The sequence below is a fragment of the Photobacterium sp. BZF1 genome (assembly GCF_014349205.1).
Classification (GTDB): domain Bacteria; phylum Pseudomonadota; class Gammaproteobacteria; order Enterobacterales; family Vibrionaceae; genus Photobacterium.
Map to the genome: position 1 here is coordinate 1 of NZ_JACSOF010000012.1, position 57671 is coordinate 57671.

Below are 57671 nucleotides of genomic sequence, written 5' to 3' on the forward strand. Positions count from 1 at the left end.
CTTACGCGACGTTATTGTTGGCATCGGGTGAGTCTCCTGAATGGATTGCAAACCAGATGGGGCATACCACAACAACAATGCTGTTTCGTGTTTACTCGAGGTATGTGCCAAACCTTACTCGTCGAGATGGTAGCGCTTTTGAACGGTTTCTCCAGCAAGGAGGTGACGTATGAATTATTCAGCCTTGGCTGTCCACTGTGCCAGCTTATGCCTTGATATTGTTCAGAATCCTACGTTTAGCGATCTGAAGCATGAAGATATAAATGCTATGTACCAAGATGTGTACTTGTTGATTAGAGAGAGGACTTCCCTGTTACCTGAGAAGCATGAAAGGGAGAAGGTTTTTCTTTGCAGTGTTACTAATGGGGTTATAAGTGTCTTGCATCAATGCCAGCGGTATCCCGAAGCTAGAGATGTTAATTGGGTATTGTCCGCTCTGGCGTTGAGAATAGAAAAATCAATTATTACTGCTTAATGTTGCCATGATATGACGTGCCAGCAATAATTGCTGACACGTTAATTAGATGGTACGCCCCATCCTTTCCCTACAATAGGGATAGGTGAACCACAGGGAGAGACCATCATGCAACGCACAGTAATCATCGGTATTGATATAGGTAAAAATCTTTTCCATCTCGTTGGTAGAGATAAAGCAGGAAGGGAGGTCTTTCGTCATAAGTTTAATCGTGCCAAGCTAATTCAGTTTCTTTCATGTCACGAGTCAGTAGTTATTGCAATGGAGTCATGTGGCGGATGCCATTGGTTGGCAAGAAAGTGTTCAAGCTTCGGTCACATACCAAAACTCATACCTCCTCAGTATGTTAAGCCGTATGTAAAATCTCATAAGAATGACTTCATTGATGCAGACGCTATAGCAGAGGCAGCATAAAGGCCACATATGCGATTTGTTACTCCCAAATCAGAGGTGGCACAAGTGCTAATTGTCATTCGGCGAGTTAGGGCTGCTTATATCAAAGATCGTACAGCGTGCATGAACCGCATCAGCTCAATGTTGCTTGAATTTGGCATAAGTTTGCCAAAAGGTCATCACCAAATGAAAAACGTTTTTCAGCGCATCATAGACCATGATGAACTAATTCCACCTTTACTTCTTCTTGAAATTAAACAGCATTTTGACCACTACGAACTGCTAAATATTAGGATTAAAGAACAAGAAGAAAAGCTACAAAAGATCATGCGTCAAAATGAAACAGCAAAACTTTTACAAACAATTCCTGGCGTTGGCCCGATAACAGCCTGTTGTTGTTTATCTGCTGTCGCAGACCCTCAAGACTTCAAAAATGGGCGCAATTTTTCCGCTTGGATTGGGTTAGTTCCGTATCAATACTCAACGGGCGGTAAATCAAGGTTACTTGGCATATCAAAACGTGGCAACAAGGAACTTAGGGAAATGTTTGTTCATGCAGCTAGGGCTGTCATGTGGCGTGATGAATCAGCGGAGAAATACTTTGGTACATGGCTAATAGAGCTGAAACGAAGAAAGCCATTTAATGTCGCAGTCGTTGCACTGGCGAATAAATTAGCACGTATAGCCTGGTCGGTAATGGCTGAGCAGAAACCTTTTGAAATTAAAACATCATAGAATTTGCAATGATAGATATCGATGACAAAACGGTCAGACCACCAGATTGAAAACCTAAGGGGCATAACAGCAATAGCATGCTTTCACGTTTTTGAGGACAATCTGGCGCGGATCTCATCGTAGAGCTGGGACTAATGACAGTCTCTTAACGACTCTGAATACATTAGCGCAAACCAACTCCGTTATCGGGCTTATCACTTGCAAAACGGGGCGTACCATACATAATGCCCCATTCCTTTTTAGTTAACCCTATCATTAGCTGAAGATCATCAACATAATTGCTTAGATTTTCTAATCTAATCACCGCCTAGTACGTAGGGGATATTTTTAATTTATTGAGAAGCGAAAATATGCAGCGTTTAGTTTGATAGTACCTCTCTCATGGCCAGGGTTAAGCGTTTTATAACTTTTATTTCTGGTTGAGTTTTACTTGATAAAAAACCAACTCAATTAATTAATTAACGTGAGTTAAATAAAGTTGAAATAAATTGAATCTAGGATGCATTGCATTCTAAATGAGAGCTTTAGCTGTGAGGTTGTAAAAATGAAACGTTCCTTAATTGCTTCTATTCTGGGAAGCTGCTTGATTGCCCCTAGTGCATTTGCAGAGGTTATAGACCTCAAAATGTGGATGCGTTCTGACCAAAATTTATCTCAAATGGAACCAACGGTAATCAAAGCGGCCGAGAGTCTTAATAAAGAACTAGAGGCTGAGGGAGATGAACGTCGAATAAATGTTGAAATGCAACTTAATCGTGCGAGAGGCTGGGATGAAGACATACTTCAATATCTCCGTTCTAACTCGGTTAATCGGGGTGCAGATATTTACGTAGGTGCCCATGAATGGATTGCTTCTCTTGCAGAGTCTGATGCTGTCATTCCACTTGATAAGGAAATTGAGGCAAATCCGCATTTGTTCGGTGATATGGTTGAGTGGATATGGCCTACCGTTACATATAAGCAGCAACGTTGGGGAATTCCATTTTTACCAGAAGCTCGGATGGTATTCTTTAATAAGCAAATGTTACGTGACATTGGTAAGAGCAATGACTATATCGAGTCGCTCTCATACAAAGTAGATGAAGGTGAATTTACAATTCATGACTTGTCAGCGCTGACGAAAGAAGTTGTCGAAAAGAGTGATGTGAAATACGGCATGTTACATCGTCCTAATACCGGCCCTGACTTTTTGATGAATATGCGTAGCTTTGGCTTTGAGCCTCAAGACCCAGTTAGCGGTAAGCTAGTGGTTAATCAAAAGGCTTTGCAGGATTTTCTCGCTTGGATTGAAACGAATGCCAATGACAATGTGACACCAAGAAATAATACTTCAATGAGCTGGGATGTCGTGCATCGAGCATTTGGAGAAGGTGACGCATTTGTCAAAATTCATGGTATTTGGGGAGTACCCAACATGATCAATATGGGCATTTCTGACAATACAGAAGAGAGTTATTTTGAAAACGTAGGTTGGATGAATGTGCCTTCTGCTGTAAAAGGCGAGAAACCGTATAATATGACACATCCATTGATGATGACGGTGAGCCCTAAAGCAAGTGACAAGGAGCTCTCAGTGCGTCTTATCGGTGAAATTATTAAGGCGGAAAATTACACACCTTTGGCTACCGGAGCTGGTTTCTTAGCCATTCATAATCAAGAAGAGAAGTCTGATGCTTACCAAGAAGCTTGGATCAGTCGTTCTGGCTCAGAGCTACTGGCTAGCTCTGAAGTAATGGTTATGCCTATCCACCCGTCATTAGCGAAATATAACGATATTCTTTATCGAGGTATTCAGGCTGTGGAAACAGGTCGTTTGAGTTCGGCTGACGGAACCAAGTTTATTGTAGAGCGCATGAACATAGAGATGTCTGAAGACGTTACCATTCAATAATTTATTCTGGGAGCGGCGTAATTAACGCGCTCCCTAATTTAAGTCTTATGAAAAACTTTACAGTAGATCGAAATGCTGTCCTCTTTTTAGGACCAGCGACATTATTACTATTTTTGCTATTTGTTGCCCCTATTGTCGTCAATTTTGTCATTGCTTTTTCTGACATGGGAAGAGACCTCTCTATCGAGCAGTTCAGTCTGAATAACTTTAAACAGTTATTTGGCGATCGCCTTTTGTGGGAACTCATTGGTAAGTCCCTGATCTTCGTTGTATGCACTTTAGCGCTATTTAACGTCGGTCTCGCTCTGCTTCTGTCTTTGGCGATCGCTTGCCTACCAGAGCGTATTGGAAAGATTTTTACTACTTTGTGGCTTTTACCACGAATGGCGCCTAGCGTCATTTATGCTCTGTTATGGATTTGGGCGGCAGACCCGAATGAGTTTGGCCTAATCAATCAATTGTGGTTGGCTATTGGAGGTGAGACGCCAATTGATTTGAGGCAAGACTCACCGATGCTTACGATCATCTTGGCAAACGGTATTATCGGCGCCTCTATGGGTATGCTAATTTTTACATCTGCAATCAAATCGATTCCAAAACACCTATTCCATGCGGCGAGGGTAGATGGCGCTTCAAGCTTATCAATGGTAAGGCATATCATCTTACCTGCGATTAGGTGGCCATTAAGTTTTGTCACCATTTTTCAATCATTGTCTTTGCTCGTCACGTTTGAGTATGCGCTATTGATTACCAATGGCGGTCCATTTTATGACTCGACTGTGTATTCCCTGTATGTGTATAAGCAGGCATTTGAATCTGGGCAATATGGCTACGGAGCAACATTGGCCTTAATCCTAGTGATAATCGGAGTGGGTTATTCGTTACTTATGTGGCGTTTTACCAATATGAAAACTTTACTTCAAGTACCAAAAATTGAGGTTAAACAATGAATACGTGGAACCTAAGCATAACTGAAGGTGTATTTTCACGTTTAAATAAAGGGCAGTGGCTAGTACTTTTTTTAATTAGTGTGTTAACACTTCCAGTTGTTGTTCCTTATTTTTGGATGTTCTTTGTATCATTCACTTCTGGAGATACTGGCAGTGTTAATGTTTTCGCCATCGCGAAAATTATGGGTATTTTCTTACCTGCGTTAATTGCAACCTTATTAACAATATTTCTGATTGAGAGTAAGCAACTTAGGCGTGCTGTATTACTGTCTATAGTCGTTGTCTCGGTATGGGGAATACTGGCAAAAGTCGGTGATGAGATTAGTTTTGTTAGCTATCAGTTTCTGAGTGAGTCAAATGCGGTACCTTCAATCTATGATGCACTGAAGAACTCATTCATTCTCGCTGGTGGCCAAACGTTGCTCGTTTGTACAATTGCGACAATGGCAGGCTACTACCTATCCCGTTTTCATTTTACTGGCCGTGCAGCCTATATGAAAGGGCTAGTAGTACTGCATGCATTTCCAGCGTTAACACTCATTATTCCAATTTTTCTTCTCCTGCATTGGTCAAGCTTATTGGATTCATTATTTGGAGTCGTTTTAGTTACTACGGCACTGGAATTGCCTTTTGCGATTTTTTTAATGAAAGGTTTTTTTGATAATGTCTCATGGGATATTGAAATGAGTGCCATGACTGATGGCGCATCACGCCTGAGAGCATTCATTGATGTGGTGCTGCCACAAGTAAAAAACGGTGTGATTGCTATTGGGGTATTTTCCTTTTTGAAAGGTTGGGAAGAATACATATTTGTGACTTCTTTCATATTTGATAGTAACCATTGGGTAATGAGCCAATTTCTTTACTTCTATGCAGAAGACTCAATGGGGGCAGATTATGGTCTGTTGACTGCCGTAGCAGTCGTATATCTAATTCCAAGCCTTGTACTTTACATAACATGTCAAAAATACTTGTCACAAATTTCAGTTGGCGGCACTAAAGGGTAAATTATGAAAATCGAATTTAATCATGTTGAAAAGCGCTGGGGAAAAACTAAGACCCTTAATGATATAAACTTCACTATTGATGATGGGGACTTTGTTGCCATTTTGGGGCCGTCGGGGTGTGGTAAGTCGACCAGCTTGATGCTGATGGCGGGTATTTACGAGTGCAGCAGCGGTGAAATTCTTTTTGATGATAAAGTCGTGAATAATGTCCCAGCCCGAAGCCGAAATTTAAGTGTTGTGTTTCAGTCTTATGCACTATATCCCCATAAGAGTGTATTAGAGAATATTCTCTTTCCATTAAGGTACATTAAACCTGCAATTCCTGCTGAAAAGGCGCTGGAGATGGCTCAGAAGGTTGCCGAGAAAGTGCAAGTTGACCATCTACTAGAACGTATGCCTTCCGAACTTTCTGGTGGACAACAACAAAGGGTCGCATTGGCGCGAGGACTTATCAAAAGTCCAAAACTGTTACTTCTTGATGAGCCGTTGTCTAATTTAGATGCCACATTGAGACATTCAATGCGTGAAGAGTTGAAGAAGTTGCAAGTGGAATTAGGTATCACAACGGTGATGGTAACGCATGATCAACTTGAAGCGATGACAATGGCTAATAAAGTGATTGTGATGAATCACGGGGCTTTAGAACAAGTAGGCACGCCCGAAGATGTATTTTTAAGGCCCAAGACACGCTTTGTCGCTGAATTTATCGGTAGTCCTGCAATTAACATATTGAAGGGTAAACAGCATGAGCAATCCCTTGTTGTTGGGAATGGCAAAATTAAATTGCACAGGGCGTTGGGCGAAGATGGCAAGGATGTTCACGTTGGAATAAGGCCTGAAGGTATTCTCATTGGTAATGACGGCTATCAAGGTCGAATTAGCGACGCCTATATTGTTGGACGAGAGTGGATGCTTCGACTGGATACTGAATTTGGTGAGCTAAGAGCTATTGTGCCTGCACATTGCAATCAATTTGCTGTTGGTGAAACGATTAATTTTGATTTTTCGCCTGAGCATGTACACCTGTTTTGTCCAAGTACAGGACTGCGATATTGCTCACTGGCGGAACAGACAGATCGCACAAAAAAGGCGGCTTAAGGATGGAGCATCAAGTGACCGTAAATTGGTTAGACGGTCAGCTTTCCACCTCCTTAAGAGAGTGGCAGCTCGATGGACAAAGCCAATATGAGGAGCGTGATGTTATCGTTGAGCCCTCTGTAATTAAGCATCTCGATTATTACTTTGAAAAATTTACCTACTATCTATCACCCTTTGGCGTGATGGACGCTAGATTTCCCTTATTGGCATTCTCTTACGGAGAAGGCCGTGAGGTGAACTCAAAGCTTGCTTCCCTAGTGTTAGATGCGATGGGGGCTTATCCCACCATAAAAGGAATTCTTCAGTGGGAAATAGCTGATCTTGTTATCGAGGTCAATCCGTTATTGGCTGATCGTATCATCCCGATAAGGTTGCCTGAGAACAAGGATTACATGACGACAAGAGAGGTCGCCTCGAAAGCCTTGGGACATACAACACATCGTAAAGCCAACCTAGTTGCTCAGCTTTGGCATGCAAGCAGGTGTATACGTCAAGCACAAGAGCAAGGTTGGCATATCATCTCACTACGTGGGGTGAATGCATTTGCCACACATGATCCGCAATCGTGGGTAAGGCATCCCCTTGATTGGCTGATTAAAGAAAGTCGTTTTCGATACATAGAGAACCATGAGAACAACGAAATTGCATAAATATCGAGACATAGCGTTCAGCGATAATGAAAAAGTGATTTTGGGGATAATCAACCGCATCCAGACACCGATTAGTCGTCCCGAGATTGCTGAACTTAGTGGGTTAACTTTCCAATCCGTGTCCCGAATAATTAAGAGCCTGGTAGACATGAATGTGTTAACGGAGACTGGGGTCGTGAAATCGGGGCGTGGTCAACCGAAAGTGAACTACATCATCAACGCAAAGTTTGCGTTTAGTGTTGGAGTCATGGTGGGACATGGCTTTATATCAGCGACATTGTTAGACGCGACCGGTGTCGTCCAACGATGTCTTACTTACAGTGATGATAGCCTGACACCAAAAGAAACGATCGCACTATGTCAAAAATGCCTTTCAGAATTGTTGAAGGCTGCTTCGTTAGACTGGAAGGACATCATTGGTGTCGGAATATCGTTGCCCGCTCGAATAAAAAATAGAGAGGGTCGATTTCTTTTCCCTAACCATCTAGAAGCTTGGGGGCAGTTGGATATCCAGACTGAATTCCAAGCGGTGGTTCCGGTGCCAGTATTTGTAGGGAACGATGTGGTGAGTGCGGCGATCGGTGAACGTTTCTGTGGAACCGGTAGAATGGGACAGGATTTTTACTACATATTCTTGGGCCAAGGGCTTGGTAGTGTGGCGATTGAGAATGGGCAGCCAAAGCTAGGTAGTCACTCACATGCTGGCGAAATTACATTACTTGTTGATAAAGATAGCCGACCTACGACTCAGGAGCTTCAAAGCCTGTTACGTCAGCAAGGTATCCTTTGGAATGGGTATGATGATCTTGAAGACAAAATCATCAACTCTCAATGTGTAGAAGATTGGTGTGAACGAGCCGCAGATACACTGAGTCGTTTGATTGAAATGATTATTGCGATTATCGATCCTCCTCGAATTGTTATTGGTGGAGGGTTAAACCGTCGTCTAGTTGAATCTATCGTCAACAAGATAGAGCTAAATCGTCAGACTAAAAAGCAAGAAGTTGTGTTCGATGTACCCATTCAACCATCAGAGTCTGAGATAGAGTCACCATCATTCGGTGCAGCCTACTTACCTTTAGTTGAAACGATGTTTAAGTAGGACCTAAGCCAGTTAGCCGTAATGTCATGACACGCTACACGTGTGACATACCAGTATTCAGACGAAATAACACAATGAAAAATATAGGAATAAAAATGATGCCTCACAAAGCAAAACGGATAATTATCGTTACGTTTGATGGCCTAAGGCCAGATCTTATTACAGAACGCACAATGCCCAACCTATTTAAGCATGGAGCAACAGAGGCAACGTGGTTTAAAAATAGCCGTAGTGTTTTTCCAACCGTTACACGTGTGGCCTCTAGTAGCTTTGCAACCGGCTCATACCCTTGCCAGCACGGCATTGTAAACAATGAATTTAATGTCAAGAAAGTAGATGGCACCGAGGGCTTTGAGCTTTTTCAAACGCACAGTCTTGATTGGCTTGATGCCGCCCCCAAATATTTAAGAGCTCCGTTGCTGACAAGTGCTTCATTAGGTGAATGTTTGGCTGCCAATGGAAAAAGCTATTACACAGTCCATGGCGGTTCATCGGGAGCGGCTTATTTGGCTAACAATGAAGCGTTACGAAATGGTCATTGGACTTATACTTTGCATGGCGCTGAGAACTCATTAACGCCTGAGGCCGTTAATGACGTAACAAAGCTCTTCGGAAAGATCCCGAGTGAGCCCGCACCGAAAACCAATAACGTTGAAAGACTGACGGATATTTTCATTGAACATGTATTAAAAACAGTGAGCCCGGATGTGGCGTTGCTTTGGCTAACAGAGCCTGACTCTTCATTTCATACTCATGGCCTTGGTTCCGCAGAATCTGAGCAGGCGTTAAAAGCGTGTGATAATCAATTTGCGCGAATCGTGGAGTGGATTGAAAGCGACGAATCTAAAGACGAAACATTACTCTTTGTCTTATCTGATCATGGGCATATTAGCGTCGACAAGCATTTGGATCTAAGTTCGTTGCTTGCTGAGGTTGGTGTAAATGCGAGTACTATAGATGCGCCTGATGTTGATGTGGTGTTTACGCAAGGTCGTTCTGGAGAGCTTCGATTAACTGATTCAGGTAAGCCTAAGGCACAGGTAATAGTGAATAAGTTAAACGAAACACCTGAGATTGAGTATGTTTTTTCTAATTCGCTGGCTGACGTAGAAGGTGCATTTGAGCTTGAGGATTCGTTCTCTGAGCACTCGCGTTCTGCTGACCTATTTTATGTGTGCTCTAGTTCTGATGAGAACAACAACCATGGAGTAGCGGGCGTAGGAGCGACGACTTGCAATGCGTTGGCTGGTTCTGGTCAGCATGGCGGACTAAGCACCTATGAAGTGAATTCAGTGCTGATGCTTTCGGGTATGAACGTTATGAAAGGTACAGAAATACTCACCCCGTCTGGGTTGGTCGATGTCGCCCCTACAGTTTTATCGTTATTAGGCATAAAAGGATTGGAAGGCTCCAATGGTCGAGTATTGGAAGAAGCCTTTGATGATGGATATCAGCACTTAGGCAAACAAACATCAGTAGTTAGAAAAGAGTTAAAAGGCTTAAAAAGCTCTCTGACGATAGACTGGATGAATGATACTCCTTATTTAGGTTTACTCTAAAGAAATTCCAGATGTCTATAACTTATCTCAACCTATAAAGATTTCAGTGTGGTGAAGCTTAATCGCTCTCCATAGATAAAATACATAGAAATATTCAGGTTTCGGGATAATTATATTGATACCCACTAAATGATTTAGTGCGCTTGCTCTAAATCATTTATGTCCAGAGGCTTCTCAGTGGCGCTCATCGCTAGCAAGGTTTTGCCCCATTCTGTGCCAGTAACGCTCAACCTCACAAATCAAGGTGAGGTCGTTTGACCTACTATTTCTTATCTGTGTAACGTGAAATAATTTGGGCATTACCAGTATCAAGAGATTGCGGATAGATGAGTTATTTCCATTACACAAACATTGAGTCACTCTTTCACATTGTTCAAACTAGAAAAGTTTGGTTCAGTAGTCTCGCTTTTATGAATGATGAGATGGAAGGATTTGAGTTACATCAGGTTCTCGCTGAGGTTCTTGGTCTCAAATATGCGGAAGAGCAGTGTAAAAGCGCTCTGAAGCTCATCGATTCCACTATTGATACTTACCTCAGGTATCAGATGTCATTTAGCGCTTCAACTTTGAAAGATGATATTAGCCAATGGCGAGCCTATACAACTCTAGGTTTGGGTGTTTGTATTGAGTTTGAAGATGGATTTATCGATGCCAATGCAAGAAAAATCAATTGTGTATATGACTTTGACAGCAAGCGTAGAGCGATTATTGAAGATAGGAACCTCAAGGCCAACGATGAATCTTTAAACAACCTTCTATCAACGCCGAATGGCACGGACCAGTACGTAAAGTCTATTATCTCCGCACTAATAGGTTTTAAAAACCACTCATTTAAACCTGAAGAAGAAGTTCGGTGGGTGCTTAGTATCGATGGTGCTAATGATAACTCTATAAAGTATCGTCCCCACAGACTTGGCTTGACAACTTATACAGAAGTTCCCATTGATTTGTCACATATCAAGACAGTTACTATTGGTCCTCAAGTGCCATCGCAGAATTTAAAAACCATTGATGACTTTTTGATGATTAATGACTGTCCAGGAGTCGTTTTAAAGTCAAAAGTTACCTTGAGGTAATGGGTGTAACGAGAAGATGCCCCAAAACAGTGTAGTGGTCTCTATCAATAACGCATCTAAATGGCACAATCCTAGGCTCGCTAAGTTTTGTTTTGAGCTAGGATAAAAAATGCGAATGATACTGTTAAAAAACTTTAAAATTCAGTAGATTAAATCTGAGGGTGACGTCAGTAAATTAGGTTTGTTCTAATCTACTCATCCGGCATTCTCGCTAATAAGCGTTATGAAGCTAGGAGGCATCGGAGTATTGGAAACGCATTTTATATTTACTTCCTCTAAAGGACTAATTGAATCAGCAGAATACCTGTTGGCACACACTGAAGATAACGATGTACTCTTTAACTCTAACAAGTACTCATTTATCTTGGTTGCTGCCGCTTCATTAGAGAGCTTACTCAATGAAGGCATCATCTCATGGGCTTTTCATCTTTTCCCTAAAGGTGATTATAAAAGACATGCAACTGCATTTCTTTCAATGAACTTAGGTAAAAAATTAGATGCACTAGGGTTCCTTTTATCATCTGGTAAGTTCATCACAGACAATGAAAGTAAAATTTATCAAACGTTAGTTAACTTGATAAAACTCCGAAATGAAGTGGCACATAGCAAAGACTTTTATAAAGAAACGGACATTGAAATTGGTGAGCCAAATGAAGATGGTGGTAGAGATTTCCGTTTACCTTATGATATTTCCAAATTAATGAACAATCACCCTCTTAGTATTGAGCAAGAAAAGTGTCAATTCATTGTGTTGTCATTGAAGCACTTAGAAGCGGTATTACGTGAAGAGATAGAGCATTCAAAAACAGAGTTGTTTAAAGCTTTATAACAAGGCGTTAAAGGCGGATTCGTAATATGGTATTTAAATGAGCTTGAGAGTGTAGTGGCTAAGTGGTTTTGGCCACTACGTTAGAGGTTTTGCTATATCCTAAGTAATCCATCAAATGCTAATTTAGAAAAAGCTGTACCTCATTTTTGTCCAGTTGTGAGTTGCCAGGCCAGCAGCTGAGCGTATTTTTGCTACCCTGTTGGTGAATGCAATTTGGTGAAGGGGAAGTGATGAACAAGGTCGTATTGGTATTTGGTGGATTGGGGAACGCTAAATCGTCAGTGGTTAGTTTGTATGAGAACCTACTGCACACCCTAAGCTCTCGTTTTGATGTAGTCGCCATCGACCCAGCAGTTCAACATTACCTGTCCTTTGCATCGTACTTTCAATTCCCTTACTCCGCTCGTTACGCAGATCTTGATGCGTTTTTACAGGCTCACTCACACACTGATGTTGCTGCGGCCTTCGTCCTAACGCCGGTTGGCGTACATCTATCCATCATTGAACAAGTGAGTAATGCACTCGACACTCAAGACCTTCTGTTTGTGGTTGAGAAACCATCTTTCTCCTTGGCAGAAATCGACAGAGGCTTTAACCAAGTCATCCCGGAGCTTAAACGTCGTGGAGCTCAGTTTTACTTTATCGATACCGTTTTAGTTTCTCCTTCGTTGGAAGCACTCTTCGCTGATTCATCTATGGCACACCTGACTCTGTCCCCCGCAAGATTATTGCGATTGCTGCCGACAACCCTAGTGACAGTCATGAAGTTATCCAAGACTTCCGTTTTGAAAACCGAGTTGAATTACTCAACGCCAGAACGCTACTCAACTTAGCTACCAGCGGCGGCGGAGGTTATGGCTTTGATATGGGCATTCACGCGATTGCTGGGCTGGTTCGCTACCTCCATAAATCCGGCATGGGAGGTGTGCAGGTTGAACTAAAACAGGTCTGTGCTGAACGCATTAGCGAATCGCAGTTGGAATACACACAAGGCGCTGAAACCCATCTCTATGTCGAAGGCAAAGTAACGTCGCCGGAAGGTAACGTTGAAGTAGTGATTGAGGCAGGAAAAGCCGGTGATATCTGGGACAGAAGGTTGGAACTGCACTACCCAGACCGCGTCATCGCAATTGGTTTTGGCACCCTCAAGCATCCTCCGTATCTGTGGGAGAGAAGCTCCGATGGCATCAAGAGCACCAGATTTGATGTTTCTGGCTCAGGTTATGCGATGCACTTTAACGACATCCTCTACGCACTTGGCTTTGATGCTGAGCCGCTATTCTCACAACAAGAGAGTGAAGCTTTGATGTCACAATCGATGAACTTGCTGAGCAGCATATTTGACGCCATCGGCAATACCCACCAAGTTCGTGAACAAAACACTGCCGTGGTTAATGCACACACCCCCAAATACCTATCGGAAGCAGAGCTAGAGGTTCGGGCAGAGCTTAGCCAATACACAGATAGCTTACTCATGGATTAAACTGTATTAGTTTCGACTAAATAACTGTTCCTAAATGTGATTCAACTAGGGGCGTCTCAGAATTTGGAAAATATAGCACGCTAAGGGGTCACACGACGATTCGGAAAATGAAAATATTGTACGCTAAGAACGGCTTTGTTTCCTAAATTAGGTGGAACGACAGGTAGAGCTATAGTGGTTTCTGGTTTCTGGTGTATGGGCAGAAAGTAATGCGGTGTAACCTGTTGATTTATATCGCCAGTTCAAGAACCAACAGGGAGTAAACCGCATGGACAACAATCATACCGTTACCAAGCTTCATAAACCAGACAACCCGCTCAATGAACTGTTAAAGCAGGGAGCACAGCAGTTTCTGGCTCAAGCCATCGAAGCTGAGGAGGGGCTGATGGGGAAGATCATCGTAACGCAGATTTGCCCCGAAACGTGTTTAGGCAGCAGTAAACCTTCATAAGAATAATTTGGTCAACAGGTTGTTGACTAAGTTCAGTATCGCTTATACGTGAAATAGGCGACTTACCAATTGTCCGACAGCACTGGACAAACTCTAGTCCCAAATTGTGCAACAGGCTCTTACACAATTCTGAAACAGCTTTTTCGTAAATGACTTATGCCCTCATTATGTAAGACAAAACCTTGAGAAAGTGACCGGCTTTGCTTTTAATACTAATGTGAAGACGATCTAGCTTATGCATTTTGTCAGATATTTATAAGTGACTTGAGTCGCTTCAAGACAAAAGTGAGATAGAGAGTTACTAATAATTAGTTTTCTTCAACGGTACCATCTTGAACATAACGTTGACTTTCATCTGTGATACTCAATAAAATAGCTCGGTCCAATGGTTCTGATGTGGATTCTAACAACTCAGTTGCTCTTCTCTTAATCTTGCTAGGGTCTACAAATAATTCTAGTTTTTCAGCATCCACAGATAGAAAAAGTCCTTTATTTGAGTTAGAACCAAGACTACCAATACACAAGTAACCTAAGCGTAAAGCATCATCAGGATTGACAGCCTTGATTATTTCTAACGCTTTATCTTTACGCCAACTCCAAATGGGTGATACCAGATGGTATTCGAGAATCTGAGAACCGATCTGTTGTTCTTCAATAACCTCACGCGCGGCATTAATATAAATGTCCATAATATCACTAGCTTCATTTTCAAGTAACCATGCAGGTTCCTTTGATTTTGCCTGGTGTTGAAGTGATATAAAATCAATAGTGTCCGCGATGAATGGTAGCAATGAAAAATTGCCGATAACTGACGTCATTCGTGCTATTTTTTCTTCTCTTTTTGTTTGTTTCCGAATTAATTTACGAATTAACCTGCATAGCGCAGAGTAATGGCTGGTACTCAGGAACATGCCATCAAACAAATTGTCTACAGAGTGGAATAACCTACGAGCCATTAGTTCCTCTGTTAGCCGCCTCAATGCATGGATGTAGCAATCAACCTTGTGTTCGTACTTTTCTAGTTCATAACCAAATAACTCCAGAAATCGAGCAGTTGACTGATTATTGATTGAGTCTGTTAACAGGTCTATTTTATTATCTGCATTATCGATATACAGACGAACATCGTTGTCCGAACACAATCCTTTAGGTGTTGAAATATGAAGAGCTGTGGACAGACGATCTATACTATCTACACGGCCAGCCGCATCAGCATCATCAACCCCATATGAGTCAAAATAAAACTCATTTTCTATGATAGGAAAAATATCTTTTAGTAACTCTTCAACTGTAGATTCGTTATTTAACCCCATTTGTGTATAGATAGCACATCTCTCTCCTTTAGCTTCCTTAGCGGCCTCTTCTTTGTCGAAGATGTAAGCTCTACCATTATACTTACTAGCATATTTGAATGGGTTTCGTTTAATATGCTCGTAAATTCTGTTGTATTTAGTTGCAAGCACAGAAAGAACAAATAAGTCAGTTGTGCTCACTTCATGTTTGACAAGTTGATAGACAAACTTGAAGTGATTTATAGCTCGTTTGATGTCTCGTGGGCTAGTCAGCAACTTCTTGATGTTTCGTTGATAAATATCGGCAAACCTTTCTCTATCATCTTGATAATGATCAAATGTAAAATCTGAACCTAGTTGTTTAAATGCTGAGTTTACTAAATTATTTTGGTCGTACTCAGTAATGATAGGTACAGGCAACCTTAATTGGATTATTTTATCAATGTATTGACCAGCGTTACTTATATTGTTTGAGGCAAGGACAGATTCAAGATAATCTGGATCAAAGGCTAGTAAAAAAGAGGTGCGAGGAAAATCGGCAACAGCCTTTACAAGCCTAAGCACCTGAAAACATTCACTTGGTGTTAAACGATCAATATCGTCGATGATGATAACTATAGACTTATTGAGTTTTTCTAGACTGTTAATTACCTTTTGTTTTTGAGCTTGCACATCCAATTTTTTTAGTTCAGAAATTGCCTCTGTTGCTTCACCTGCACCTTTAAAGATATTTTCAACAATTGAACCAAATGGTTCGACTCCAGGAACCAGTTTTGCAACATTAAAGAGTTTTGAGTACGAAAGTAGTTCTTTCGCAACTTTCGCGCCATTATTAGCGTGGTTGGAAAGACCAAGTTGTGAAGTAAATTGGATGAGGAAGTCTTCTACTAAAGACTTCTCTTTTCCGTTTACCCAAGGGTTATAATGAGCCACAATTGGTTGATTTTTAGATTTACTTAGGGACTCTTGAACTAGATTAATGATTGATGTTTTGCCAGTCCCCCAAGCACCCTCTATCGATATCGTTATACATGGCGAGCCAACATCAAGGTTTGCAATATTTGCTAGTGATCTACAGAACAAGAATCTATTAAGTTGGTCGTCATTTGCTGTGATAATCGGTTGGTCATTATGGTATGAAGTCATTAAGCAACCTGCTTAGTTAATTAAAAAATCGCTCACTCTTACGCAATTTATAGATTTCAGTTAAGTCAGAGATGGTCTGTATTCGATACTGTTTGTAGAATTGTGATTAGTAATTCATGCCTCACAATTCTCCGAAATCCTCAATCTCAACACCAAGATATTCAATCGTGTTTTCTAACTTAGCATGACAGATATGCAACTGGATAGATCATAAGTTCTTGGTTTTGGTCTAGATCAAAGAAGCTTTGGTTCGGCGTAGCGCTGCGTCCCGTAGTAAGTCTGTTCTAAGTCGATAATGGTCACTCGTCGTAACGCAGATCTGCCCCGAAGTGTTTTAAGAAGCATGGTTTGCTTGATAAGCTTTAGTAATGATTTTAGGCCTTAACTAGAATTTGCTAGACTTGAGTAAAGAGCACATCATGGTGGACGTATGAACTACTTTGCAGAGGACCCCTTCTAGGTAATGTAAACCTGGAGGGTAAATGAAAAAACTAAAGCAACAGTACCGAAGCCATGTCAAAGTGCAAGGGGCTTATCTATGGGATGTGTACCCTAGCGTACGTAGTGGAACTCACAAGCATTTTTCAACCAAGCAGGAGAAGAGCTACTATTTCCTCCACAAAGTTGAGTGTCGTGAATATCCTATTAAACTGCGAGCAGCTAGAGGAAGAACACTGGCTAACCCGTGGGATGATTACCCTGCAAACGTATATGACGTTGCTAAGTGTTGGAAGCATAATTCTAAAAGGCGTCACCAATACTACAAATAAACATTATCAAGCCTCGCCAATGCGAGGCTTATTTGTGTTCCGTCAGTTTTACTAACCCGTATTTGCCCCTTTTCAATTTACAATACGCAAGCACCACAATTTTAGTATTGGTTTACCCTTACTTCGAGAACGACACCGAGGGGAAGATCATTAATCATTTCTGAATTGAGTATTTGGTTGAGCTTCTTTTTTTAACGCTTAATAGAATATCGCATAACTTGGCTTGCCTCAGTTAGAGTAACATTTAGCTTTGTCGATAAGGAAGTCAGATTCATATAGTTAAGCTTTTGTGAAGATGTTAACTTTATAGATTAGAATCACTGATTTATTCAACAATTGATGTAAATTAACTCTTCTTTACAAGGAGAAGTGTTGTGGGTGATCTTGAGCTAATTGAAACTTCATTGCGTCAAACCATAGACCACGTACTGGAGTTTACCGAAAAACGATCGTTAGACCGTTTGGATTACAGCGAAAGTTGTTTTTTCAGTGCTCAGAACCTCCTCAATTATCTCGCCTTCAGACAAATCGATATCCAGCAGTTTCAAGGTTATCTTTCAGCGTATGGACTCAGCACATTAGATCGTTCAGAAGCGCACATCTTGCCAAGCTTGGAGGCCGTTCTTCAAGCGGTACTGGCACTTCGAGGCCAATCTGTCGAAGTTATGGATACTGAGCGTTTTGCGCTTGGTAGCAACAAGCTAAAAACGAACAGCAAAACCTTATTCGGTGAAAGACCTCTCAAGCATAGATCTCGAATTATGGTGACCATGCCATCGGCGGCAGCTGATGACCCAGGCATTATTGCCAGCTTCCTTAAAGCAGGAATGGGGTTAATGCGAATTAACTGTGCTCACGACAGTGCGGATAGTTGGCACAAGATGATTGATAACCTTAGGCTTGCTCAACAGAGTATCAACAAGCCATGTAAAGTCTACATGGATTTAGCAGGCCCTAAACTTAGAATTGGCACAATGCCTTCATTGGGGCGATTCAAACGAATTAAAACTCGCAAAAATGCACACGGTCAGGTGGTACAAAATGCTGAAGTGGAGTTTTACCTGCAATCCAAATGTGTGAATAATCGGCCAGAGCTAGTGCCTGTAGTTGCTCTTTTTGATGGCGGTGTGAAAGAGGGAGATATCGCAGTTGTCCAAGATGGCAAAGGTAAAGCTCGACGTCTGTTGGTTACGCAAGTGTTTGCAAATAAGATAATTGCCCGTTGCAAGAAGTCAGTTTTTTTCGAAACTGATCAAATCATCGAACTCTACCGAGGTGGGCAGTTGATTAGTCGAGATCAGGTTGCCCTGTTACCCGAGGTTCGTGACAGTATCACTTTATATAAGGGCGATCTTATCGATCTGCTTCCACCAGGGCATCACGAACCAATTGAATCGGGGATCTCCAGCGTCAATTGTACAATGAAGGAGGTTTTCTACAGTGCTAAGGTAGGTCAATCTATTTGTTTTGATGATGGTAAAATCCAAGGTATTATTGTTAAGGCCTCCCATAAACAACTTAGGGTAGAGATAACCCATGCAAAATTGTCAGGTAGCAGGCTGCAAGGTGACAAAGGGATAAATCTACCGCAGACCTACTTATCCACCTCTGCGATGACCGAAAAGGATCAAAACGACCTTATTGAGATGGTACAGCGAGTCGATTTGATCGGCATGTCATTCGTTAGAAAGCCAAGCGATATAAAGTCGTTGAAGCGTATGCTTGAAACTCTGAGGGCTATGGATAAAGGGGTGATACTCAAAATTGAAAACAAAATGGCGTTTGATAACCTAGCTGCGCTTTTATTAACAGGCTTGAAGCTACCTAAATTTGGAGTCATGTTGGCTCGGGGAGATCTAGCCGCTGAAGTCGGGTTTGAACGTCTTGCTGAAGTCCAAGAAGAGATCCTCTGGCTGTGTGAAGCCGCTCATGTCCCCGTTATTTGGGCGACACAAGTGTTGGAAAACCTAGCCAAAAAACACGCCCCCTCAAGAGCTGAGATCAGCGATACGGTGATGGCAAGCAGGGCCGAGTGTGTGATGCTGAACAAAGGTGAGAACATGGTCAATACAATTGAGGTGTTGGGCGATATCCTCTCACGCATGGATACACACCAGAGGAAGCGAAAATCTAAACTACGCCCACTCAATGTTTGCTTCTCGCCAGAAGATTATGACGCCCCTTTGCCTGTCGATTCAATCGATAAAACCAATTTAGAGGTAGATATCTAAATTGTCGGTCCAAAAGCTTCTGGTAAAAGTTGTAGAGAAATATATGTAGTGGTTGGTCGGTAAACTGCGTTTACATACAGCATTTAGCCTAGCGCAACCGAACGCACAGGAGAGAACAATACCTTCTACATACCCTAAGATTACAAGGTGCTTAGCTCTTCAACACATTGCCGAATACTCTCTTTACTGAGACCACTAACGAGATTTTCACCAAGCCTATCTATTCTCCGCTGCAATGAAAGAGCAACCCGCTCGCAATAAGCATACTTTTCGCTGTCACTTGCATCTTCGGGCATAACATCTAGTTGCCAGTTAACTCTAACCCCCCCAGATAACCACTTAGGAACAGGTTCTTGGTGTAGCGAATCGCACAAAATGATCACAACATCCGGCAGAAACTTGGTTCTCTCTTCCCAAGAATGGGAGTACCGGTGAGCTTGCGGCAACTTATTGTCGCTAAGAAAAGACTGAACCACTGGATCAATATGCCCTTTCGGCTCTGAGCCTCCACTCTCAATTTCAAATTGCTCTGAGAGCGTGTTCATTGCTAGTGATTGTGCTATCACACTTCGAACAGCATTGTGTCTGCTGATAAACAATAACTTGTACATGCCAACCCCTTCTAATCCTGTGCCAACTCATGATTCGGGAGCAAGTCAAAGACAATTCGTTGACGATAATTTTACTACATCATCATCATCACACGTTACGAACAAACATTAAACTCACTATTTATCTTCACAAACCGGGATACACCAAAGCGTTTTTTGTCTCAATTTTTAATACTTTAACCAAAAATAACTATTGGTAACCTTATCACTTTGAATGTTTAATGAACAATTCATGAATCAGTCAAAAGTCTCAGCTCGCCTACCACGCTTAGGGTGGAAGACGGTAAACGCTGTACTAAAAATGCACCAACCCTCTAACTGATAAAAGATAGTGTTAAAGTAACGCTCAAGCTCGAAAAATCAAATAACCCCTTCTTTAAAAAAATATCTAACTGACGATAACTTGCCAAATATGGCCTGAAACTTATTTGTAGCCAACGCTTGTGCCAGTGACAAACGCGCGAGCAATAACGCAGGAAGAATAATCAAGCCTCCTCCTCCACCAATAGCATCGATAAAGCCTGCAAGTAATGCAACCAAGAAAAATGTAGCTCATTTGTGTCCAGAGGTGTGCTGATGGGCCGATCGTCGTAACGCAGATTTGCCCCTTTTTCAGTTAGAGTTGAAACTCATTAATAGGCTGTTAATTATGACTTACGATACCTGAGCTAATGTGACGTTACAGGTGTAGGCATGCATTATAGCTCTCTACTAATCATATCTACGGAAATGCTTTTTAATTTATGTGGTTCTATGATTTAGGAAATTCAATGTTATTACCAGAATTTAATCTTCTGACTCAATTCAGGATTCCGTGGGTTATGATGGGGGTAGGAATAGTCCTAGGTACCGTTAGTGAGTATTTTCTGGGGCCTGGGAGCACAGGTGAAGCAATTGGATATATTATTGCTTCCATTTTTATAGTTGCTGACATCGTGGAAACAACCCAAGGATATTGAAAGTCGTCACGATCTAAAAATGGTAATTCTGATTCTGAAAGTCAGAAGCATAAACAGTCAGGCAACACTGGGAGCTGAGCCCAAAGTTGAAGATTATTCGATTTTTCACTTGCTTTACGACGGACAAAGCGGCTTTTCATCTCTAGTTTACCGTAACTGTCCGTAGAAGCCACCTTCCTCACTATAATCATGCTTTGGGATGGAGTCTCACATCTGACCACATCGTTAAGGCAATACTTTGCTTTCAATCGGAGACGATAAAGAAAAACAGACAAGATAGTTATCTTGAGGGCAGCAAGGCGGCTAGACACATACCAAAAATCATAGACAGATAATATTAGGTGTATCAGTCTAATTCATAATACTAATCTAAGTACGCTTCTTACTTACGCATTATATGATGCGGTTGCGATGACCATACCATTGATGATAGCCAGACGCATTCCATCACAATGGTTTTTAATCAAGCCGGTTGTGACGGTAGGTGTGTTGATGCAAAGAATGAAAATAGGTCGCACTACAATACTTAATCCTGATTCAATAGAATACAAATGGATTCAGACACTTACTCATGACGGTATTAGTAGTGAAGATATCAATGCCTCAATTCAGAGGTGTCTTGGTGGAGATGCTCAATCAGCTGATTTGTTAAGACGTGTAGCTATTGGCAAGTCTTCTCCCAATCAACTACTTACGTATTTAGATCAAGAATAGAATGTTACTTAAGCTGGTCTCCTCCTAAAACGTTATCACTTCACTGATTTTGTAAGTCTTTTCGGGGTTGTTGCAACTAATCAGATAAGGCAGAGCGACCCCAGTGATGGGCTCAATGGTTACTGGTAAACAACCTCAACATTGAAGAGACGATTCATAAAGGCGGATTTCTCCAGCACAGGTTTTAATGTAATGAACCGGTATGACGCAGGCGTTAGCCTGATTATTTATCTGTACAAGTTAAATAGTCAGCTTCAGCTAGCTTCACATAACGGATCGACAAGATTAACCAAATCGACCCTTTAGATAGCCTTGTGTTAAGTGATGCTGAGGCTGCTCAAACATCTCCTCTGTGGGGTTAACCTCAATCAACTTACCCAAATGGAAATACGCAGTTCGGTCTGACACGCGCTTGGCTTGACTCATGGAGTGGGTGACTATGCCGATGGTGTAATTCTCTTTGAGCTCCATGATCAACGCCTCAATAACTGAGGTAGCAATGGGGTCAAGTGCTGAGCACGGCTCGTCCATAAGAATCACCTCTGGGCTGATTGAGATAGCTCGCGCGATGCACAAACGCTGCTGTTGCCCTCCAGACAGTCCTGTTGCCGGGACATGCAGACGAGTACAGACCTCTTCCCATAATCCGGCTTTGCGCAGTGATGCTTCGACAACCTCATCCAGTTCGGTCTTGCTTTCCACAAGCCCGTGTAACTTCGGCCCGTAGGCGATATTGTCATAAATGGACTTAGGAAAAGGATTGGGCTTTTGAAAGACCATGCCGACTCTAGCTCTTAACTCTTCTGGCTCTAATGCGGATATATCGACCCCATCAAGGGACAAGCTTCCTTGAACTTCACATCCAAGGACGGTGTCATTCATACGATTTAGGCAGCGAAGAAAGGTCGACTTACCACACCCAGATGGCCCGATGAGTGCCAGCACTTGCTTGGCGCCAAGATCTAAACTGACATCCATGATGGCTTGAACCCCAGAATAGAACACATTGACATTGCGTGTTTTCATACTTGGCTGATCGCTTGCAAACTCACCAATGGTTTGGTGAGCGGTCAGGGATTCGCGCAAGATAGCGGGCTCTTCAGCCGCGGGTGCGGTTAATGTGCGGTCAACTTGTACATTCATATCTACCATCTCCGCTCTAATTTCTTTCTTAGATACAACGCAATCCCATTCATTAGGAAAAGGAAAAACAGCAGCACAATAATGGCTGCAGAGGTCAGCTCGACGAAGCCACGCTCTGGGTTTTCCGACCAGAGGAAAATCTGTACTGGCAGGGCAGTAGCAGCATCGACAAAGCTGGTCGGGACATCAACGATAAACGCGACCATACCTATCATCAGCAAAGGTGCGGTCTCCCCTAAGGCTTGTGCCATGCCAATGATAGAGCCAGTAAACATTCCCGGCAGTGCTAGCGGTAATACATGGTGAAATACCACTTGGGTCTTTGAGGCTCCCATCGCTAATGCTCCGTCGCGGATCGAGGGTGGAACTGACTTGAGCGATGCTCGGCTCGATATAATAATCGTGGGTAACGTCATCAGAGTGAGTACCAAACCACCAACCACAGGGGTTGAGCGCGGCAAGCCCAGTACATTGAGGAAGATAGCCAGCCCCAAAAGACCGAAGACTATCGATGGTACCGCTGCTAGATTATTAATATTAATCTCAATGATGTCGGTGATACGGTTCTTGGGGGCAAACTCTTCTAGGTAAATCGCCGCGCCTACCCCGATTGGAAAGCTCAATACCAAAGCGGTTAACAGGGTGAACATCGAGCCCATGAACGCCCCGGCTATGCCCGCAGCTTCAGGGTTGCGACTGTCACCTGCGGTAAAAAAGTGCCAGTTGAAGGCGGAGCGAATTTTATTTTGCTTTTCTAGCTGCCGATACCAAGCATACTCTTTGCTTGAGAATCCCGTTTGATCGTCAACCATCAGCTTACCCTTGCGAAACTGATTGACACGATCTCCCGCGGGTACCCAAATTGAGATTTGTTTTCCACGATTACGCCCATCGTCGAGCTGACGCTGAATCATAAATTCTGACTCTGGTGAGACAAAACCGTAGAGCGCGCGCCTTTCAGCACGAGTCGTGACTTGCTCAAATGTCTCTTGTAGCTCACTACGAATTAAGCTGCGGGCAGAAGGCAGCTCTCCGAGCTGGGCGACATAAAAGCGCATCTCAATTTGAGTGGTTGTAAAAGCGCCAACCCCGGTGAAGATGATTGAGGTCAACAGAAAGATCAGAAAAGCCAACGCACTGAGAATCGAGGCAACGCCATAGAATTGGAAACGTCGCTCGATACGATGACGTTTTGACAGTGACTCTCGAACCAATGCCACCTTACGCTCTGAAAGTCTTAACAATGGGTCACTCATACTGCTCTCGATATTTTTTCACAATCCTCAACGCCACGACGTTGAGTAACAAGGTAACCACGAACAAGGTCAGCCCTAAGGCAAATGCTGCCAAGGTTTTCGCGCTATCAAACTCTTGATCACCCACCAATAAGGTGACGATCTGCACGGTGATGGTTGTTACTGATTCCAAAGGGTTGGCGGTTAAGTTCGCCGTGAGACCGGCAGCCATGACCACAATCATGGTTTCACCGATTGCCCTTGAAACGGCAAGCAATAGCCCGCCAACAATACCCGGGAGTGCTGCGGGAAGAACCACTTTCTTGATCGTCTCCGAGCGAGTTGCTCCCATCGCTAACGATGCATCACGGATGCTCTGTGGGACTGCGCGAATAACATCATCAGAGAGCGAGGAGACAAATGGAATGATCATCACACCCATGACCAACCCTGCTGCCAGAGCACTCTCCGAGGACACTGAGGTGCTCCCCAATGACTCGGCAAAGCTACGAATTGCTGGTGCAATCGTCAGAGCCGCAATAAATCCGTAGACCACCGTTGGAATACCGGCCAGTACTTCCATCATGGGCTTAACATAAGTGCGCACCTTTTCCGGAGCGTATTCCGCCAGATAGATAGCGCTGAATAAGCCGATGGGGGCGGCGACCACCATGGCAATTACAGTAATAAGCAGCGTACCGGCAAACAGAGGTACGGCGCCAAAAGCCCCACTCGCGCCCTGCTGATCAGCACGTATCGCAATCTGAGGTGACCAGTGGGTACCAAATAAAAATTCGGTGATTGGTATTTGCGAGAAGAAGCGCACCGACTCAAACAGGACCGATAGCACAATGCCCAAGGTGGTTAAAACTGCGATAGTCGAGCTTAGGGCGAGTAGGAAGCGCACGACCTTTTCTACTTGATTTCTGGCGCGGAAATCTGGGGCAATCTTGTACAAACCAAAGCTAATCGCGCCGGCCAAGATGGAGAAACTTGTTATGTAAAATACAGAATTACCGCTGCGCACAAGATTGCGATAATACTCTCCGCTGCGCGTCAGTGCTTGAAAATAATCAACATTTGATAAATCGCGGCTACTCGAGGCGACAATTTGAGCAAAAATTAGATCTTCGCTTCGCCCTGTTTGTTGAATTGGGTATTGGAGGTCAAAATAACTCAGCGTCAGAGTACGCAAAGCATAGGGCTCAGATATTGCCCAAAAAAGACCGAACACCATTATTGGCAGTAGCACAATCCACATTGCGTACCAGCCATAGTAGTTGGGCAGCGAGTGTAATGCGCGGATACCACCTATCGATTGGGCAGCTCTTACCGCCTTCGAACGACCGAAGACAAAAGCGAGAGCTGCGCAAATAAACGTAATTAAAGCAACCGTCATACGCTTACAGGTTCGGGGTCATCGTTTCAGCATCTTGTCTTACAAGCTTCCAGTCTCTCGCTGATAGCGGAATAAGCCCGCGGTCAGCAAGGTAACCATCTTCACCAATTGCATCTTCGCTGGTAAATGCCGCAACGTACTCCTCAATTCCTGGAATAACACCGGCATGCGCTTTCTTGACGTAAAAGAATAGTGAGCGGGAGACCGGGTAAGAGCCGTCACCAATCGCTTCAAAGGTTGGCTCCACACCGTTGATTTTGGAGCCTTGCACCTTATCCGTATTTTGGTCTAAGAAACTAAAACCAAAAATTCCAAAGGCATGTGGATTTGCTGAGAGTTTTTGCACAATAAGGTTATCATTCTCTCCTGCTTCGACAAACGCGCCATCCTCACGGATCCCCTGACACGCTGCTTTGTGCATCGCTTTGTCTTTCTTAGCCAACTCCTTCATGGCCGGGAAGCTGTCACAGCCTTCTTCCATTACGAGCTCAACAAAGGCATCCCTAGTACCTGATGTAGGTGGAGGACCTAAAACCTCGATTTTGATGTCTGGCAGTTCACTGCTGATCTGCCTCCAGGTTGTGTAAGGATTTTCGACCAACTCACCTTTTTCATTGGGTAAGACTTTAGCGAGCGCTTTGTATATTTCATCGACGGTTACGTCGAGCTTGGGTGCACGTGTCGAGTTGGCAAAGGCAATGCCATCGTAACCTATCTGCACCTCGACGATCTCTGTTACACCGTTCTTCTTACATAACTCTATTTCTGATTGCTTGATCTTACGAGAGGCGTTGGTGATATCAGGCGTACTCTCACCGACACCGGCGCAAAACAGTTTTAGGCCACCACCAGAACCGGTTGACTCTATCTTAGGCACACTGTAGCCGGTCGATTTACCGAAGCGCTCAGCAACAACGGTTGCGAATGGATAAACTGTTGATGAACCGACAATACTAATCTGCTCTCGGGCAAGCGAAGGGGAAGCCATAACTAAGGCCGCTAAGGATCCCACCAATCCTTTAGTCAAAACGCTCATTTCTCTCTCCTAAGTTAGTTTCCCTAGAAGAGTAGGTTTTGTTGATTATTTAACCAACTGGTTCACCAAAAATTCATCTATATGTAAAAATAGCAAGCTCATGGAATAGGACTTTTTGTCACTATAAATTAATAATTTAAATTCAGTTGGAGCATTTTATATTGGAAGTGTAGTGGATAAGATATTTTGGCCAACTTTGTGTGCTTTTCCATACTAAAAGTAATCCGTAAGTTACTAATTTAGCAAAATCTATAAAACGTTTTTGTCCAATTTTGTTTTAGCTGTTCCTGTTAAAAGTGTGGGGAAGCTGCCAGCTCAACACTGTGTTTAAGATCTTACTCTATGCTTTCGAACTTATTAACCGTTCACCGTAGGGAAAATTTCACAGGTATTTATGGATACACCACACGAGAATATTGTGATTCCATTTGCAAATTTAGGGTAGGAGTAGTTTGCGAAATCAAATTTAATGTTTAAAACAGAATATAGTTTATAAAAAAGACTGATAACGGTTTATTTTGTTTCATAATTTTAGCATCATTATCCCCATCATATGAATCAGGTAAATCAACAGATGTGAAGAGTATTTGCTATGACCTGTCATTTCTATGATCTTCTCCTCATCAGGGCTAATTAACTCAAGGCGAACGGCTCCAATGCCAGGCTTACTATTTATCGATGATTTCTTTTCTTGCCTTTGTTTTAGCCCTTGAAGAGCCTTTCTCCATTCCTCTAGCTTCATACTGTTGCCGTGATACAGGGTAATGGCTCGCCAAGACGACTTAGGAATCATGAAATGAAAGGTTTTAATGAATCGGTTCAAGGTATCTGGGTTATTGAAATATATACCTGATTTACTCTCACTGGTGTGCTTTAAGGCGTAGACTAACATCTCTGTAATTTCTTCTCTTTGGCTGCGGTAGTTATGTCGAAGTTTTGTAATGGCTTTGTTGACGATTCTATTCTCGGCTACTGACTTCAGTTTACCGGGTAATAACTTGTGCCTTCGAGCATTAGAGAAGTGGCGTGGCCGCTGTTTCAGGGTGTTGGTTTCAAGTGACTTTATGTATTTGGCGTTTGCTAACCATTTGTCGACAGTCTCTTGTACGATGCGATATTTGTATGAAATTTCTTTAATGCTTATACCTTTTTCAACTTGTTCTAGCACTTGGTAGCAGATGGGTATACTGATGGTCTCTTTTGTTGAGGAAGGCTTTATCTGAATCGGGGATATGCCATCTGTAACGATTGATTGGACAGGCTCAATCTTCAGTTTCTTGATGAGATAGGGGAGAAAGTCCTTAGGTTGGGTGTTTCCTTTGTGATTTCGATGGTGCTGTCTAGATGAAAGCCCAATTTGAACCACTCGTTTTTGACTGAGATGGTACGTAGCTAAGTTGATTTTGGTGGCTGATATCCAGTCGGAAAAATGCAAATAGTGGGAAAACGTCATTTCTGGTGATTCATGACCGGCAAAAGCGGCTAGGGCATAATAGCCATTTTGAAGTGACTCACCTGTGATGGTATTGCGGATTTTGTGCCGTTGCTCTTTGTTGTAAGGGACGATATTTGGAATTGCATCAAGCTCATCGTCAAGTTCCAGCACAAGGTGTAGCCGGCTGATGCAGCTATGTCTTAGGTGATGAAAGACTAGGTAAGATAGTCCGGAGAACGCTTTGAGTGTTTTACTGATAAAGTTCGATACCAGAAAGGTGTCGAAAGGCTGGTTGATGTTTTGGCCAAAAGTGAAGAAAAGATTACCCATAGATGTGCGTGCTGCCATCTTCAATTCTAAGTGTTTAGTGACTATCTGCTTTTCATGTTCCAGTAGCAGTGGGAAAAGTGGTACCTTTCTTAGGCTGCTAGCCGTTTTGTTATCACCGAACCGGTTTTCCCGAATATCTATCCATTTGGTCGAAGAGGCTTCGATATGCTTGAGCTGGAGTTTTTTCAGTTCATTTAGCCTTAGTCCACATCGATAGGAAAGGATACAAAGAGACTGTAGGCATATTTTCTCAGCATTGTTTAAATCACCCAATTGCTGGATGTTGTTAAGTAAGGCAGAGAACAGTCCCTCATCGATAAACCCTGACCGGGTGTGCTGCTGGCCAGCATCGACATGAAAGTAGCTACTGGTGAGTTCCGGAAAGCTGTAGTTCTGGACGGCAAAGCCATGCAGATCCTTTAGCCGCATGGCGAAGTACTTCTGGGACTTCGCGGATTTATGGCTAAATACTAGATTATTGTAAAGTTGCTCGATGTCTTCTGAAGATAAGCTTGAGAGTTCGCCTTCCTGACCAATATACAGCCATTTCCTAGTGAGGTTAGCATTGTATTGTCTAAGGGTTGATGTGGTACATGACCAGGCCTTATAGATAAACCAATGGATAAGTACTGATTCCGTTTCTGATAGCTCGACGTCTCCGGCTAACTGTTCAAGTTTATCTCGTAAGCGATTAGGTGAGAGTTTTTCATTTGGATTCTCATCTGCAAGGCATTGTTTTATCAATGCAGGAATACCTTTTGAGCGACCTTTAGACGAATTTACCTGTTTTTTGTGCCCTACAGTGATGTCCTTATTAAATTGATAGAAGTGCTGGTTGAGAACTTGATTTACCTTTGGCTCAATAATACGAGAAAGGTTGCTCGGGGGTAAGGCGTAGGATTTTGTTCGCTCAATTCGGTATTCAACAAGTGCTTCACTGAGTTCAGCGCCGTCGAAGGTTTCACAGGTGTATATTGCGGCCTTGCAGAAGTATGTTAGTGATGTGGGCAAGTGTGCTGGTGGTTTGATGCCGGCACAAAGAGTTTTATATAGCTCTCTTAAATCTTTCGGTGGTATCCAGCCTGTTTTATGTGCGGCTAGCCATAATTGGAGCAACCCCAGTGTAATCGGATGAAAATAGCAATGGTATAGGGTCTTTGCTTCGTCATTTACATAACAATTGGTGTTGAGTTTGCTGTCCTCCAAGGTGAGTGTGACAAAGGTATTGTCTTGCCAATGCTGAAGCTTAAGAGGGCCTTGTATTAGCTCGCGACAAAATGCAGTGATGACATTTGCAGAGCACTGGCCGCTATGAAAAATCAAGGACAGTATCAGTGATTGATAGATATCGGCAGGTTCATGCAGCTTTTTACTAAGTAAGCCGTTATTGAACCACTCCCCATAGAAGCTATGAACCGCCCAGGCAGCTTTGAGCCACGGTAAGGTTCTTAATTGTGCCGGCTCCTTGTGTGTGATGAGAAAGGATGGTGGAGAAACCTTCCAGTGGAATTGATCCTGGTAGCGCTTAACCGTTCGTATTGCACTATTAAAGGCCAGACGGTAGTCGCGGTGGGTGCTAAATGTATTTTCTAACTCTCCGACAAATTTGAGCCAGCTGTTTTCGAATAATTCGGGATTAGGTCGATTACTGGGATTTGGGAAGTACTTGTCCAGCAGTTGCTGAGTATGTCGTTTGACATTTTCGATAGTCTTTAGTCGCTTGGATTCTCGCGCCTCAATTCCGATACTTACCATATGTTTCTCTCTATACCTATTTCAATTAGGTAGTTATTGATCTCCTGGCTAATTGTTCTCATTTGCTTTCTATTGAGATGACTGAATTGATTGAAGGCATGCTTTCCCGTGTCCTGGTGTCCCATCCAGGCTGAAATCAACTCCGGTGAGATATTCTTCTCGAGTAACAATGAGCGGATATGATGTCGAGGCCAGTTAGGCTGCAGAGGGAAAATGGGGTCAACTAATTCGATGAAGGCTGAGGGGATGGTTTCCCTGATTTGGTCTTTTTCCCGGTAAAAGAAAAGATGCTCCTGGCTAGTGAGGACGGAATGATATCTTAAGCAGATAGCTCGGTTCACATTGCCATAGTGTATGGCGGCTTGTTCAATATATGTTAGGTACTGTTCTAATACTTTAAGTGCGGTTTTGGGGAGTACAATAACGCGGCTGCAATCGCAGGTACTTTTCTCTTTGTCTGAAATCCAGCATTCCCCCGTAGCTATATGATAGTGCTCTAATTTACCAAACCAGCCTGTAACTGGCCGGTATCCACAGCTAAGCCCCATTATTAATTGGGTGTATAGGGTCACATTGTTATGGCATTCCTCGGAAAACTTCGATAATGGGTTTTCTAGTGATTTTTGAATAAGCTGATTAAGTTCATAAAACAGTGACTTGAGGGTATTGGTTCGGATGTGTAGTGGTGAGCCGATAAGCATATTATCCTGGGTGGGTACATCGTGCAAAATGCCCAGCTCTGGCTTTTGGTTAACAGAGGCAATGAATTTGATATAGCGCTGATAGGTATTAAGGATGCTCGAGTAAGGCAGTTGAGTGTAGAACAGCGCAGGAACAGCCCTGATATCTGTGCCACAGATGATTTCAATGATTACAGGATCTATCTGTTTCAGTGATAGTTTTTGTCTGAGATATCCGCTGACTTTGGTGAGGGTGATGTGGGTATGGTGTTTTCGGTTGATGTCTTGCAGATAGGCTTTTATCTCTTTTTCACCAATATCCCGAAATTGAAAGCTGTGTATCCCTTGCGTAAGCAGTTTGGGAAGAGGGAAAGACAGGTTTTCTGAGATACTTTCTATGATGGGGGCTAATTCTGCTCTGAGTTTGTGGGTGGGCAGATTGTGTTTCCGGTTAAACCCACAGACTGACTTGTTAGCAGAGCGCTGAACCTTTGTTTTTCTTACCTGCTCAATGGTGTTACCCATTAATAGCATCAGCATGAGTAGTTTTGCGATACCGTTTTCATTTGTATCACCAACTTCAATGGTTTTGAGGCATGCCTGAACTAGGCATGCCACCTCAAAGTTGGTGAATGAGTAAATATCGCAGGGAAGGTGCATATTTTTCTTTCTTATACGCGCCTGAATGGCGCGGGCTTTCATAACTTCCAGGCTGTAGTCTTTGTTGATGCTTGATGGGCTAGTAACGATAGTTATACTGCGGTTATCGTTTCCTAAACCGTCTTCATCTTGCCAAATTTCATTTTTCCTGGGGCCGAAATGAAGTTGCTTAATTTCGATGAGAGAATCTCCCTCATCATTTAAGTATTGTCTCGGACTGACAGTTAATGTGCCTGCCTGTCGAAATTGTTTAGTGGTAACGGACCTCGTATATCCTTCGGACCATTGAAGGCTGGCTTGGTATGGCCGGTGATAATGCTCAAGTTGATTGATGATACGAGATGACTTAATGGTGGATTTTTCTTTATCTGTTAGTTGGGTAAATTTTTTAACAAGTTCAGGGAAAGCGTATTGGTGAATGTCTGGAAGATAACCAGCCATTATTTCTCTTTGGCCATTGGCAAAAAGCCGTACTTCATCGCAGATCGTTTTAATTTTAGCGTCATGTTTACCCATGAAGCTTAACCTGCAAATGCTGATTAATGTTAGGGCTTTATACTGGTCGAATTTAGCTCTGTCATATGAAGTACGAAGCAAGGTTGACGTTACAAAAGCAGGGATATAGTGAACCCCAAGTTGACGATTATCAGTTATTTTTTTGATAACGTCATCGGGGGCAATTGATGCCACTTGTTTTCTTTTTAATGCTTCCTTTAGTAGAAGAGGTAGCTCATCAAAATGGTCACTATGTTGTGATGCTAAAAGGTTACATAGACGAATAGCTTCTTCAGCTATAGCTGCATTGTCATAAGCAGAGAATGGAAATAGTTTTTTAAAGAAACCTTCAATATTTCGTGCTTTGAATCGCTTCTCAACTTCGTTCCGATTCATCAGTACTCTCCTTGAGCAGCTTTTCAAATATGGATAGTTGAGGTTGCGGCTTACTAATACTTGCTTCCCGGCTTTTCTGACGGGCCAATCCACTGCGAGACAATGATGTCCACTTTGCTAATTGAGGTTGACTAATTTTATTTCTCTTAATCAAAAATTGAACAATTTCATTGGGTGCAGATTGGTTGAAGTGTCTTCTAAAGGACTCAATGTGTTGCGGCTGTAATGATGATAGGAGAGTGCGTGTAACATTAACCCACGCTTGGAAGCGGATGTCTTCTTCTGTTAAATCACGGTGAACAATAATTGTACATTTTCTGAAGTCTGTATTTGATAAGTCAAAGCCAAAGAATTCAAATCCAGAAAACACTAGCACTCTGCTTTTTTTCTGCTCTACAGCGTGAAGTGTTGAGTATTGATTTAGGGTACGTAATGCGTCAATAGAGAACAGTGTTTTATCGAAGAGATATGCTTGGCCATTAAAGAAATCAAACGCTGCTTTTGCTGCTGGATGAACGTTGATTGATAACTTTTTCTTGTCCCGTTCAGGTATGATCTTGGCCATAATTGCACAATCCTTTGTACAAGAAGTGTACATTTAGTATACAAAAATAAGTGACCATTTTTGTGACCAGACCGCAATAAATGGCATATTATGGGATTTGGTGTAACTATCTTTTTTGATTTTAAGTCATTGTAATGTTGAATATTATCTAATTATGAGGCTCTAATGTCACGGGTGGGTATAATCCTTCCAAGCTGATGATGCGGGTTCGATTCCCGCTGCCCGCTCCAAGTTTTATCTCTCCATTGCTTATTTCGTACCTTAGACACTAGAGCGCTTAACGTTTTTTTCTGTATATGGTCTTTGCCTATATCTTGACTCAATATCTTTTCTGTTCGTTGTCTTTACTGCATGTTGACTCACTATAAGCTTTCGGCAACTTTGTGACCTTTGTGCCATGCTTGCGGGATAAGGATGGTGCAAAAATCGAAAAGGTGAGCTTATGAATCAGTCATCATTAACATATATCCTGACCGCAAGTTGCGCCGGTCGCTCCGGTACTGTGGATGTGGTCACGCGCTTTTTGCGTGAGTCTGGCTGTTATATTACTGAACTTAATTCATTTGATGATGCACTCGGCCACCGTTTTTTTATTCGTGCCGTTTTTCGTAAGGAAGATAATTCGGCACTTGATCAAGTCACTTTCTGCTCTTCTTTTGCCACTAGGGCTGATGAGTTTGAGATGGATTGGGAACTGACACCATCGGAGTATCGGCCGAAGGTGGTGATTATGGTGTCTAAATATGATCACTGCCTCAACGATTTGCTGTACCGGTATCGTACGGGTAATCTGGCCGTTGATATCAAAGCCGTGATATCAAACCACCCAGACCTGCAATCACTCGCCCAGTGGCATGATATTCCTTATTACCATTTTCCTATTACTGCCGAGACGAAACCGCAGCAGGAAGCTCAGGTACAGGCAGTGTTGGAGCAAACCGGGTGTGAACTGTTGGTGCTTGCCCGTTACATGCAGGTACTTTCTCATGAAATGTGCGTCCGCTGGGCTGGGAAGGCCATCAATATCCATCATTCCTTACTGCCAGGTTTCAAAGGCGCGAAGCCCTATCATCAGGCTTACCAGAAAGGGGTTAAATTGGTAGGGGCTACCGCACACTATGTCAGTGATGACTTGGATGAAGGCCCGATCATTACTCAGGGAATGGATACCGTCGATCACACCTATTATCCTGCTGACTTGGCAAGAAAAGGCATGGATGTTGAATCTTTAACCTTGGCAAGGGCGATTCAGTACCATATCGAAAAGCGTGTGTTTCTGTTCAATGATAAATCGGTGGTATTCGAGCGCTCATAATCAAGACTGAACTATATTCAAATACTATGAAATCGGGAATACAGTTAATTGCTGTATATGCTTGGTGTGTAATTCACTCAATGGCTTGCTCGGGTAATCGTATGAAAGCTTCAGATCTATTGGTAAAGGCATTAGAAAACGAAGGGGTTGAGTATATCTTCGCTGTTCCGGGGGAAGAAAACCTCGATGTATTAAATTCCCTGAAAGATTCTTCAATAAAGTTGGTGTTGACCCGGCACGAACAGGGAGCAGGTTTCATGGCGGCCACATATGGTCGGCTGACGGGTAAAGCCGGGGTCTGTATGGCAACGCTGGGGCCCGGCGCAACTAACTTTTCTACCCCAGCCGCCTATGCCCATCTTGGAGCTTTCCCTCTCATTATGATTACTGGCCAAAAGCCAATCAAAGCCTCCAAACAGGGGCAGTTTCAGATTATTGATGTGGTTAAGCTCTATGAACCCATTTGTAAGTTGAGCAAGCAGATTGTTCATGGCAATACCATTCCGTCATTGGTCCGGGAGGCCTTCAGAAGGGCCGAGGAGGAGCGCCCTGGAGCGATTTTGCTCGAGCTGCCAGAAGACATTGCGGCAGAAGAGACTGATACCAAAGTGGTGAAGCAAAGTACCCGACAGTACGCCGTGGCAGATGATTTTGTGCTTGATCAAGCGATAGCGAAAATCAAGACAGCAAGCCACCCGCTTATTTTGATTGGGGCAGGGGCAAACCGGAAAACAGCCTGCAAAGCGGTTGAGAAGTTTGTTGAACAGTCAGGCATTTATTTCTTTGACACCCAAATGGGAAAAGGGGTGGCCGACGAGCGTTCCGATTTGTTTTTGGGAACAGCGGCGCTGTCAGATAATGACTATCTGCACTGTGCAGTTTCGCGGGCTGATCTGATCATCAATATTGGCCATGACGTGGTAGAGAAGCCACCATTTTTCATGTCAGACAATGACAAGTTTGTTATCCACCTGAACTACAAATCAGCCCAGGTGGATGAAGTGTACTTTCCCCAGCTTGAGTTAGTGGGCGATATCAGCAGAACTGTGCGCAGGTTGGGAGAAAAGCTCAACGGGTGGAAAAGTGCTGATGTGGAATATTTCCAACGAATTAAGCAAGAAATTGATCAGCATATTATGACCGGTGCGCAAGATAACTCTTTTCCCATTATTCCTCAAAGGCTAGTAGCCGGTACCCGGAAAGTGATGGGGGAAGATGGCATCATCGCGCTGGACAACGGCATCTACAAGATTTGGTTTGCCCGCAATTACAAAGCTTATCACCCTAATTCGGTATTGTTAGATAACGCATTAGCGACGATGGGGGCAGGCTTACCGTCGGCGATGATGGCAGCGCAGCTCAACCCGAGCAAGCGGGTCTTGGCAATATGCGGTGACGGGGGATTTATGATGAATTCCCAAGAGTTGGAGACTGCGAGAAGAGTCGGGCTCAACTTGGTCGTCATGGTGTTGAATGATGGCTCTTATGGAATGATTCGGTGGAAACAACAAATAGCAGGCATGGACGACTGGGGATTAGAATTCGATAACCCGGACTTTGTCAAATATGCCAATGCTTACGGTGTGACAGGGCACCGGGTAACCAGCGCAAATGAGTTTGAACGTGTGCTTGACCAGGCCTTTGATGCCGGTGGCGTCCACCTTGTCGATGTCCCTGTTGACTACACGGCCAATAAAACAGTGCTTATTGATGAATTAGCCTCGAAGGTTTGCCTATTATGACTGTTGTTAAAGTAGAGAACCCCTTTAACCAAGAAATGATTGCTGAGCTGGCATTGTCGACATGGGATGAACTTGATGCTATGTTACAGCAAGCGGCCGATACCTTTGCTGACAAAGCACAAAGGCTAGCTGCCCATGAACGGATTGCCATCCTTAACCGCTGCGCAGGGTTGATGCTGGAACAAAAGGATGAGTTGGCGATGTTGATTGCCACAGAAGGCGGTAAGCCGCTTAAGGATGCCATTATTGAAGTTGACCGCGCGATTGATGGGGTGCAACTGGCGGCCAAAGAGCTATTGGGCCTTAAGGGAGAGCAAATCCCCATGGATCTCACTGCAGCAGGTGCTGGCCGGTTGGCCTTCACCTATAGGGAGCCGATTGGGCCGGTGGTTGCGGTATCGGCATTTAATCACCCTCTCAATCTAATTGTTCATCAAGTAGCGCCAGCCATCGCGGTAAATGCCCCCATTTTGATTAAGCCTGCCAACGACACTCCGCTAAGTGCCAAAAAATTTGTCGAACTGCTTTATCAGGCTGGGCTTGAAGAAAAATGGTGCCGCTTTTTCCTCGCGAAAAGGGAAGACACAGAACGGGCTGTCACCGATCCGAGAACGGCATTTTTCACTTTTATTGGTTCTCCCGGAGTTGGCTGGTACTTACGCAGTAAATTGGCCCCGGGTACCCGTTGTGCCTTAGAGCATGGTGGCGCAGCGCCTGTTATTGTTGATAAACAGGTAGATATAGATGCTATTTTGCCATCCATTGTGAAGGGCGGTTTCTACCACTCAGGACAAGTTTGTGTCTCTGTCCAGCGTATCTACGTTGATAACCACATCCTTGACGATTTTGTTCAAAAGCTGGTGGAGCAGGTGGGTAAACTGGTAGTGGGGGATGCAAGGGAGGGAAACACAGATTGTGGTCCGCTAATTCGTCCCAAAGAGTGCCAGCGGGTCGCTGAGTGGGTCGATCAAGCCAAACAGAGTGGGGCACAAATCCCCATTGGCGGCAAAGCGTTAACCGTTACCCTTTATGAGCCGACAGTAATACTCAACCCCAGTGACGATTTGAATGTGTCTTCAAAAGAGATCTTCGGGCCTGTGGTTTGTGTCTATGGCTACGATCACATCACCGAGGCCTACCAGCGGGCAAACAATGTGCCATTTTCATTCCAGGCTGCAGTCTACACCCAAAGTCTGGAAGTTGCCCTGCAGGCACAACATCAACTCGAAGCCTCTGCGGTTATGGTCAATGATCACTCAGCATTCCGAGTTGATTGGATGCCTTTTGCCGGCCGTAAAGAATCAGGCTACGGCATAGGCGGTATCCCTTATACCATGCATGATTTTACCGAGGAGAAAATGGTGGTGATAAAACTACCGACTTAATACGAGAAGCGGGATTCCAGTTTTACGAACACTTGGTCAGTAATAATGGCAATCAGTGCAACCAAGATCCCGCCTTGCAGGATGAACGCCATATTGTCAGTCAGCAAACCGGCTATGATCACTTCTCCTAGGCCTTTCGATGCGACGGTGGAGCCAATCGTGGCAGTACCAATGCTGATGATTAGCGAGGTACGGATACCGGAGATAATTATAGGTAGCGCAAGGGGTAATTCTACCTGGCAAAGCTGCTGGAATTTGCTCATGCCCATGCCTTTTGCTGCTTCGAGGACACTTTTTGGCGTTTGCTGTAACCCGGTTACGGTGTTTTCAAATATCGGGAGCAAGCCATAAAGGAACAGGGCTACCAGCGTGGGCTTCAAACCAAAACCCAATGAAGGAATGGCCAATGCTAACACCGCAACCGGTGGGAATGTTTGGCCAAGGTTAGCGACGGCCCTAGCTAATGGGAGAAAGTCCTTGCCGGAGTCGCGGGTAACCAGTATCCCACATACCAGTGCGATGATAGTGGCAGCGCCGATGGCCAAAAAGACTACCAGCATGTGCCAAAAGATTAAATTGGTGAAGGTGTCGCGGTAGTAGATCACCGGAGCGTCAATGTGGTTGAAGTAGGCCAGCAGTGGTTCTATCAACTCAATGCGAAAAGCCAGCAGGGCCAATATGCCCATAGGGGCGACAAGCCCTATCCATTGCCTCAAAGCTAGGGAGTTCATGATTTGGTTCCCTTGCTCAGAATATCATTGAGAGACACTGTCCCTACTATGGCTCCTGTTTCATCGCTGACAGCAAGCGTATCTTCCCCTTCCCAGATATGCATCGATACGGCATCACGCAAATTGGTATTGAGTGGTATCGATGGTTTGGCTGTGCCATTGTTTGGAGCAGGGTTGCCATTCATAACATCAGAAACCTGGTTGAGGGTCAGAAGGCGCAGAGAGCGGTCGAGACCACCGACAATATTGCTGACAAAACCTGGCTTAGGATTTCTCAACAGCGACTGGGGCGTATCGAATTGCAATAACGTTCCTTTGTCCATGACGGCAATGACATCTGCCATTTTGATGGCTTCGTCAATATCATGGGTGACCATGATAGTGGTGATGCCGAGGATCTTTTGAATACTCAGTATCTCGTCCTGCAGGCTCTCTCGGGTCAATGGGTCAAGTGCACCGAACGGCTCATCCATCAGCAATACTTCAGGCTTGGCCGCAAGTGCCCTAGCTACCCCGACACGCTGTTGTTCACCCCCTGAAAGTTGGTGGGGGAACTTTGTCGAAAAGCGCTCATAATCCAAGTGAAACAGTTCCAGTAACTCTTTTACCCTTTGGGTGATAGAGGCCTTATCCCACCCCAGCAAGACAGGTACGGTCGCGATATTGTCGAATACATTACGGTGCGGGAAAAGGCCCACACCTTGAATGGCATAGCCAATACGGCGCCTCAATGACTCTGCAGGCATGGTCGAGACATCTTGGCTGTTAATCAACACCTTACCGGCACTTGGCTCAATCAAGCGGTTGATCATTTTTAATGTGGTTGACTTCCCACAACCCGAAGTGCCAATTAAGGTACAGAATTGACCGGTCTCAACGGTTAAAGAGACACCTTTTACCGCTGTTTGCTCACCGAATGTTTTGGTTAACGCTTTTAATTCAATCATGATTTATTGCCTTTGACGACTTCGATGATGGCATCAATCAATACCGCGGATACAAAAGAAAGTAGTAGGGTGGGGAAAGCACCAAGAATGACGAGGTCGGTTGCTGTTTGGCCTAGTCCTTGGAAGATGTAAGTACCAAAGCCCCCACCGCCAATGAGTCCTGCAACAGCGACCAAGCCGATGTTCATGGTTACGACAATCCGAATGCCGGAGAGAATGACGGGCAGTGCGAGGGGGAGCTCTATACCAAATAGAACCTGACGGGCATTCATACCCATGCCTCTCGCTGCATCGAGTGTCTTGGCGTCTAGCTTGTCAAACCCTGCAATTGTGTTGCTGACAATAGGGAGTAAGGAGTAAAAAAACAGTGCAATCACCGCAGGCGCTGCACCAATGCCTTTGATACCAAGATCTGACAGGGCAGGAAACGTTACTGCGATATAGCTCAGCGGTATCATCAAGATGCCAAACATCGCCAGGCTAGGGATGGTTTGAAGCACATTGAGGATAGGGACAACACCATTTCGAACGGCCTGAGAGCGATGACACTTTATTCCCAAAGGAATGCCAACGAGTATGGCAGGCACCAGACTACCGAAAGAGAGCTGCACATGGCGTAGGGCTTGTTGCCAGAAGGTATCTTGGTTCTGGTATTCCTTGATAATGGAGAGGTTATCTAATGCGCCAGTCTTTAGAACCGCAACGATGCCAATGACAACCGACAAGATGAAAAGCAGGCGCTTGAGGCCTTGCAGGTTCAATTTTATGACGACGTCAGTCAACAGTAGCCCGAGCAAAAACAGGCTGGTCCAAAACCCGCTACCCAAGGACACCCGTGCGAAAGGGGTGGCCCCGTCAAGCAGGCCATCGGCACTGGCCCCGACACTGTACAACAGGATAAATGCCGAGGCAGTGCACAGGATAAGCTGGAGCTTGTATAGCATCGTAGTCGATGCACTCAAGACGGTTAGGAGCATTAGCACCGTAAATGTGGCTAAATGGCTCGGCATTAACACGTCAGCGAGGAAGAAGCCTTCACCGGGCATGATACGGTTTGGCTGGAGGTGGACAAAAGGAAGGGCAACCAGTGAGAGTACCGTAAGTACACTCACTGATAGGCCAAGTTTGTCGATAGGTAAGAACTTCAAATTAGTACCCTGAACAGACTTTGTAATTACTTAATGAACCCGTTTGTTTGTAGGTAGTTTTTCGCAACCGCGCTGGCACTTTCACCACCAATTGCAATTCGGCTGTTGAGGCCTTGCAGGGTATTCAAGTCTAGCGAGGCAAAGATAGGGTTTAAGATGTCATCAATTTGTGGATGGGCGTTCAAGACACTTTCACGGATGACCGGTGCCGGGGCATAGACAGGCTGCACCCCTTTGTCGTCTTCCATTACCACTAGCCCGACAGAGGCAATTGCACCATCGGTACCGTAGACCATAGCGGTATTGGTTTTATCTGTCTGAAGGGCAGCAGCACGGATAGTCGCAGCGGTATTACCACCAGACAGGACGAGCAGTTGGCTTTCCTTCAACTCAAAGTCATAGGTTTTCTGAAAAGCTGGAAGTACAGCGGGAGTGGATACAAACTCGGCAGAGGCCGCCAGTTTGATGTCTCCCCCCTTGCTGACATATTGACCAAAGTCAGACATGGTTTTTAGGTTGTTAGGTTCAGCGATCTCTTGGCGAACTGCGAGAGCCCAAGTATTGTTTGCCTTGGCAGGGGTAAGCCAGACAACCTTGTTGGCTTCGTAGTCAAGACTTTTGGCCATGTCATAGCCTTGTTGGAAGTTCTTCCATGCATCATCGGCAGTCTTGTTGAAGAAAAAGGCGGCATTACCTGTGTATTCTGGGTAAATATCAATTTCACCGGCAAGAAGCGCTTTGCGGACAATCGGTGTCCCGCCAAGCTGGACTCGGTTTTCGACATCAATTCCTGCTTCTTGTAGGGATAAGTAAATAATTTGACCAAGTAACCCGCCTTCGGTATCGATTTTGGAGGAGACGACAACGGTATCTTTGGCAAAGGCGCTCGGCACAGCAATCAGGGAGGCGAGAAGCAGGGCGCTTAATGGGTGTTTTTTCATCAACTTTTTCCTTACTTGTTGATTTTGCAGAACTTCCGTATGTTCTTGCTTGTCTTTTAACTTTAATGTAACCAAAGTAACTGATTTTTCAAAGCGATACTAGCGCATAGTTGTACATATGTGGATTACAACAAAGTTACAGCAGGTCAACAAATGTAACTGATAAGGGACTCATAAATTTATTGTTTTAAACGATGCAGAAAAAAAGGTGGAAGGAGAAGCTTATGACTGTTTTAAAGGTTTTTTTTAAGTGATTGACGTTTTATAAAATAATGATGTTTGTCCTTGCTTTATTACCTCAGTCTCACTTTCTTGATAATGAGAAAAATAGACTTCAAGTCCTCGTCTACATTTTCTGAATCAGTGCCTGATTTTGAATGCATCTATGAATACGCCATACCCTATTAAATTTTAGTGTTCTTATTTTATCTGAACCTATAACTTTTCTGTTTTTGTGTATTGCATTTCTATACCCGGACATTCTTAACTGGTACATGATAATAAGCGATTTTAAATTACTACTTTATATTTGGCTAGGTTAAGGTGGTATCAAATGTTTAGTTCTGAGCAAGAAAAATCGAGCAAACCTGATGCCTGCATGAGCAAGGGTATAGGATTGATGACTCTTTCATTGCTGCTAGTTTCTCCAATATTACATGCGAAGACAGAGTATTTCGTAGGAGCTGGTGTTGGCTATCAAGAGGATAAGTTAGACGGTGCTAACTCAACCAATGGTGAAGATGCGACGGTGCTACTAAACGGGGGGTTGACGATAAACTCAGAGCATCGAGTGACTGCAACCTATAGCTACAAAGACAAGTTTTCCCAGAGCTTGTTCTTCGCATCATATGATTATTTATACGATATAAACAACAGAGTTTCTCTAAATGGTGGTTTTCTTCTTGGTGTTGGTTACAACGATATAGTTGGTGAAACCTCGATGGATTTTATAAGGGGGCTTCAAGTAGGAACAACTTATCGTATTAATAAAGACTGGAGTACTGATCTCACCTACCGTTATCTACACCAAGATTTTGATGAGCGAGATGTTGAGATAGATTATACCCAACAGGTTGTAATCATGGCGAACTATCATTTTTAAATGAAACCTAACACAAAGTTAAATTTAAAGGCTATTGCATGATTGCAATAGCCTTTTTTCATACTGGCTAAATAGTGTCAATTAAAACAACTATCATTATTGACGTGTGAAAATGAAATTGACCTTGGGAGAGTGGGATGAACAGCAAGCTGGCAACTGCAACGAACTTGTACATGGAAGGGATCCGTGATGGCAATGCCAAAGAGGCAATCACAAAGTACACTGGCAGGCGCTATACCCAGCACAGTACGGGCGTGCGCAATGGTGTTGAAGGTTTCATCGAGTTTTTCGAACCCTTCCTTGTACGTTGCCCTATCAGGGATATCCGGGTGATCCGCTCAATCGTCGACGGTCAGTACGTGTTCTTACAAGTCTTTCAGGATATCAATAACGGTGATGCCAAGTGGGTAACTACGGATTTGTTCGATACCGACAGCAACGACAAGATAATCGAGCATTGGGATGTGATATCTGCCTATCAAGATGTTAATGATTCAAGTTCTGACCAAATCTCGGGTGAAACGGAAATTACAGATTTAGAAGCAACGGAAGACAATAAAGAGCGTGTTAGGGAGTTCCTCTGTGATGTCATGGTTTTGGGGCAGCATGAAAAGCGGGATACGTTTGTGGATGCTACACAGTTGGTTACCCACGCAGCTCCCGATGTTGGCTCTCTAGACAGCTATATTGGCAGCTATGATCAGGTATTCAAAATTATCGGGCAGGGAAACTTCGTCGTTGCGTACAGTAGGGTTTGTAAGGACAACCAAGAGCTTGCCCGTTTTGATATCTTCAGGCTTAAGGACGGAATGATTGAAGAACTATGGATTAACCAAGAGCCTGTACTACCTAAACACGAATGGGTGAATGGCGGGAAGTTTTGATCTACTTGGTTTTAATTTAGTAGGTAATTTAGCACTGGTTTGCCGGGTGTGATTAAGGGGATATTTAACTGATATTGTGATTTAGTTAGTATCTCTAGGATGTATATCGTTAGCGAAGGCAAAGAGGGAATAGATGTCCAAAAGTCATAATGTAGTCCATGATGAAGCCAAACAAACCTACTTTGTAGAACTTGTCGACGGTTACCAGGCTAAAGTGAGTTATCAAAAATCAGGTAATATCCTGACCATCGACCACTCTTCAGTACCGAGCGAGCTCCGTGGTCAGGGGTATGCAGGTATCATGATGGAAGCGGTGCTTGGGAGGATTGAACAAGAGGGCTTCAAGGTGATCCCGCAGTGCAGCTATGTTGTTCACTATATAGGGAAACATGATGAATGGCACCATTTGCTAGCTTCACAATAGCTGGTGGGATTGCGGTACAAACGAAAAAGCCCTGCTCATGATTGAGCAGGGCTTTTGCTATGGGGGTATCAATTAACTTGCTTGGTACTCTGGGTAATCTAGCAGGCCTTTTTCTGCACCGCCAAACAGGGTGTCAGGGTCGTGGGCAGCCAACGGGTAATCATTCATGATTCGGTTTGGCAGGTCTGGGTTTGAAATAAACGGACGACCAAAGCCAATCATGTCTGCAATACCGTCAGCAATGGCTTCTGCACCTTTTTCAGCATTGTAGCGGCCTGCGTAAATGATTGTGCCTTTGTAGGCTTCACGTACAGCCGGTTTGAACTCTGCTGGTGTTTCCGGAGCATCATCCCAATCTACTTCTGCAATATGCAGGTAGACAACATTTAGTTTGTTCAACAGTGCAGCGGCTGCTGTGTATGTTTCAACTGGTGTTTTATCAACCGTGCCGTTCAGTGAGGTAAACGGCGCAAGGCGAACACCAACACGGTCGGCACCGATTGCGTCTGTCATTGCTTCAACCACTTCGCCAAGGAAGCGCAGACGGTTTTCAACAGAGCCGCCGTATTCATCGGTACGGTTGTTGGCCTCAGAATCGATAAACTGGTTTACCAGGTAACCGTTCGCTGCGTGTAGCTCAATACCATCGAACCCAGCTTCAATCGCGTTAAGGGCTGCCTGGCGATATTCACCGATAACATGTTGGATGTCAGCTTTGGTCATTTCGCGTGGCTCAACCACGTCAACAAAACCTGGTGCATTACTGCCATCGTCGATAAAGACTTTCACATTCTCAGCTTTTAGCGCCGAAGATGAAATTGGTTGCTGCCCGCCAATATTCGCTGGGTGGGTAACACGACCAACATGCCAAAGCTGCGCGTAAATTACGCCGCCTTTGTCATGAACAGCATCCGTCACTTTCTTCCAGCCAGCAATTTGCTCCTGGGTGTAGATACCCGGTGTCCAGGCGTAGCCTTGGCCCATTTCTGAAATCTGGGTACCTTCGGCAACAATCAAACCGGCATCGGCACGCTGGGCATAGTATTTAGCCATCATGTCATTGGCAACGTTACCCGGCTGGCTTGCGCGTGAGCGGGTCATCGGTGGCATAACGATACGGTTTTTCAGTGTTACATTGCCAAGGCGCATTGGCTGAAATAGTGCATCTTTCATTTTAATACTCCAACCTAAAATTATTTGCTGGTCTGAATAAGTTCGATAGCGTAGCCGTCAGGGTCTTTGACGAAGGCAATATGAGTTGTACCACCAAGCATTGGTCCAGGCTCTCGGGTAACGTTGCCGCCAACGGCTTTGATTTGATCGCAAGTCTGGTAGATGTCATCAACACCGAGTGCCAAATGGCCGAAGCCGTTACCAAGATCGTAAGAGTCGGTATCCCAGTTATAGGTCAGCTCGATGGTCGGCCCGTTTTTGTCATAACCCACGAAGACAAGCGAGTAGCGATATTCAGTGTTTTCAAAACGATCTAGGACCTGCATACCCAATACGTTGGTGTAAAACTCAATCGATTTATCTAGATCGGAAACGCGGATCATGGTGTGGAGAAATTTCATATCGCTACCTTATATAGGGACGTTGAGCGAATGGGTTGAAGATTTTCGCTCTGAGAAACCATTTTTGATGTGACTACTATAGCGGTGAAGAGGGTCAAGAAGAAATTATCAAAAATTATTGATTTGATAATTCAATGTTATGATTCTATCGACTTTTGATAGCAAGGGCGGCAATAGCCAGAATGACTACAAGAAGTCGTAACCCTGGCTAGTCGAATGGTTGTTAGGTGTTATCAACGATAAGCTGGAATATATCCCTGAGCTGATCGTCAGCCATGTTCAGTAAGTTGTCACCGATATACCACTCAATGACCGATTGTCCCGGATGCTGGGCAACTTGTGGGTTACCTAACCAAACGCCTTTATCTCTAGTTATTTCTTCGCACAATTCGACGGTTCGTTGGTAGCTAAAAGGCAGGATCAAGTGCAGCATATTGCAATGAGGCTCTGTCGGGTTGACGGCCAGTTGTGGGAATTCGGCGAGCAGTGAATAGATTTCTTTTGTTCTCTCGAACAATGCTGGCATTAGTGCCAGTCTCTCATCGAACTGCATGGCGGCAGAAACCACGTAGGGGGTGCGATGGTAAACATTGCCGCCCTGTCGTTTCATCCACATATCTGCCAGCTCAATGAACTTTTTGTCTCCCAATAGCAGTGAGCCGCCTAATCCATTGACACCTTTGTACAAAGAAACATAGGCACTGTTAAAGCCATGGGAAATGTCCCGGTATGATTGTTGGTAATACGCGGCGGCCTCCCAAAGACGAGCCCCGTCCATGTGCAGATGGATATCGTTTAGCTGGCAGTATTGTTTGATTTCTCGAAGTTCATCCCATGATGGCAACTGGCCGCCTAACTCCCGCATCGGCAGTTCATATAGTACGGCTGATATTTCATCCGGCCAAGCTTGCAGATCCTTGAGGGTCCAAGGTTTGAACATATTACCAACCGGTAGGATGTTAAAGCGGTTTTGAAGCTGGTAGCCCTGCCTTTCGAACCTTGTGATATGGCTGGACTCATGCATGGCAACGATAGGGTTACGCTTTTTACGGCATACCAATTCGAGGGCGGTTACCTGAGCCATGGTACCACTGATAACGAATAAACCCGCCTCGAACCCCAATAAATCCGCGACCTTTTGTTCGAAAGCTTTGATTAGCTCGCCTTCGCCATAGGTATCATGTTTGATGTTGTGTTGCTCGCACCATTGCGCCATTTTCATAAAATGCTCAGCCGGTGATTCTTCACGGTTGCCGGGCAGTATGGTGTGGCACTGGTTGCGTAAATCCTTGTTCATTGTATGTTCCTTTGAAAAACTATCCCTTCATTGTCTGGATGACTTTATCAGGGAAGCCGAAATACTTCTGTCCCCCTTCATTATCCAGTAATAGGCAGCTGGTGGAAGCTGCAATATACGCTTTGTCATTGGTGGTATAGATCACCGTCGCCCGGGCTAGTTTTTCGGTAAACAGCTTGTTGATGTATTTGGTATATTCTTTTTCACAGCCTACAAATGGCTCATCGATGATAATGATCCCCTGATCACAGCTGCCAAGGCCGAGTGCAATTCTCAGTAACTGCTGAACACCGTTAGGCAGTTGCTGGACAAATTCTGTCGACATCTGGGTGTTGAGTCCTTCGGGAAGCCAGGGACCTAGATTGAAAAACTCGATGGTCTCTTCCATCTGGCTGGTCGAAATAACCCCGTCGTGAATAATAAAGTTTGATTCCAGCGTACCATCAAAGATATGCAGTTCGAACGGGATGTAGTTGATGGCTTTTCTGTAGCGAAAATTATTGAATTGCTTGATGTTGTACCCGTCGAGCAGGACATTCCCTTGATAGCGTTCTTCAAGACCGGCCAAGACAGCGAGCAATGTGGTTTTTCCTGAACCGGAAGCCCCCGAAATCGAAATTTTGTCCCCTGGTTGTGCGCTAAACGCCAGATTGGTCAGTCCAGCAGCTGCGCCCTGGTAGCGGTGGGTGAGTCCGGATAGTGTGATGTTGCCTTTGAACTGGCGAATTGGCGGGCTGCTTTCCAGCGAATGGCGATCATCATTGAGCGACATCAGCGCATTGATCTGTCCGCTGGCCGACTGGATGGTTTTGAATTTGGTTAATGCGTTATATATACCCATGATAGGCCCAAGAGCCTTCCACACCAGGATAATAATCGCCAGCATAGCCCCGGCATCGGTTTCGCCAGCCATCACACCTATTACTGCCGTCACAATACTTGCCGTCCCGATAGCCTGGATAAGCCCTTGCCCCATGGCTTGGATTTTACCATTGGTGACAGTCACTCCCTTGGCATCTTCCAGGCTTTGGCTATGGGCTGCCTGGAACCGAGAACGGATAACCCGAATTAGAGGCAGGCCTTGAATGCTACCGATACTTCTTAGCAACTCGTTCCACTGATAGGAAACCATAGCGTTTGCCCTGGAGCTCCTGGCTGTGACTTGGTTGTAGATATAGCGGGCATAGACACAGAAGAACAGCATAAGTGCTATCCCAGCCAATACCGTCAGTGCAGCCGTACCGGAAATAATGGTGATTGCCATGATAAAGATGATCACAAACGGCATGTCAAAGTAGCTCAGAGACGACTCAGCAGTGACCAATTTACGGAACTGATCGATATCTTTAAGCCTTGCCAGCTGAGAGGAAACTCCTGCAGACGATGTCATCGAATAGGGCAGCCACAGTAGTTTGCTAATGACATTTTGCGAAATGTGGGTGGCGAGATCTTTACCCGAGGTCGCCAGTATATTCATCCGCATTCGCTTGAAAGCGTATTCCGACAAGGCAAGGAATAGTGCAAATCCGGTGAGCCAGAATAATGTGGTCTGTGAGCCGGAACTGAGGGCGAAGCTATACACGCCCATGATAAAGAATGGCTGCATTGCTGCGAGCACATTGATGATAAAGCTTAACAATAACAAGCTTTTTATTTCGTTGTTATAACGGTAGAAAGCGTATTTTATCCAGTTGGATTTATCTTGCGATTCCGGCGGCGGCTCGCGAAATATCTTGGAGTAGTTTGATATTTCACAAACAGTACAGCTTTCATTTGTCAGAGGGTGCTCGATAAGCACGTTGTTACGGTAATCGAACAGTTTAGCCTGGCCGTTTTCTGTACCGAGGAAAATCGTACAGACATTGTCGAACTGGACAAAAGCAGGTGTGGAGACTTCTGTGAGTTGCCGCATGCTGGCGAGTTGCCGAATATGGCACTCATAGTCAAGCCGCTTCAGGGTGCTGGCAAAACTATCGACATCACGGCTTTTGGGCATAAAGGCATCGCTGAGGATCTCGGGGGTTCCCTCCCACTGCAAAGCCACCAGGGTATAGGCGAGTCCCAACAGGGCAGGGGAGGCTTTGTAACGCTCTTTGAACTTGGCTGAGCCAAAATCGCCCAGTCGTTCGTCGGTATTGCTGAAATCAATTAATACACTCATGCGGCAACCCTTGAAACAAGTCTGTGGCTAACCAAGCGGGGATCTGCTTGCCCTAGTTTGTTACTGGCTATAACGCAGATGAAATTGTTGGCCTTTGGGGTAATACACGCCAGTAGCAAGCGTCCGAAATCTTCGTCGTAGACCATGTCAATATCATCTATTAACAACAGGGATTTGTTACTGAGCAGGGCGCGGACAATAAATAGCGCATAGAGCACCTGCCGCGAGAACGGCAGTTGGCTATGGCTTGATATTTTGGTGTAAAAACCGTTCTTGAGGCCGTCAATTTTATGTTTTATCGCGAGGTTTTCACAAAGCGAGAACGCGGCGCTGTTGAGGTGCGGTTGGAAGCAGGTCAGATTATCAATTATCGTCCCCTCTACCAAAGAGGCGTTTTTATCGACCTTAATGACACTGTTGCGCCATTTGCCATAATCGATGTCATCAATACTGTGGTCGTTAATCACGATGTTGAGCTGATCGTCATGGCTATCACGGGTTAGGCACCTTAGCAGGTGACTTTTCCCGCTGCCGCTTGGCCCGGTAAGCAGGTGTATTTGCCCTTTGACCAGTGACATAGATGGGAAGGGCACATCGTTTTCACCCAAGCGTGATGAAATCGAAACGGTGTTAACAGGCGCTGCATTGTTTGAACTTTGCGCAGCTGATTCGAGTTCGAGTACTTCGGCAATACGCTGAACATTAAGCTGGTTGGTTTTCCAGCGGCTTAGGGTACGCATCACCTGTTGGTAGGGGGCAAAATAGCGGTTGGTCAACAAAATTACCGCTGCCATCACCCCTTGGCTGATTTCCAGATTAATGACAGCCATGGCACAGAGTACGACGACAATCGCCACTGAAAGCTGCTGGATAAGGTTCAACGTCAGGTTGAACGAAGATTCTAGCCGCTCATAGGCAATACTTTGTTCCTCTCGTTCACCTATCATCTCGACCATGATGCTTTCTATCCGGTACTCCATGGTACGGCTCTTGATATCAAGGGGATTCGAGACAATTTCGATTATTTTTGAATTGGTCATCCCTTCAATGTCGGAACGTTGGGAGAGTACTCCGACCCGGCGTTTTGATAGGTGGCGGGCAGCAAAGAGCAAAACAACCGATGCGGTGACCAATGCCAACCCGGCCCAGATGTTGATAAGCATAATAATCAGTACTGTGATGGCACTGGTGCCGGCATTGATCATTGCCTTGATGGTTTCCCCACCAAAAAATTGTTTGATGTCGGAAATTGTGGCAATGCGCTCCAGGTATTCCCCCATTTCCAACCGGCTGAAACGCTCTATGTTGGCTGCACAGATCGCGAGAAATACCCGGTTGGTTAATTGGCTTTCGAAGCGCTTCATGATCACCGAGACCAAGTGTTCTTCCTGACGCTTGAGCTGATAGTCGAGGAAAATAGCCAATAGGATGATGGCAAAAAGCAGCATCAGGGAATTGGTTGACTGATTGGGCAGAATACGGTCAAAAATAATCAGGATAGAAAATGGCAGAACCAAACCCAGCAAGGTGGTCATCAATGTGGAGAACAGCAAATAAAGCTTGTCCAACGGGCTTATTTTTCGGGTAAAAGGTTGGCTTTTCATTGCTAACTCCGTTATTGGACCATTAGGTGGAGCGGAATCGGGGACTGGGAGCTGTCATCACCGACGGGTGACATCTGTTCTGCAATTTTCCCTACCGTCGCCATATTGAGGTTGCCAATCCTCTCGTTGAGTTGGATTAGGTTGATGACATAGTCATAACGGGCATTTTCATAATTACGGATACTGCCGTACAGTTTGCTCTCGGCGGAAAGTAGGTCGGTAATGGTCCTCGTCCCGAGTTTGTGCGCCTTTTGAATACCAATATAAGAGGCGTAGTTGGCCTGGATGATGGTTGTCAGGCTGGTTAATGAAGCCGAAAAATCGTTGATATTGTAGATAAACTCATCGAACTGTTGTTGGCTGAGGTTTTTGCTGTTTTGCAGATCGATTTCTGTTCTGTCGATATCGACTTTATTTTGTTGGTAGCGGTAGTAGTCCCGGCCACCGTTAAGGATGGGCACATCAAGTGTTAGGGTATATACCGTTTCTTCTGTGACACCTTTGTCGGGGTAGATCTTTGCCGATGCATCGTTGGTATTGTCATAGGTGTAACCGATGCTGCCTTTGAGCGAAGGGGCAAAGGTAGAGCCTGTCTCCCGCAATACCTGCCGGCTTTTGTTAACCTCTTGCTTGGCAATCAGCAGGCTAAGATCGGATGTATACATAATACTATTGAGTTCATTCTGGCGGGCAGATGAAATTGCCTCGAATTGAATACTCGATTGCAGATCAAAATCTGGCTTAAGTGGCTGCTGAAGGATATTGGCCAGATCGTTGAGAATGATGCGTTGATCTTTCCTCAATGTGCGCAGGCTATCGGCGGTACGCTCTTTTTGTGCCAGTACTTCGTAGCGTTCGGTACCGGCGACATTACCCAGTTCAATATTGCGGCTGATCAGTGTCAGCCGGGCTTCTGATGATTCCAGCTCCGCCTGGGTAGCCCTTATTTGGGCTTGGTTTTTCAGGTACTCAAAATAGGCCGTTGCGGCCTCCCTGATAATTTGTTGCCTGGTCTGCTCGGTTCTCAATGCCTCGATATCAATATCGGTCTGGGTACTGCCGTAGGAGTAGATATCCCCAAGGTCAAACAGGCTTTGGGTTAGAGTGACATTGACGCCGTGGTTGTTATAACTGTTTCTGTCATTAGGACCACTGTATTTGTGTGTCGATCCATCATTCCAATTGGTATTGGCTGATACATTCAGAGAAGGTAGGAAGTTACCTCGGTTTATATCGAGCTCATACTCCGTGGCAGCCAAATTCGTCTCGGCGCTACTGAGTGATAGGTTGCGTTGCAAAGCGACATCAACGACGTTAAGCAAGTCTGTGGCTTGAACCGGCAACCCGAGTGTGACAGATGTACAGGCAGCAACTAACGCACTAGCAGATCTTTTTGATTGCCATGTATTTTTTAATAACTTTGATAATTTCATCATTTTTATACGGCTTACTGATGACATAGTCCATCCCTGCTTCAATACATGACTTATGTTCACTGGCACTGGTCAGTGCGGTAGCGCCAATAATCGTGGCGGGGTGATAGACATCCAGGTCTTGCTCACGCTGTCGGATTAGTTTGGTGGCTTCGATACCTCCCATGCCCGGCATAATACAGTCCATAAAGACAATATCGGCACCGTGCTCTTTCATGTAATCGACCGCTTGTGCCCCGTCGCTAACGGTGTGGGCTTCATAGCCCTGCTTGCTAAGCAGCTTTTTCAACAAGAATTGCTGGACCTTATCGTCCTCGACGATAAGGAAGGCGTTTTGGGCCTGCTCGCTGGTTTCTTCTGTCGCCTGCATGGCTTCAGTGAGGTTAGGGACCAGTTCATGGGGGATGAAAGGGGTAAAGAAGACCCGATCAACAAACTCATGGGTATCCTGTACCGTGCTAGATTCCGATGCAGCGAGGAAAAGCTTGGTTTTATTAACTTTCTTGAGCCTGGAGTGCAGGGTCTTACAGAAGGATTTGAGTTGGATCCCCTTGATGGTATCGGTAATGATAATACCGTCGAACTCATTGATCCGAGGTAGCGATTTAAAGATATCGTTGGCCGAGCGAATGATCTCGACGGTCGCACCATATTGCGACAACATCTGCGACATGATGTCGATTTGTAGCTGGGAGTCAGTACAAATCATCAAGTGCTTGTTCTCAAGCGAGCGTTCAGCCTGATGGAAGCTTTTCGGCGTAATATCAATGCCGATCCTCAGCTTTTGCATACTGGCTTGCTGCGGCTGCTGGTCTTGTTCTTCAAGGGTGACATCTGACTTGTGCCAGGTCGATTCGAAATGGGTGACCTTCGACAGGATAGCCTTGGACCATTCATCATTGATTCCGCTTTTTTCTTCGATTCTGCTCCATTCGGCGTTTTTGATATCTCGCAAATTCAGAGAGTTGCTGGGTAAAAAGGTGATTTCAAAAATAATTCGGGATTGTTCTACCTCGTCGGCCGATTCGGCATCGATATGGAACAAGATATGAGGTTCGTTCTGGGCAGAAATAGCATTCGACAGCTGCAAGAACAAAACCCAGAACAAACTGGTCGGGTTACCTTCAATTTCACCAGGCAGGTTGTTACCCAAGTGACATTCCAGATGACGCTGGGAGTGTTGGGTTTTAGCGCTAAGGTGAACCAATAATTCTGACATTAGGGGGAGGAAATTAACGTTCCCTGACATTGCAGAATTACCACCGGAAATGAGCCGGTTATAGTTATCGGCCAACTCCGATAAGGTATTGGTGGCCAAGGTGATATCCCTTGCCAGTACAGCTCCGTTTTCGCCAGCTTCCTGGGCGATAAGGCGAACACCGCCTTGGATTGTATTGGTCATGCCGCGGATTTCGTAGCCAATCAATGCATACAGCTGGCGGTACAAATCTGCATTACGTTTTTGTTGTTCGACGTCTTGGTACATGGTTGAGAGATTGGCAAATATCCGCCTCTGGGCCGGAGGTGTGCTGATGTCATTGAGGATGTGGGTAATATCCGTTGCCGAGATGTTTTCTAGTTGGTTGGCAAGCTCTGTGACATCCGACTGGGCCTGTGTTGAATGCTGGCCCTGACGCCTTGAAGCGGTTACCAACAGCACCAATAAAGCCGAGGCGATCAAGCTGAAAATCAAGAAAATAACCATAGAGCGGTAGAACAGGGCTTGTTGACGCTGTTGGCTTTCGCTATTGATAACGGCAACCAAGTTCTGTTGTGTATTCTGGAGTTGAGGTAGTAACGACAGTATCGTTTGCAGTAGTTGCCTGGTATTTCCATCGGCATCAAAACGAATAAGGGCCAGCTCAAGTTGGGGGTAAAGGGTATTACCGACCAAACTGATAGCTGTTTTTTCCATTGACGCGGCCTGTTTGAAGCGCTCTATGTCTTGTTGCAGCGTATTGATCTGTGAATCAATGGCCTCAGTAAGGGCACACCCGTCACTGGGGCAACGGCTGAGTGTATTGAGCAATTCTTGTGTGGTTCGGTTCAAACGGTGGCTATTACCCAACAGTTCTGAGTTGAGTGCTTTGCTGTGTTCTTTGACTTGGTATTGCCATTGCAGGCCAAAGACCATCAGGCTGGCAATACCTATGGTCACGAAGACAACAATGAACCGAATAAGTGCTTTTCTTGACAATTTCACTGCTGACTACCTCTCGTCAAATGCGTCTTCCATGGCGCTGACCACGGGTTTCAATGCGTAATCAATGGCATAGCGCGAGCCTGTTTTTATATCGGCAGTAAACTCCATATAGGGCGAGAGGGTATAGGTTGCCCCGCCGTTTTCGAGAAAATCTTTTTCAATGGCAATTTTGGCAATATAAAACTCGTTTTCTTCTTCTTTGTAAGATGAGCGGCTGATCGAGTCGATAGTGCCACTGATAAATCCGTATTTGGCGAAGTTGTAGGTGTCGAACTTGAGCTTGACTTCCTGTCCAACCTCAACAAAACCGAGGTCTTTCTTGGCAATCTTCGCCTCACCATGCAATGTGTTGTGGATCGGGGAAATATCGGCAATGCTCTCGTTGGCTGGGATCACTGCTGATTTAAAATTGAAATGGATTTTGTCAACAATACCGTCGATCGGTGAGTAGACAGTGAGGCGTTCGACTTTGTCAGTATGCTGGGGAAGTTGTGCTCTTTTTAGCGACAGATCTTTTTCAAGCTGGTTAATCTGAGCCTGGTAACCGGCGTTACGGTTGGCAATGGTATCTTTCAACTGCTTTTCAAGCCTAGCAGACTGGAATTTTTCATTCATCATCGCTTCGGTGAGGTTTTCAATCTCCCTCACCATATTGGCCTCTTGGACCTGCATGTTAAGTACATCGACATACGAGGCCATTTCTTCGCTGTAAAGGGTTTCTTTTATTTTGAGCTGCTTTTGGATCAGGCCAAGCTGCTTGCGCGAACTGGCAATGCGCTTTTGCATCGAGCTTATCAGTTTCTGCTTGTGCTCAATGTCCAAGGCGATGAGGGCTTGGTTGGAGTCGTTTTTCTGCGCCTCTTTTTGCCATGATTCGGTGTACTGGGCTATGAGGTGTGGGAAATTGTCGTAGGCTGTGAAATCAGGCTCGGTTTGATTAATCAGAGAGATATAACGCAGGATATCCATTTCGAGACTGGCAATATCCAAGGTTGCCGATTCCAGTTGGGTATTCCTGTCTACCGAACGTAAACGGGCAATGGGTTGGCCTGCGTAAACATACTCACCGGCTTTGACCAACATAGCGTCGAGGATCCCGCCTTCAAGGTGTTGTACCCGTTCGATATCTGAATCGAGCAACATTTCTCCCCTTGAGGAAACGACAATATCTATCCTTGCTTGGGCAGCAAGGACAATCATCAGCAGTACAGCAATGAACAGCAGTAACAAGGATTTGTGCACCGTTGTCATCGCGCTTTTTATATAAAGGCTATCGTCATTATCGCTATCTTGACTGTATTTTGCCTCAACGAGCGCGTGCTTTATGTGTTTTTCTATTCCCATTGCATCGACTCCCTGAAGCAATGTTTATTCACTCGGCCTTAATTGGCCAGTGGCAATGACTCGATCTGGGTGTTCACATTGGCAACTTCGGCCAGCATATCGTCAATCAGATTTTTGGCTGGTAGCTGACCTTGTTTACATAACCGCTCGATGGTCTCAAGCTGTTGCGAAGCATTGTCTTCGCACAGTGTCAGCAAAACACCTTTTAAAGAGTGGGCTGCTTGGTACAAGCCTTCTATGTTGTTGCTTGTATATAACCCTGTGATCAGCTCGATATCCTCACCGTGTTCTGCACTGTAAAGGTCGATGATCATAGACATCATTTCTTCGTCACCATCCATGGCTTCGGTAAATGCGTTGTAATCAATCATATCTTTAATCTCCCAGCTTGAAAATCATCCAAGTTACTGAAAAAACAAAATTTGCTAATAGTAATGTATGGGCTAGCAAGCAGCAGATTACAAGGTGAAGTTGTTATTGAATGTTTGATTTGTTGATCAATATCTCATCGTGAATAAAACATGACTATTTGGCTAAGTGTGCGTTACTTCAATGTTTTTTGATTAAATTGAAAAACCACTGTTAATAAGTTGCCAAATTACCTTTACTGAAACTATTCCTATGTTAGGAAATTCTAATTTGTATAGACCTTAAGGCAGTAGCACGGAGGCTGATTATGGCGCAGGACAACCAGTCACAAGAACAAAATAATTCGCTCAACAAAGCGGTTGAACACAACGCAACGCCTGATAGCAATACCGATGAGCACCGTGCGCAGGATAGACAGAATCAGCAAAATACTATGGCCTCGACAACCGCGACCGGGACAGATGCTGCTGAGCAAAACGATCAGGTCAATGGCCCTTCAAATGAACAGGGGGCTGATAACGCAGAAGGTGCTGGTGGTCAGCCTACAGCAGAGATGTCTGGGCCTGAAAACAGTGGAGAAAGCCAAGGTCGATCTGCTGATAACGGACAGGGTCAACAGTCGGGTGAGCAGCCACAAGATGATGCAAATACCGGTGGTGGTGGAAGCCCTCAAGCTGTTGGCGGAGGGGCGCAGCGAACGGCTCAACCTGAACAGCAACAAGGTCCAAACAGAGCTGAGCCTGATGTTCAAGAGCAAGGTCAAGGCGCAGGCGGTAGTGGCGGCCAGACATCCGGCCAAGGAGCAGGCCAGTCTCCCTATGATACTGAAACTACCAGTGAAACCTTTCAGGTAGATGTTGCTGATGCAACATCGAAGGAAATGGTCGTTGATGGTGATTTCGATACCGAAACCAATTCAGAAACTTTCGAAATACAAGTAGATAATGTCAATGATGAAGTCGTCATTGATGACCAGCAGTTGCCTTCATTCGAAGCTAACGAAGATGGCCAGATAGTGGTTACCGAAGCGCAGTTGCTCAGCAATGCCAGTGATATTGACGGTGATGACTTAAGTGTCTTGAACCTTTCTATTGCCAATGCGTCTTTCGAGCCTCAAGTGGACCCAGAAACAGGGGAGCGCTCTTTTGTTATAACCCCAGACGAAGATGTTAATGGCGAGCTGGAAATTAGCTTTGATGTCACGGACGGGCAAGGGAGTGAAGTGGCCTCTTCAGCAGTGCTTAACGTGGTGGCGGTGAATGATGAAGTTGAGATTGATACCAACTCTCCGCTGGTATTCGAAAGCCAAGAAGACAACCAAATCCTTATTCCCGAAGCACAGCTCCTTGCCAATGCCAGTGATGTCGATGGTGATGATCTTTCACTGAGTAATTTGCAGATTGAAGATGCGACCTTTGCAACGCAAATAGATGAAGAGACCGGTGAAAAGTCTTTCTTGATTACGCCCAACCAAGACGTGAACGGTGATTTGGTGATCACTTTTGATGTCTCAGATGGACAGGGCAGTGTCGTCCCTTCGAGTGCCGCATTACAGGTAGAAGCGGTGAATGATGCTGTTATCGCTTCCGATGACGGTGCAAGTAGTGGCCCAACAGTTGCCACTTTTTCTGCGTCACCTGAAAATTCCCAGCAAGCATCTGCAATACAAGTTGATGAAGACGGAGAATTGGTTTTACGTCCTGAAGACTTGCTGGCAAATGATACCGATGCCGATGGTGACACGCTGACGATTACTGAAGTCTCTGTTACCAGAGATACCCACGGTACAGTAGAGCTGGACGAAAGTGGCAATGTGGTGTTTACGCCGGATGCTGACTATGACGGCCCGGCTTCGTTTGAATATACCGTCACCGATGGCAATGGTTCGTTTGATACCGCAACGGTGTCGGTCGATGTCACGCCACAAAACGATGCGGCAGTGGTTGAAAAGACCAATATCGATGGCACCGAAGATACCGCAATTACCTTCACCCAGGAAATGCTGCTACAAAATGCCACCGATGTGGACAGCGACACCCTGACGGCGATTAACCTTGATATAGCCCCTCAATACGGTGATCTGAAGGATAACGGGGACGGCAGCTTTACCTTTACCCCGAAAGATGACTTCAATGGCGAAGTGCCCTTTACCTTTGAGGTTGATGACAACGACGGCGCGGTGACACCAGCCTCGGGAACCCTCGATGTTGCAGCTGTCAATGATGTGCCGGTCTTTGCCGAGACGTCGTATACCATCGCCGAAGATGGTTCGATTACTATAACCGAGGCTTCGTTGCTGGCGAATGTGACCGATGTTGATCAAGACGATTTGAGCGTGACCAATATTAGCGTTGAAGGCAATGGTACGGTTACCCGCGATGACGAAACCGGGGATTGGACCTACACCCCAGATGCCGACTACAGCGGTGATGCGGCGCTGAAAATTACCGTCAACGACACCAAGGTCGATGCAATATTCACGGCGCCGGTGACCATTACCCCGGAGGCTGACGAGC

42 protein-coding genes and 5 pseudogenes (1 of these 47 running past the window's edge) are annotated in these 57671 nt (G+C 44.7%); 23 read left to right on the forward strand and 24 right to left on the reverse strand.

Annotation, left to right across the window (positions count from 1 at the left end):
• From BIZ37_RS30590 to BIZ37_RS04130, 14 genes and pseudogenes are all read left to right on the forward strand, one after another.
• Positions 1 to 173, forward strand: a pseudogene (locus BIZ37_RS30590) (site-specific integrase); the annotation flags it as partial.
• Positions 170 to 475 (forward strand): hypothetical protein, encoded by a 306-nt coding sequence (locus BIZ37_RS04070; RefSeq protein ID WP_187460418.1) that lies wholly within the window; start codon positions 170 to 172, stop codon positions 473 to 475. The pseudogene BIZ37_RS30590 and the gene BIZ37_RS04070, both read left to right, overlap by 4 nt.
• A gap of 108 nt (positions 476 to 583) precedes the next feature.
• Positions 584 to 1603, forward strand: a pseudogene (locus BIZ37_RS04075) (IS110 family transposase).
• A gap of 544 nt (positions 1604 to 2147) precedes the next feature.
• Complete coding sequence (locus BIZ37_RS04080) at positions 2148 to 3494, forward strand: ABC transporter substrate-binding protein (protein WP_187460419.1); 1347 nt, start codon at positions 2148 to 2150, stop codon at positions 3492 to 3494.
• Between the two features lie 47 nt (positions 3495 to 3541).
• Entirely contained in the window at positions 3542 to 4444 is a 903-nt protein-coding gene (locus BIZ37_RS04085) for a carbohydrate ABC transporter permease (RefSeq protein WP_187460420.1), read from the forward strand.
• The gene (locus tag BIZ37_RS04090; protein ID WP_187460421.1) at positions 4441 to 5451 is read left to right on the forward strand and encodes a carbohydrate ABC transporter permease; all 1011 of its coding nucleotides are present in this window, start codon (positions 4441 to 4443) and stop codon (positions 5449 to 5451) included. Before BIZ37_RS04085 ends, BIZ37_RS04090 begins: the two co-directional genes overlap by 4 nt.
• Before the next feature lie 3 nt (positions 5452 to 5454).
• Complete coding sequence (locus tag BIZ37_RS04095; RefSeq protein ID WP_187460422.1) at positions 5455 to 6549, forward strand: ABC transporter ATP-binding protein; 1095 nt, start codon at positions 5455 to 5457, stop codon at positions 6547 to 6549.
• Between the two features lie 2 nt (positions 6550 to 6551).
• The gene (locus tag BIZ37_RS04100; protein WP_187460423.1) at positions 6552 to 7199 is read left to right on the forward strand and encodes a hypothetical protein; all 648 of its coding nucleotides are present in this window, start codon (positions 6552 to 6554) and stop codon (positions 7197 to 7199) included.
• Positions 7177 to 8301 carry an ROK family transcriptional regulator gene (locus tag BIZ37_RS04105; protein ID WP_187460424.1) on the forward strand — a complete coding sequence of 375 codons (1125 nt, stop codon included), beginning with the start codon at positions 7177 to 7179 and terminating at the stop codon, positions 8299 to 8301. The genes BIZ37_RS04100 and BIZ37_RS04105 overlap by 23 nt, the downstream gene beginning before the upstream one ends.
• A 95-nt stretch (positions 8302 to 8396) precedes the next feature.
• A complete protein-coding gene (locus BIZ37_RS04110; protein ID WP_187460425.1) occupies positions 8397 to 9860 on the forward strand; it encodes an alkaline phosphatase family protein in 1464 nt (487 codons plus the stop codon).
• A 410-nt stretch (positions 9861 to 10270) separates the two neighbouring features.
• Positions 10271 to 10936, forward strand: a complete 666-nt coding sequence (locus BIZ37_RS04115; RefSeq protein WP_187460426.1) for a DUF2971 domain-containing protein — start codon at positions 10271 to 10273, stop codon at positions 10934 to 10936.
• Between the two features lie 247 nt (positions 10937 to 11183).
• On the forward strand, positions 11184 to 11765 hold the full coding sequence (locus BIZ37_RS04120; protein WP_187460427.1) for a hypothetical protein: 582 nt from the start codon (positions 11184 to 11186) through the stop codon (positions 11763 to 11765).
• Positions 11766 to 11995: 230 nt separating this feature from the next.
• Positions 11996 to 13248, forward strand: a pseudogene (locus tag BIZ37_RS04125) (hypothetical protein).
• A gap of 268 nt (positions 13249 to 13516) precedes the next feature.
• Complete coding sequence (locus tag BIZ37_RS04130; RefSeq protein ID WP_187460428.1) at positions 13517 to 13699, forward strand: hypothetical protein; 183 nt, start codon at positions 13517 to 13519, stop codon at positions 13697 to 13699.
• A 308-nt stretch (positions 13700 to 14007) separates the two neighbouring features.
• On the opposite strand, the gene BIZ37_RS04135 is transcribed toward BIZ37_RS04130, so the two are convergent.
• A complete protein-coding gene (locus BIZ37_RS04135) occupies positions 14008 to 16137 on the reverse strand; it encodes a P-loop NTPase fold protein (RefSeq protein ID WP_187460429.1) in 2130 nt (709 codons plus the stop codon).
• A gap of 121 nt (positions 16138 to 16258) precedes the next feature.
• Positions 16259 to 16446: pseudogene (locus BIZ37_RS30380) on the reverse strand (integrase); the annotation flags it as partial.
• An 835-nt stretch (positions 16447 to 17281) separates the two neighbouring features.
• Here BIZ37_RS30380 and BIZ37_RS04140 point away from each other — a divergent pair.
• Positions 17282 to 19138, forward strand: a complete 1857-nt coding sequence (locus BIZ37_RS04140) for a pyruvate kinase (protein WP_187460430.1) — start codon at positions 17282 to 17284, stop codon at positions 19136 to 19138.
• A gap of 140 nt (positions 19139 to 19278) precedes the next feature.
• Here the strand turns inward: BIZ37_RS04140 and BIZ37_RS04145 are convergent, their stop codons facing one another.
• Complete coding sequence (locus BIZ37_RS04145) at positions 19279 to 19749, reverse strand: low molecular weight phosphatase family protein (protein WP_187460431.1); 471 nt, start codon at positions 19747 to 19749, stop codon at positions 19279 to 19281.
• Positions 19750 to 20112: 363 nt separating this feature from the next.
• Positions 20113 to 20289 (reverse strand): annotated as a pseudogene (locus tag BIZ37_RS04150) (TSUP family transporter); the annotation flags it as partial.
• Positions 20290 to 21119: 830 nt separating this feature from the next.
• On the opposite strand from BIZ37_RS04150, the gene BIZ37_RS04155 reads away from it, so the two are divergent.
• Complete coding sequence (locus BIZ37_RS04155; protein ID WP_255526667.1) at positions 21120 to 21422, forward strand: hypothetical protein; 303 nt, start codon at positions 21120 to 21122, stop codon at positions 21420 to 21422.
• A 285-nt stretch (positions 21423 to 21707) separates the two neighbouring features.
• Here BIZ37_RS04155 and pstB read toward each other — a convergent pair whose 3' ends face one another.
• The 7 genes from pstB to BIZ37_RS04190 all read right to left on the reverse strand — a co-directional run bounded on the left by pstB (position 21708) and on the right by BIZ37_RS04190 (position 32551).
• Positions 21708 to 22448, reverse strand: coding sequence for a phosphate ABC transporter ATP-binding protein PstB (gene pstB / locus BIZ37_RS04160; RefSeq protein WP_222939580.1), 741 nt, complete (start codon positions 22446 to 22448; stop codon positions 21708 to 21710).
• 119 nt (positions 22449 to 22567) lie between these two features.
• Positions 22568 to 23821: a phosphate ABC transporter permease PstA gene (gene pstA / locus BIZ37_RS04165; protein WP_187460434.1), complete on the reverse strand. Its 1254-nt coding sequence runs from the start codon at positions 23819 to 23821 to the stop codon at positions 22568 to 22570.
• Complete coding sequence (pstC, locus tag BIZ37_RS04170; RefSeq protein WP_187460435.1) at positions 23814 to 25199, reverse strand: phosphate ABC transporter permease subunit PstC; 1386 nt, start codon at positions 25197 to 25199, stop codon at positions 23814 to 23816. Before pstC ends, pstA begins: the two co-directional genes overlap by 8 nt.
• Before the next feature lie 4 nt (positions 25200 to 25203).
• Positions 25204 to 26187, reverse strand: a complete 984-nt coding sequence (locus BIZ37_RS04175; protein WP_370577303.1) for a PstS family phosphate ABC transporter substrate-binding protein — start codon at positions 26185 to 26187, stop codon at positions 25204 to 25206.
• Positions 26188 to 26758: 571 nt separating this feature from the next.
• On the reverse strand, positions 26759 to 29755 hold the full coding sequence (locus BIZ37_RS04180; protein WP_187460437.1) for an integrase: 2997 nt from the start codon (positions 29753 to 29755) through the stop codon (positions 26759 to 26761).
• The gene (locus BIZ37_RS04185) at positions 29749 to 31986 is read right to left on the reverse strand and encodes an integrase (RefSeq protein ID WP_187460438.1); all 2238 of its coding nucleotides are present in this window, start codon (positions 31984 to 31986) and stop codon (positions 29749 to 29751) included. The genes BIZ37_RS04180 and BIZ37_RS04185 overlap by 7 nt, the downstream gene beginning before the upstream one ends.
• Positions 31967 to 32551: a hypothetical protein gene (locus tag BIZ37_RS04190; RefSeq protein WP_187460439.1), complete on the reverse strand. Its 585-nt coding sequence runs from the start codon at positions 32549 to 32551 to the stop codon at positions 31967 to 31969. Before BIZ37_RS04190 ends, BIZ37_RS04185 begins: the two co-directional genes overlap by 20 nt.
• A gap of 442 nt (positions 32552 to 32993) precedes the next feature.
• Here BIZ37_RS04190 and purU point away from each other — a divergent pair, with 442 nt between their 5' ends.
• The 3 genes from purU (at position 32994) to BIZ37_RS04205 (ending at position 36993) form a co-directional block, all read left to right on the forward strand.
• Positions 32994 to 33866, forward strand: a complete 873-nt coding sequence (purU, locus tag BIZ37_RS04195; RefSeq protein ID WP_187460440.1) for a formyltetrahydrofolate deformylase — start codon at positions 32994 to 32996, stop codon at positions 33864 to 33866.
• A gap of 101 nt (positions 33867 to 33967) precedes the next feature.
• Complete coding sequence (locus tag BIZ37_RS04200) at positions 33968 to 35608, forward strand: acetolactate synthase large subunit (protein WP_187460441.1); 1641 nt, start codon at positions 33968 to 33970, stop codon at positions 35606 to 35608.
• A complete protein-coding gene (locus tag BIZ37_RS04205) occupies positions 35605 to 36993 on the forward strand; it encodes an aldehyde dehydrogenase family protein (RefSeq protein WP_187460442.1) in 1389 nt (462 codons plus the stop codon). Before BIZ37_RS04200 ends, BIZ37_RS04205 begins: the two co-directional genes overlap by 4 nt.
• Here BIZ37_RS04205 and BIZ37_RS04210 read toward each other — a convergent pair.
• Genes BIZ37_RS04210 through BIZ37_RS04225 form a run of 4 tightly spaced genes read right to left on the reverse strand, consistent with a single transcriptional unit; the run spans position 36990 to position 40760 of the window.
• Entirely contained in the window at positions 36990 to 37724 is a 735-nt protein-coding gene (locus BIZ37_RS04210) for an ABC transporter permease (protein WP_187460443.1), read from the reverse strand. The genes BIZ37_RS04205 and BIZ37_RS04210 overlap by 4 nt on opposite strands.
• A complete protein-coding gene (locus tag BIZ37_RS04215) occupies positions 37721 to 38671 on the reverse strand; it encodes an ABC transporter ATP-binding protein (RefSeq protein ID WP_187460444.1) in 951 nt (316 codons plus the stop codon). Before BIZ37_RS04215 ends, BIZ37_RS04210 begins: the two co-directional genes overlap by 4 nt.
• Entirely contained in the window at positions 38668 to 39819 is a 1152-nt protein-coding gene (locus BIZ37_RS04220; RefSeq protein WP_222939579.1) for an ABC transporter permease, read from the reverse strand. Before BIZ37_RS04220 ends, BIZ37_RS04215 begins: the two co-directional genes overlap by 4 nt.
• Positions 39820 to 39845: 26 nt before the next feature.
• Positions 39846 to 40760, reverse strand: a complete 915-nt coding sequence (locus tag BIZ37_RS04225; protein WP_187460445.1) for an ABC transporter substrate-binding protein — start codon at positions 40758 to 40760, stop codon at positions 39846 to 39848.
• A 553-nt stretch (positions 40761 to 41313) separates the two neighbouring features.
• On the opposite strand from BIZ37_RS04225, the gene BIZ37_RS04230 reads away from it, so the two are divergent.
• From BIZ37_RS04230 to BIZ37_RS04240, 3 genes are all read left to right on the forward strand, one after another.
• Positions 41314 to 41862, forward strand: coding sequence for an outer membrane beta-barrel protein (locus tag BIZ37_RS04230; RefSeq protein WP_187460446.1), 549 nt, complete (start codon positions 41314 to 41316; stop codon positions 41860 to 41862).
• 137 nt (positions 41863 to 41999) lie between these two features.
• Positions 42000 to 42746, forward strand: a complete 747-nt coding sequence (locus tag BIZ37_RS04235; protein WP_187460447.1) for a hypothetical protein — start codon at positions 42000 to 42002, stop codon at positions 42744 to 42746.
• Between the two features lie 133 nt (positions 42747 to 42879).
• Positions 42880 to 43170 carry a GNAT family N-acetyltransferase gene (locus BIZ37_RS04240; RefSeq protein WP_187460448.1) on the forward strand — a complete coding sequence of 97 codons (291 nt, stop codon included), beginning with the start codon at positions 42880 to 42882 and terminating at the stop codon, positions 43168 to 43170.
• Positions 43171 to 43242: 72 nt separating this feature from the next.
• Here the strand turns inward: BIZ37_RS04240 and BIZ37_RS04245 are convergent, their stop codons facing one another.
• From BIZ37_RS04245 to BIZ37_RS04285, 9 genes are all read right to left on the reverse strand, one after another.
• On the reverse strand, positions 43243 to 44343 hold the full coding sequence (locus BIZ37_RS04245; RefSeq protein WP_187460449.1) for an alkene reductase: 1101 nt from the start codon (positions 44341 to 44343) through the stop codon (positions 43243 to 43245).
• Between the two features lie 20 nt (positions 44344 to 44363).
• A complete protein-coding gene (gloA, locus tag BIZ37_RS04250; RefSeq protein ID WP_107296179.1) occupies positions 44364 to 44744 on the reverse strand; it encodes a lactoylglutathione lyase in 381 nt (126 codons plus the stop codon).
• A 223-nt stretch (positions 44745 to 44967) separates the two neighbouring features.
• The gene (locus BIZ37_RS04255; RefSeq protein ID WP_187460450.1) at positions 44968 to 46041 is read right to left on the reverse strand and encodes a low specificity L-threonine aldolase; all 1074 of its coding nucleotides are present in this window, start codon (positions 46039 to 46041) and stop codon (positions 44968 to 44970) included.
• Between the two features lie 19 nt (positions 46042 to 46060).
• Positions 46061 to 48202, reverse strand: a complete 2142-nt coding sequence (locus BIZ37_RS04260; protein ID WP_187460451.1) for an ATP-binding cassette domain-containing protein — start codon at positions 48200 to 48202, stop codon at positions 46061 to 46063.
• A complete protein-coding gene (locus BIZ37_RS04265; protein ID WP_187460452.1) occupies positions 48199 to 49806 on the reverse strand; it encodes an ATP-binding cassette domain-containing protein in 1608 nt (535 codons plus the stop codon). The genes BIZ37_RS04260 and BIZ37_RS04265 overlap by 4 nt, the downstream gene beginning before the upstream one ends.
• A gap of 11 nt (positions 49807 to 49817) precedes the next feature.
• The gene (locus BIZ37_RS04270) at positions 49818 to 51242 is read right to left on the reverse strand and encodes a TolC family protein (protein WP_255526668.1); all 1425 of its coding nucleotides are present in this window, start codon (positions 51240 to 51242) and stop codon (positions 49818 to 49820) included.
• Entirely contained in the window at positions 51187 to 53442 is a 2256-nt protein-coding gene (locus BIZ37_RS04275) for a response regulator (RefSeq protein WP_370577302.1), read from the reverse strand. The genes BIZ37_RS04270 and BIZ37_RS04275 overlap by 56 nt, the downstream gene beginning before the upstream one ends.
• A gap of 6 nt (positions 53443 to 53448) precedes the next feature.
• On the reverse strand, positions 53449 to 54786 hold the full coding sequence (locus BIZ37_RS04280; protein ID WP_187460454.1) for an HlyD family type I secretion periplasmic adaptor subunit: 1338 nt from the start codon (positions 54784 to 54786) through the stop codon (positions 53449 to 53451).
• A 38-nt stretch (positions 54787 to 54824) separates the two neighbouring features.
• Entirely contained in the window at positions 54825 to 55157 is a 333-nt protein-coding gene (locus tag BIZ37_RS04285; RefSeq protein ID WP_187460455.1) for an Hpt domain-containing protein, read from the reverse strand.
• Positions 55158 to 55462: 305 nt separating this feature from the next.
• Here BIZ37_RS04285 and BIZ37_RS30385 point away from each other — a divergent pair, with 305 nt between their 5' ends.
• Positions 55463 to 57671 carry the beginning of a tandem-95 repeat protein gene (locus tag BIZ37_RS30385; RefSeq protein WP_187460456.1) on the forward strand. It continues 8249 nt past the right edge of the window, so the window shows 2209 of its 10458 coding nt (coding positions 1–2209); it begins with the start codon at positions 55463 to 55465; its stop codon lies off the right edge, out of view.

Bases quoted from the DNA above. Each gene is read 5' to 3' on its own strand.
- BIZ37_RS04210 (WP_187460443.1), bottom strand. From the start codon at position 37,724: ATGAACTCCCTAGCTTTGAGGCAATGGATAGGGCTTGTCGCCCCTATG.
- BIZ37_RS04260 (WP_187460451.1), bottom strand. From the start codon at position 48,202: ATGAGTGTATTAATTGATTTCAGCAATACCGACGAACGACTGGGCGAT.
- gloA (WP_107296179.1), bottom strand. From the start codon at position 44,744: ATGAAATTTCTCCACACCATGATCCGCGTTTCCGATCTAGATAAATCG.
- BIZ37_RS04180 (WP_187460437.1), bottom strand. From the start codon at position 29,755: ATGGTAAGTATCGGAATTGAGGCGCGAGAATCCAAGCGACTAAAGACT.
- BIZ37_RS04230 (WP_187460446.1), top strand. From the start codon at position 41,314: ATGTTTAGTTCTGAGCAAGAAAAATCGAGCAAACCTGATGCCTGCATG.
- BIZ37_RS04175 (WP_370577303.1), bottom strand. From the start codon at position 26,187: ATGGCTTCCCCTTCGCTTGCCCGAGAGCAGATTAGTATTGTCGGTTCA.
- BIZ37_RS04245 (WP_187460449.1), bottom strand. From the start codon at position 44,343: ATGAAAGATGCACTATTTCAGCCAATGCGCCTTGGCAATGTAACACTG.
- pstC (WP_187460435.1), bottom strand. From the start codon at position 25,199: ATGACGGTTGCTTTAATTACGTTTATTTGCGCAGCTCTCGCTTTTGTC.
- BIZ37_RS04105 (WP_187460424.1), top strand. From the start codon at position 7,177: ATGAGAACAACGAAATTGCATAAATATCGAGACATAGCGTTCAGCGAT.
- BIZ37_RS04190 (WP_187460439.1), bottom strand. From the start codon at position 32,551: ATGGCCAAGATCATACCTGAACGGGACAAGAAAAAGTTATCAATCAAC.
- BIZ37_RS04155 (WP_255526667.1), top strand. From the start codon at position 21,120: ATGACCATACCATTGATGATAGCCAGACGCATTCCATCACAATGGTTT.
- purU (WP_187460440.1), top strand. From the start codon at position 32,994: ATGAATCAGTCATCATTAACATATATCCTGACCGCAAGTTGCGCCGGT.
- BIZ37_RS04215 (WP_187460444.1), bottom strand. From the start codon at position 38,671: ATGATTGAATTAAAAGCGTTAACCAAAACATTCGGTGAGCAAACAGCG.
- BIZ37_RS04255 (WP_187460450.1), bottom strand. From the start codon at position 46,041: ATGAACAAGGATTTACGCAACCAGTGCCACACCATACTGCCCGGCAAC.
- BIZ37_RS04225 (WP_187460445.1), bottom strand. From the start codon at position 40,760: ATGAAAAAACACCCATTAAGCGCCCTGCTTCTCGCCTCCCTGATTGCT.
- BIZ37_RS04130 (WP_187460428.1), top strand. From the start codon at position 13,517: ATGGACAACAATCATACCGTTACCAAGCTTCATAAACCAGACAACCCG.
- BIZ37_RS04145 (WP_187460431.1), bottom strand. From the start codon at position 19,749: ATGTACAAGTTATTGTTTATCAGCAGACACAATGCTGTTCGAAGTGTG.
- BIZ37_RS04280 (WP_187460454.1), bottom strand. From the start codon at position 54,786: ATGGGAATAGAAAAACACATAAAGCACGCGCTCGTTGAGGCAAAATAC.
- BIZ37_RS04115 (WP_187460426.1), top strand. From the start codon at position 10,271: ATGAATGATGAGATGGAAGGATTTGAGTTACATCAGGTTCTCGCTGAG.
- pstA (WP_187460434.1), bottom strand. From the start codon at position 23,821: ATGAGTGACCCATTGTTAAGACTTTCAGAGCGTAAGGTGGCATTGGTT.
- BIZ37_RS04200 (WP_187460441.1), top strand. From the start codon at position 33,968: ATGAAAGCTTCAGATCTATTGGTAAAGGCATTAGAAAACGAAGGGGTT.
- BIZ37_RS04240 (WP_187460448.1), top strand. From the start codon at position 42,880: ATGTCCAAAAGTCATAATGTAGTCCATGATGAAGCCAAACAAACCTAC.
- BIZ37_RS04205 (WP_187460442.1), top strand. From the start codon at position 35,605: ATGACTGTTGTTAAAGTAGAGAACCCCTTTAACCAAGAAATGATTGCT.
- BIZ37_RS04100 (WP_187460423.1), top strand. From the start codon at position 6,552: ATGGAGCATCAAGTGACCGTAAATTGGTTAGACGGTCAGCTTTCCACC.
- pstB (WP_222939580.1), bottom strand. From the start codon at position 22,448: ATGAAAACACGCAATGTCAATGTGTTCTATTCTGGGGTTCAAGCCATC.
- BIZ37_RS04185 (WP_187460438.1), bottom strand. From the start codon at position 31,986: ATGAATCGGAACGAAGTTGAGAAGCGATTCAAAGCACGAAATATTGAA.
- BIZ37_RS04285 (WP_187460455.1), bottom strand. From the start codon at position 55,157: ATGATTGATTACAACGCATTTACCGAAGCCATGGATGGTGACGAAGAA.
- BIZ37_RS04085 (WP_187460420.1), top strand. From the start codon at position 3,542: ATGAAAAACTTTACAGTAGATCGAAATGCTGTCCTCTTTTTAGGACCA.
- BIZ37_RS04135 (WP_187460429.1), bottom strand. From the start codon at position 16,137: ATGACTTCATACCATAATGACCAACCGATTATCACAGCAAATGACGAC.
- BIZ37_RS04080 (WP_187460419.1), top strand. From the start codon at position 2,148: ATGAAACGTTCCTTAATTGCTTCTATTCTGGGAAGCTGCTTGATTGCC.
- BIZ37_RS04090 (WP_187460421.1), top strand. From the start codon at position 4,441: ATGAATACGTGGAACCTAAGCATAACTGAAGGTGTATTTTCACGTTTA.
- BIZ37_RS04235 (WP_187460447.1), top strand. From the start codon at position 42,000: ATGAACAGCAAGCTGGCAACTGCAACGAACTTGTACATGGAAGGGATC.
- BIZ37_RS04070 (WP_187460418.1), top strand. From the start codon at position 170: ATGAATTATTCAGCCTTGGCTGTCCACTGTGCCAGCTTATGCCTTGAT.
- BIZ37_RS04095 (WP_187460422.1), top strand. From the start codon at position 5,455: ATGAAAATCGAATTTAATCATGTTGAAAAGCGCTGGGGAAAAACTAAG.
- BIZ37_RS04265 (WP_187460452.1), bottom strand. From the start codon at position 49,806: ATGAAAAGCCAACCTTTTACCCGAAAAATAAGCCCGTTGGACAAGCTT.
- BIZ37_RS04110 (WP_187460425.1), top strand. From the start codon at position 8,397: ATGATGCCTCACAAAGCAAAACGGATAATTATCGTTACGTTTGATGGC.
- BIZ37_RS04270 (WP_255526668.1), bottom strand. From the start codon at position 51,242: ATGATGAAATTATCAAAGTTATTAAAAAATACATGGCAATCAAAAAGA.